At 61.1% G+C, this 53,604-nt stretch carries 63 protein-coding genes and 1 pseudogene (1 of these 64 only partly in view); 21 read left to right on the top strand and 43 right to left on the bottom strand.

All coding sequences use genetic code 11. From position 1 onward, the window contains the following. The 6 genes from atpA to ACFQND_RS16185 form a co-directional block, all read right to left on the bottom strand. Window positions 1-1,492, bottom strand: the 5' portion of a protein-coding gene (gene atpA / locus ACFQND_RS16210; RefSeq protein WP_371439267.1) for a F0F1 ATP synthase subunit alpha. 62 nt of this gene lie to the left of the window's left edge; 1,492 of the gene's 1,554 nt are visible here — the first part of the coding sequence; its start codon is at window positions 1,490-1,492; the stop codon falls past the left edge of the window. 73 nt (window positions 1,493-1,565) lie between these two features. Then, window positions 1,566-2,096, bottom strand: coding sequence for a F0F1 ATP synthase subunit delta (locus tag ACFQND_RS16205; protein WP_371439268.1), 531 nt, complete (start codon window positions 2,094-2,096; stop codon window positions 1,566-1,568). A 22-nt stretch (window positions 2,097-2,118) separates the two neighbouring features. Then, window positions 2,119-2,589, bottom strand: a complete 471-nt coding sequence (locus tag ACFQND_RS16200) for a F0F1 ATP synthase subunit B (protein WP_371439269.1) — start codon at window positions 2,587-2,589, stop codon at window positions 2,119-2,121. A 30-nt stretch (window positions 2,590-2,619) separates the two neighbouring features. Beyond that, window positions 2,620-2,868, bottom strand: coding sequence for a F0F1 ATP synthase subunit C (atpE, locus tag ACFQND_RS16195; RefSeq protein WP_011481294.1), 249 nt, complete (start codon window positions 2,866-2,868; stop codon window positions 2,620-2,622). A gap of 79 nt (window positions 2,869-2,947) precedes the next feature. Beyond that, window positions 2,948-3,811, bottom strand: coding sequence for a F0F1 ATP synthase subunit A (gene atpB, locus ACFQND_RS16190; RefSeq protein WP_371439270.1), 864 nt, complete (start codon window positions 3,809-3,811; stop codon window positions 2,948-2,950). A 15-nt stretch (window positions 3,812-3,826) separates the two neighbouring features. Next, a complete protein-coding gene (locus ACFQND_RS16185) occupies window positions 3,827-4,357 on the bottom strand; it encodes an ATP synthase subunit I (protein ID WP_371439271.1) in 531 nt (176 codons plus the stop codon). Window positions 4,358-4,606: 249 nt separating this feature from the next. Between ACFQND_RS16185 and ACFQND_RS16180 the strand changes: the two genes are divergently transcribed. From ACFQND_RS16180 to ACFQND_RS16140, 9 genes are all read left to right on the top strand, one after another. After that, the gene (locus ACFQND_RS16180; protein WP_371439272.1) at window positions 4,607-5,053 is read left to right on the top strand and encodes a CopD family protein; all 447 of its coding nucleotides are present in this window, start codon (window positions 4,607-4,609) and stop codon (window positions 5,051-5,053) included. Between the two features lie 18 nt (window positions 5,054-5,071). Beyond that, window positions 5,072-6,193 carry an MBL fold metallo-hydrolase gene (locus ACFQND_RS16175; RefSeq protein WP_371439273.1) on the top strand — a complete coding sequence of 374 codons (1,122 nt, stop codon included), beginning with the start codon at window positions 5,072-5,074 and terminating at the stop codon, window positions 6,191-6,193. Beyond that, window positions 6,190-6,744 carry a DUF2062 domain-containing protein gene (locus ACFQND_RS16170; protein WP_371439274.1) on the top strand — a complete coding sequence of 185 codons (555 nt, stop codon included), beginning with the start codon at window positions 6,190-6,192 and terminating at the stop codon, window positions 6,742-6,744. The genes ACFQND_RS16175 and ACFQND_RS16170 overlap by 4 nt, the downstream gene beginning before the upstream one ends. A 30-nt stretch (window positions 6,745-6,774) precedes the next feature. Next, window positions 6,775-7,689, top strand: coding sequence for an aminotransferase class IV (locus ACFQND_RS16165; protein WP_371439275.1), 915 nt, complete (start codon window positions 6,775-6,777; stop codon window positions 7,687-7,689). Then, entirely contained in the window at window positions 7,686-8,003 is a 318-nt protein-coding gene (locus tag ACFQND_RS16160) for a YbeD family protein (RefSeq protein WP_371439276.1), read from the top strand. The genes ACFQND_RS16165 and ACFQND_RS16160 overlap by 4 nt, the downstream gene beginning before the upstream one ends. A gap of 27 nt (window positions 8,004-8,030) precedes the next feature. After that, the gene (gene lipB, locus ACFQND_RS16155) at window positions 8,031-8,741 is read left to right on the top strand and encodes a lipoyl(octanoyl) transferase LipB (RefSeq protein ID WP_371439277.1); all 711 of its coding nucleotides are present in this window, start codon (window positions 8,031-8,033) and stop codon (window positions 8,739-8,741) included. 25 nt (window positions 8,742-8,766) lie between these two features. After that, window positions 8,767-9,804 carry a lipoyl synthase gene (lipA, locus tag ACFQND_RS16150; protein ID WP_371439278.1) on the top strand — a complete coding sequence of 346 codons (1,038 nt, stop codon included), beginning with the start codon at window positions 8,767-8,769 and terminating at the stop codon, window positions 9,802-9,804. Then, complete coding sequence (locus tag ACFQND_RS16145) at window positions 9,801-12,743, top strand: DEAD/DEAH box helicase (RefSeq protein WP_371439279.1); 2,943 nt, start codon at window positions 9,801-9,803, stop codon at window positions 12,741-12,743. The genes lipA and ACFQND_RS16145 overlap by 4 nt, the downstream gene beginning before the upstream one ends. Before the next feature lie 153 nt (window positions 12,744-12,896). After that, the gene (locus ACFQND_RS16140; RefSeq protein ID WP_371439280.1) at window positions 12,897-13,628 is read left to right on the top strand and encodes a helix-turn-helix transcriptional regulator; all 732 of its coding nucleotides are present in this window, start codon (window positions 12,897-12,899) and stop codon (window positions 13,626-13,628) included. Here the strand turns inward: ACFQND_RS16140 and ACFQND_RS16135 are convergent. After that, a complete protein-coding gene (locus ACFQND_RS16135; protein ID WP_371439281.1) occupies window positions 13,622-13,813 on the bottom strand; it encodes a hypothetical protein in 192 nt (63 codons plus the stop codon). The two genes, ACFQND_RS16140 and ACFQND_RS16135, sit on opposite strands and share 7 nt — an antisense overlap. A gap of 216 nt (window positions 13,814-14,029) precedes the next feature. On the opposite strand from ACFQND_RS16135, the gene ACFQND_RS16130 reads away from it, so the two are divergent. Beyond that, the gene (locus ACFQND_RS16130) at window positions 14,030-14,884 is read left to right on the top strand and encodes a DMT family transporter (protein WP_371439282.1); all 855 of its coding nucleotides are present in this window, start codon (window positions 14,030-14,032) and stop codon (window positions 14,882-14,884) included. Between the two features lie 144 nt (window positions 14,885-15,028). Here the strand turns inward: ACFQND_RS16130 and ACFQND_RS16125 are convergent, their stop codons facing one another. Continuing rightward, window positions 15,029-16,243, bottom strand: a complete 1,215-nt coding sequence (locus ACFQND_RS16125) for a hypothetical protein (protein ID WP_377414143.1) — start codon at window positions 16,241-16,243, stop codon at window positions 15,029-15,031. On the opposite strand from ACFQND_RS16125, the gene ACFQND_RS16120 reads away from it, so the two are divergent. Further along, window positions 16,205-16,711 carry a hypothetical protein gene (locus ACFQND_RS16120; protein ID WP_377414140.1) on the top strand — a complete coding sequence of 169 codons (507 nt, stop codon included), beginning with the start codon at window positions 16,205-16,207 and terminating at the stop codon, window positions 16,709-16,711. The two genes, ACFQND_RS16125 and ACFQND_RS16120, sit on opposite strands and share 39 nt — an antisense overlap. A gap of 222 nt (window positions 16,712-16,933) precedes the next feature. Here the strand turns inward: ACFQND_RS16120 and ACFQND_RS16115 are convergent, their stop codons facing one another. Both ACFQND_RS16115 and ACFQND_RS16110 read right to left on the bottom strand, forming a co-directional pair. Then, window positions 16,934-18,538, bottom strand: coding sequence for an MORN repeat-containing protein (locus ACFQND_RS16115; protein WP_371439285.1), 1,605 nt, complete (start codon window positions 18,536-18,538; stop codon window positions 16,934-16,936). A gap of 17 nt (window positions 18,539-18,555) precedes the next feature. Then, window positions 18,556-18,837 (bottom strand): hypothetical protein, encoded by a 282-nt coding sequence (locus tag ACFQND_RS16110; protein WP_371439286.1) that lies wholly within the window; start codon window positions 18,835-18,837, stop codon window positions 18,556-18,558. A gap of 102 nt (window positions 18,838-18,939) precedes the next feature. On the opposite strand from ACFQND_RS16110, the pseudogene ACFQND_RS16105 reads away from it, so the two are divergent. Further along, a pseudogene (locus tag ACFQND_RS16105) lies at window positions 18,940-19,101 on the top strand (EamA/RhaT family transporter); the annotation flags it as partial. On the opposite strand, the gene ACFQND_RS16100 reads toward ACFQND_RS16105, so the two are convergent. The 4 genes from ACFQND_RS16100 to ACFQND_RS16085 are packed head-to-tail and all read right to left on the bottom strand — an operon-like array spanning window position 19,102 to window position 22,066. Next, the gene (locus tag ACFQND_RS16100; RefSeq protein WP_371439287.1) at window positions 19,102-20,406 is read right to left on the bottom strand and encodes a HAMP domain-containing sensor histidine kinase; all 1,305 of its coding nucleotides are present in this window, start codon (window positions 20,404-20,406) and stop codon (window positions 19,102-19,104) included. Further along, entirely contained in the window at window positions 20,403-21,092 is a 690-nt protein-coding gene (locus tag ACFQND_RS16095; RefSeq protein WP_377414136.1) for a response regulator transcription factor, read from the bottom strand. The genes ACFQND_RS16100 and ACFQND_RS16095 overlap by 4 nt, the downstream gene beginning before the upstream one ends. A 49-nt stretch (window positions 21,093-21,141) precedes the next feature. Next, window positions 21,142-21,645 carry a DUF4260 domain-containing protein gene (locus ACFQND_RS16090; RefSeq protein WP_377414133.1) on the bottom strand — a complete coding sequence of 168 codons (504 nt, stop codon included), beginning with the start codon at window positions 21,643-21,645 and terminating at the stop codon, window positions 21,142-21,144. Further along, entirely contained in the window at window positions 21,602-22,066 is a 465-nt protein-coding gene (locus ACFQND_RS16085; RefSeq protein WP_371439290.1) for a Spy/CpxP family protein refolding chaperone, read from the bottom strand. The genes ACFQND_RS16090 and ACFQND_RS16085 overlap by 44 nt, the downstream gene beginning before the upstream one ends. A 316-nt stretch (window positions 22,067-22,382) precedes the next feature. Here ACFQND_RS16085 and ACFQND_RS16080 point away from each other — a divergent pair, with 316 nt between their 5' ends. Beyond that, window positions 22,383-23,426: an amidohydrolase family protein gene (locus ACFQND_RS16080; protein ID WP_371439291.1), complete on the top strand. Its 1,044-nt coding sequence runs from the start codon at window positions 22,383-22,385 to the stop codon at window positions 23,424-23,426. A gap of 49 nt (window positions 23,427-23,475) precedes the next feature. On the opposite strand, the gene ptsP is transcribed toward ACFQND_RS16080, so the two are convergent. The 5 genes from ptsP to ACFQND_RS16055 all read right to left on the bottom strand — a co-directional run bounded on the left by ptsP (window position 23,476) and on the right by ACFQND_RS16055 (window position 27,952). Continuing rightward, window positions 23,476-25,257, bottom strand: a complete 1,782-nt coding sequence (ptsP, locus tag ACFQND_RS16075) for a phosphoenolpyruvate--protein phosphotransferase (RefSeq protein WP_371439292.1) — start codon at window positions 25,255-25,257, stop codon at window positions 23,476-23,478. A gap of 109 nt (window positions 25,258-25,366) precedes the next feature. Then, window positions 25,367-25,636, bottom strand: coding sequence for an HPr family phosphocarrier protein (locus ACFQND_RS16070; RefSeq protein ID WP_371439293.1), 270 nt, complete (start codon window positions 25,634-25,636; stop codon window positions 25,367-25,369). Next, window positions 25,605-26,048 carry a PTS sugar transporter subunit IIA gene (locus ACFQND_RS16065; protein ID WP_371439294.1) on the bottom strand — a complete coding sequence of 148 codons (444 nt, stop codon included), beginning with the start codon at window positions 26,046-26,048 and terminating at the stop codon, window positions 25,605-25,607. Before ACFQND_RS16065 ends, ACFQND_RS16070 begins: the two co-directional genes overlap by 32 nt. Further along, window positions 26,045-27,325 carry an MFS transporter gene (locus ACFQND_RS16060; RefSeq protein WP_371439295.1) on the bottom strand — a complete coding sequence of 427 codons (1,281 nt, stop codon included), beginning with the start codon at window positions 27,323-27,325 and terminating at the stop codon, window positions 26,045-26,047. Before ACFQND_RS16060 ends, ACFQND_RS16065 begins: the two co-directional genes overlap by 4 nt. Window positions 27,326-27,379: 54 nt before the next feature. After that, window positions 27,380-27,952 (bottom strand): hypothetical protein, encoded by a 573-nt coding sequence (locus tag ACFQND_RS16055; protein WP_371439296.1) that lies wholly within the window; start codon window positions 27,950-27,952, stop codon window positions 27,380-27,382. Window positions 27,953-28,135: 183 nt separating this feature from the next. Between ACFQND_RS16055 and cynS the strand changes: the two genes are divergently transcribed. Then, entirely contained in the window at window positions 28,136-28,579 is a 444-nt protein-coding gene (cynS, locus tag ACFQND_RS16050) for a cyanase (RefSeq protein ID WP_371439297.1), read from the top strand. A gap of 2 nt (window positions 28,580-28,581) precedes the next feature. Here the strand turns inward: cynS and fahA are convergent, their stop codons facing one another. From fahA to ACFQND_RS16010, 8 genes are all read right to left on the bottom strand, one after another. Next, window positions 28,582-29,907 carry a fumarylacetoacetase gene (gene fahA, locus ACFQND_RS16045; protein ID WP_371439298.1) on the bottom strand — a complete coding sequence of 442 codons (1,326 nt, stop codon included), beginning with the start codon at window positions 29,905-29,907 and terminating at the stop codon, window positions 28,582-28,584. 28 nt (window positions 29,908-29,935) lie between these two features. Then, window positions 29,936-30,742: a cyclase family protein gene (locus tag ACFQND_RS16040; protein ID WP_371439299.1), complete on the bottom strand. Its 807-nt coding sequence runs from the start codon at window positions 30,740-30,742 to the stop codon at window positions 29,936-29,938. Window positions 30,743-30,824: 82 nt separating this feature from the next. After that, window positions 30,825-31,880, bottom strand: a complete 1,056-nt coding sequence (locus ACFQND_RS16035; protein WP_371439300.1) for an SMP-30/gluconolactonase/LRE family protein — start codon at window positions 31,878-31,880, stop codon at window positions 30,825-30,827. Next, on the bottom strand, window positions 31,877-32,623 hold the full coding sequence (locus ACFQND_RS16030) for an ABC transporter permease (protein ID WP_371439322.1): 747 nt from the start codon (window positions 32,621-32,623) through the stop codon (window positions 31,877-31,879). Before ACFQND_RS16030 ends, ACFQND_RS16035 begins: the two co-directional genes overlap by 4 nt. Before the next feature lie 65 nt (window positions 32,624-32,688). Continuing rightward, window positions 32,689-33,453 carry an ABC transporter permease gene (locus tag ACFQND_RS16025; RefSeq protein WP_371439301.1) on the bottom strand — a complete coding sequence of 255 codons (765 nt, stop codon included), beginning with the start codon at window positions 33,451-33,453 and terminating at the stop codon, window positions 32,689-32,691. Next, entirely contained in the window at window positions 33,446-34,225 is a 780-nt protein-coding gene (locus ACFQND_RS16020) for an ABC transporter ATP-binding protein (protein WP_371439302.1), read from the bottom strand. The genes ACFQND_RS16025 and ACFQND_RS16020 overlap by 8 nt, the downstream gene beginning before the upstream one ends. A gap of 84 nt (window positions 34,226-34,309) precedes the next feature. Beyond that, window positions 34,310-35,263 carry an ABC transporter substrate-binding protein gene (locus tag ACFQND_RS16015; protein ID WP_371439303.1) on the bottom strand — a complete coding sequence of 318 codons (954 nt, stop codon included), beginning with the start codon at window positions 35,261-35,263 and terminating at the stop codon, window positions 34,310-34,312. Window positions 35,264-35,298: 35 nt separating this feature from the next. Continuing rightward, on the bottom strand, window positions 35,299-36,030 hold the full coding sequence (locus ACFQND_RS16010; RefSeq protein WP_371439304.1) for a TetR/AcrR family transcriptional regulator: 732 nt from the start codon (window positions 36,028-36,030) through the stop codon (window positions 35,299-35,301). Between the two features lie 87 nt (window positions 36,031-36,117). Between ACFQND_RS16010 and ACFQND_RS16005 the strand changes: the two genes are divergently transcribed. The 3 genes from ACFQND_RS16005 (at window position 36,118) to ACFQND_RS15995 (ending at window position 39,017) form a co-directional block, all read left to right on the top strand. Beyond that, the gene (locus tag ACFQND_RS16005) at window positions 36,118-37,353 is read left to right on the top strand and encodes a CaiB/BaiF CoA transferase family protein (protein ID WP_371439305.1); all 1,236 of its coding nucleotides are present in this window, start codon (window positions 36,118-36,120) and stop codon (window positions 37,351-37,353) included. 67 nt (window positions 37,354-37,420) lie between these two features. Next, window positions 37,421-38,476 (top strand): amidohydrolase, encoded by a 1,056-nt coding sequence (locus tag ACFQND_RS16000; RefSeq protein ID WP_371439306.1) that lies wholly within the window; start codon window positions 37,421-37,423, stop codon window positions 38,474-38,476. 46 nt (window positions 38,477-38,522) lie between these two features. Further along, window positions 38,523-39,017 (top strand): hypothetical protein, encoded by a 495-nt coding sequence (locus ACFQND_RS15995; protein ID WP_371439307.1) that lies wholly within the window; start codon window positions 38,523-38,525, stop codon window positions 39,015-39,017. Between the two features lie 111 nt (window positions 39,018-39,128). Here ACFQND_RS15995 and ACFQND_RS15990 read toward each other — a convergent pair whose 3' ends face one another. Next, a complete protein-coding gene (locus tag ACFQND_RS15990) occupies window positions 39,129-40,412 on the bottom strand; it encodes an O-acetylhomoserine aminocarboxypropyltransferase/cysteine synthase family protein (RefSeq protein ID WP_371439308.1) in 1,284 nt (427 codons plus the stop codon). A 137-nt stretch (window positions 40,413-40,549) separates the two neighbouring features. Continuing rightward, window positions 40,550-41,266 carry a DUF4197 domain-containing protein gene (locus tag ACFQND_RS15985; RefSeq protein WP_371439309.1) on the bottom strand — a complete coding sequence of 239 codons (717 nt, stop codon included), beginning with the start codon at window positions 41,264-41,266 and terminating at the stop codon, window positions 40,550-40,552. 16 nt (window positions 41,267-41,282) lie between these two features. On the opposite strand from ACFQND_RS15985, the gene ACFQND_RS15980 reads away from it, so the two are divergent. After that, window positions 41,283-41,807 carry a TlpA disulfide reductase family protein gene (locus ACFQND_RS15980; RefSeq protein ID WP_371439310.1) on the top strand — a complete coding sequence of 175 codons (525 nt, stop codon included), beginning with the start codon at window positions 41,283-41,285 and terminating at the stop codon, window positions 41,805-41,807. Between the two features lie 283 nt (window positions 41,808-42,090). Here ACFQND_RS15980 and ACFQND_RS15975 read toward each other — a convergent pair whose 3' ends face one another. Further along, complete coding sequence (locus ACFQND_RS15975) at window positions 42,091-42,543, bottom strand: c-type cytochrome (RefSeq protein WP_371439311.1); 453 nt, start codon at window positions 42,541-42,543, stop codon at window positions 42,091-42,093. A 194-nt stretch (window positions 42,544-42,737) separates the two neighbouring features. Here ACFQND_RS15975 and ACFQND_RS15970 point away from each other — a divergent pair, with 194 nt between their 5' ends. The 3 genes from ACFQND_RS15970 to ACFQND_RS15960 all read left to right on the top strand — a co-directional run bounded on the left by ACFQND_RS15970 (window position 42,738) and on the right by ACFQND_RS15960 (window position 47,186). Then, window positions 42,738-43,415: a cytochrome b/b6 domain-containing protein gene (locus ACFQND_RS15970; RefSeq protein ID WP_371439312.1), complete on the top strand. Its 678-nt coding sequence runs from the start codon at window positions 42,738-42,740 to the stop codon at window positions 43,413-43,415. Window positions 43,416-43,537: 122 nt separating this feature from the next. Further along, window positions 43,538-46,639 carry a hypothetical protein gene (locus ACFQND_RS15965; RefSeq protein ID WP_377414124.1) on the top strand — a complete coding sequence of 1,034 codons (3,102 nt, stop codon included), beginning with the start codon at window positions 43,538-43,540 and terminating at the stop codon, window positions 46,637-46,639. Between the two features lie 49 nt (window positions 46,640-46,688). After that, window positions 46,689-47,186, top strand: a complete 498-nt coding sequence (locus tag ACFQND_RS15960; RefSeq protein WP_371439314.1) for a GNAT family N-acetyltransferase — start codon at window positions 46,689-46,691, stop codon at window positions 47,184-47,186. 160 nt (window positions 47,187-47,346) lie between these two features. Here the strand turns inward: ACFQND_RS15960 and ACFQND_RS15955 are convergent, their stop codons facing one another. The 13 genes from ACFQND_RS15955 to ACFQND_RS15895 form a co-directional block, all read right to left on the bottom strand. Further along, the gene (locus ACFQND_RS15955; protein WP_371439315.1) at window positions 47,347-47,853 is read right to left on the bottom strand and encodes a peroxiredoxin; all 507 of its coding nucleotides are present in this window, start codon (window positions 47,851-47,853) and stop codon (window positions 47,347-47,349) included. Between the two features lie 153 nt (window positions 47,854-48,006). Beyond that, the gene (rpsQ, locus tag ACFQND_RS15950) at window positions 48,007-48,276 is read right to left on the bottom strand and encodes a 30S ribosomal protein S17 (protein WP_007866526.1); all 270 of its coding nucleotides are present in this window, start codon (window positions 48,274-48,276) and stop codon (window positions 48,007-48,009) included. Next, the gene (gene rpmC / locus ACFQND_RS15945) at window positions 48,276-48,479 is read right to left on the bottom strand and encodes a 50S ribosomal protein L29 (RefSeq protein WP_371439316.1); all 204 of its coding nucleotides are present in this window, start codon (window positions 48,477-48,479) and stop codon (window positions 48,276-48,278) included. The genes rpsQ and rpmC overlap by 1 nt, the downstream gene beginning before the upstream one ends. 16 nt (window positions 48,480-48,495) lie before the next feature. Then, entirely contained in the window at window positions 48,496-48,912 is a 417-nt protein-coding gene (gene rplP / locus ACFQND_RS15940) for a 50S ribosomal protein L16 (RefSeq protein ID WP_077593716.1), read from the bottom strand. A 25-nt stretch (window positions 48,913-48,937) separates the two neighbouring features. Continuing rightward, complete coding sequence (gene rpsC, locus ACFQND_RS15935) at window positions 48,938-49,846, bottom strand: 30S ribosomal protein S3 (RefSeq protein WP_371439317.1); 909 nt, start codon at window positions 49,844-49,846, stop codon at window positions 48,938-48,940. A gap of 12 nt (window positions 49,847-49,858) precedes the next feature. Then, window positions 49,859-50,188: a 50S ribosomal protein L22 gene (gene rplV, locus ACFQND_RS15930; RefSeq protein WP_007866508.1), complete on the bottom strand. Its 330-nt coding sequence runs from the start codon at window positions 50,186-50,188 to the stop codon at window positions 49,859-49,861. 10 nt (window positions 50,189-50,198) lie between these two features. Beyond that, complete coding sequence (rpsS, locus tag ACFQND_RS15925; protein ID WP_007866503.1) at window positions 50,199-50,477, bottom strand: 30S ribosomal protein S19; 279 nt, start codon at window positions 50,475-50,477, stop codon at window positions 50,199-50,201. Between the two features lie 9 nt (window positions 50,478-50,486). After that, window positions 50,487-51,311 carry a 50S ribosomal protein L2 gene (rplB, locus tag ACFQND_RS15920; protein WP_371439318.1) on the bottom strand — a complete coding sequence of 275 codons (825 nt, stop codon included), beginning with the start codon at window positions 51,309-51,311 and terminating at the stop codon, window positions 50,487-50,489. After that, complete coding sequence (rplW, locus tag ACFQND_RS15915) at window positions 51,311-51,646, bottom strand: 50S ribosomal protein L23 (protein ID WP_371439319.1); 336 nt, start codon at window positions 51,644-51,646, stop codon at window positions 51,311-51,313. Before rplW ends, rplB begins: the two co-directional genes overlap by 1 nt. Next, window positions 51,643-52,263 carry a 50S ribosomal protein L4 gene (gene rplD / locus ACFQND_RS15910; protein WP_011481230.1) on the bottom strand — a complete coding sequence of 207 codons (621 nt, stop codon included), beginning with the start codon at window positions 52,261-52,263 and terminating at the stop codon, window positions 51,643-51,645. The genes rplW and rplD overlap by 4 nt, the downstream gene beginning before the upstream one ends. Further along, on the bottom strand, window positions 52,263-52,946 hold the full coding sequence (gene rplC / locus ACFQND_RS15905) for a 50S ribosomal protein L3 (RefSeq protein ID WP_371439320.1): 684 nt from the start codon (window positions 52,944-52,946) through the stop codon (window positions 52,263-52,265). Before rplC ends, rplD begins: the two co-directional genes overlap by 1 nt. A 235-nt stretch (window positions 52,947-53,181) precedes the next feature. Beyond that, complete coding sequence (rpsJ, locus tag ACFQND_RS15900; RefSeq protein ID WP_007838118.1) at window positions 53,182-53,496, bottom strand: 30S ribosomal protein S10; 315 nt, start codon at window positions 53,494-53,496, stop codon at window positions 53,182-53,184. A 25-nt stretch (window positions 53,497-53,521) separates the two neighbouring features. Continuing rightward, on the bottom strand, window positions 53,522-53,604 hold an 83-nt coding region (locus tag ACFQND_RS15895), incomplete at its 5' end, for an EF-Tu C-terminal domain-related protein (RefSeq protein WP_449301354.1).

Below are 53,604 nucleotides of genomic sequence, written 5' to 3'. Positions count from 1 at the left end.
CCATGGCCTTGTTGGCTTCGAGCTTGGCCATCAGCGCAGCGTGCTTGTCCTTGAGGTAGCTGTGCAGGCCCGACTCGAAAGCCAGAACCTTCTTGACATCCACGTCGTCCATGTAGCCCTTGTTCACGGCGAACAAAGTGGCACCCATGTTGGAGATGGACAAAGGCGAGTACTGGGCCTGCTTGAGCAGTTCAGTCACACGGGCGCCGCGATCGAGCTGCTTGCGGGTGGCTTCGTCCAGATCGGAAGCGAACTGCGCAAACGCAGCCAGTTCACGGTACTGGGCCAGGTCGGTACGGATACCGCCGGACAGGTTCTTGATCAGCTTGGTCTGGGCAGCACCACCGACGCGCGACACCGAGATACCGGCGTTGATCGCGGGACGGATACCGGCGTTGAACAGGCTGGTTTCCAGGAAAATCTGGCCATCGGTAATCGAAATCACGTTGGTAGGCACGAAGGCCGACACGTCACCGGCTTGCGTTTCAATGATGGGCAGGGCCGTCAATGAACCGGTCTTGCCCTTGACGGCGCCTTTGGTGAAGTCTTCAACGTATTTTTCGTTCACGCGGGCTGCACGTTCGAGCAAACGGCTGTGCAGGTAGAACACGTCGCCAGGGTAGGCCTCGCGTCCTGGCGGACGGCGCAGCAGCAAGGAAACCTGGCGATAGGCCACGGCCTGCTTGGACAGATCGTCATACACAATCAGAGCGTCTTCACCGCGATCGCGGAAGTATTCGCCCATGGTGCAACCGGAGTAGGCGCTCACGTACTGCATCGCTGCCGATTCGGAAGCGGAAGCTGCGACAACGATGGTGTATTCCATGGCGCCGGCTTGTTCCAGCGAGCGCACCACGTTCTTGATGGACGAGGCTTTCTGGCCAATCGCGACATAAATACACTTAACGCCCTGACCCTTTTGGGCAATGATGGCGTCGATGGCCACAGCGGTCTTGCCGGTCTGGCGGTCGCCAATGATCAGTTCGCGCTGGCCGCGGCCGACGGGAACCATCGAGTCAATCGACTTGATACCGGTTTGCAGGGGCTGGTCGACCGATTTACGGGCGATCACACCAGGTGCAACCTTTTCGATCACGTCGGTCATCTTGGCGTTGATAGGGCCTTTGCCGTCGATAGGCTGACCCAGTGCGTTGACCACGCGGCCAAGCAGTTCAGGACCGACCGGCACTTCAAGAATGCGGCCCGTGCATTTGACGGTGTCGCCTTCGGCCAGGTGTTCGTATTCACCCAGAATCACGGAGCCGACCGAGTCACGCTCCAGGTTCAGTGCGAGGCCATAGGTAGGCGTGCCGTCGGCAGTGGCGGGGAACTCGAGCATCTCGCCCTGCATCACATCGGACAGGCCGTGAATGCGCACGATACCGTCGGTAACCGACACAACGGTGCCCTGGTTACGGATGTCGCTGTTGGCGGTCAGGCCTTCAATACGGCTCTTGATCAGTTCAGAAATTTCTGCGGGATTGAGTTGCATGACTCTTTCCTTCTTTCTTGGGTTATTGGCTAAAAGCTGGACTAAAAATTGAGGTTGAGCGCGGAGCGCAACATCACGAAATCAGCGCTGCTTTCATTTGCTCTAAACGGGCTTTTACCGAGGTGTCCAGCACCTCGTCACCCACCACGACACGTACGCCGCCTATCAGTTCAGGCTCCAGCTCCACCTTGAGGTTGAGCTTCCTGCCGAAGCGTTTTTCCAGCGTTGCCGCCAGATCGGCCAGCGCCGCGCCGTCGAGCGCAAAGGCGCTGTAGACGGTGGCGTCGGACGAGCCGCTCTGTGCGTTTTTGAGGGCGCGGAACTGGCTGGCAATTTCCGGCAGAACGCTGATGCGCCCGTTATCGATCACGGCGCGCAGGAAGTTTTTGGCGGCTTCCGGCAACTGGGCTTTCGCCACGCCGGAAATCACGTCAAACGTCTGCGCGGCGGTCACGCTGGGATTGCCCGCGTACTGCTGCAACTGCTCGTTGGAAGCAATGGCGGCCAGCTCATCGAGCCAGACAGCCGTACCCGCGAGGTCAGCCCCGGCGGTCTTGAACAGCGCTTCAGCGTAGGGACGGGCAATGGTGGCTAGTTCGGCCATAGTGATGCTCGCTTGGGTTCAGTCAAAGTTCAGTCTTCAGGCGGCCCAACAAGTCAGCATGCACGCCGGCATTGACTTCCTTGCGCAGAATCTGCTCGGCACCCTTGACGGCCAGTGCGGCAACCTGCTCACGCAGGGTCTCGCGGGCCTTGACGGTCTGCTGCTCAGCTTCAACCTTGGCGGCGGCAATGATCTTGCTGCCTTCTTCGGTTGCCTTGGCTTTTGCTTCTTCAACCATGGCTTGCGCACGGCGCTCAGCCTCGGCCAGACGCACGGCAGACTCGTTGCGCGATTTGGCCAGTTCTTCTTCAACGCGCTTGTTGGCGACGGAGAGTTCAGACTTGGCCTTGTCGGCAGCGGCGAGGCCGTCGGCGATTTTTTGGGCACGTTCGTCCAGCGCTTTCGTAATGGGCGGCCACACAAATTTCATTGTGAACCACACCAGGATCGCGAAAACGATCGCCTGGACGAACAGGGTTGCATTAATACTCACGGCAACGCCTTTCTGTCGGGGTTGTGACGATTACTTCAGCACAAAAGGATTGGCAAACGCGAACATCATCGCAATACCAACACCGATCAGGAATGCGGCGTCGATCAGACCTGCAAGCAGGAACATCTTGGTTTGCAGTTCGTTCATCAGCTCAGGCTGGCGTGCAGCTGCTTCGAGGTATTTGCTACCCATGATGCCGATGCCGATACAGGCACCAACAGCGCCCAGACCGATGATCAGGCCAGCGGCCAAAGCGACAAAACCGAGTACGTGTTCCATTTAAAAGCTCCTATGGATTTAAGTTGACTAACAAACTAACAAAAGAAAAGGAAAAAAGAAAACCAGACCGACAACAAACCTAGTGGTGATCGTGGGCCTGGCCCACATACACCAGTGCCAGCATCATGAAGATGAAGGCCTGCAAGGTGATGATCAGAATATGGAAGATGGCCCAGACCGTTCCAGCCAGGATATGGCCGATAGGCAGCAGGACACCCGACATCGACATGGCGGCAGTACCGCCCATGAGTGCGATCAGCATGAACACCAGCTCGCCAGCGTACATATTGCCGAACAACCGCATGCCGTGCGAGACGGTCTTCGCGGCAAACTCAATCATTTGCATCAGGAAGTTGACGGGCCACAGAATCGGGTGATTGCCAAACGGCGCGGTGAACAGTTCATGCACCCAGCCGCCCGCGCCCTTGATCTTGATGTTGTAGGCGATGCAGACCACCAGCACGGACAGAGACAGGCCCAGCGTGGTTGAAAGATCGGCAGTAGGCACAGAGCGCATATAGGCGTGGCTCGCGTCATGGCCAGCCGCGCCATAGGCCCATGCCCAGACCTTGGGCAGGAAGTCGACCGGCAACAAGTCCATGGCATTCATCAGGAAAATCCAGACAAACACGCTCAGCGCAAGGGGGGCGACCAGTTTGCGGCTTTGGGCGTTTTTGATGATGCCCTTGGCCTGGGTGTCGACCATTTCGACCAGGATTTCTACCGCAGCCTGGAAGCGGCCAGGTATGCCGGACGTGGCCTTGCGCGCTGCCAGCCACAAAAAGAGGCTGCCGACAACACCCAAAAGCACGGCCCAGATGATCGAGTCAATGTTGTAGACCGAAAAATCGATGACGCCGCTCATTGGCTTGTTTTGCCAATGCGTCAGATGGTGACCAATGTATTCACCAGCGGTCAAAGCGTTTCCGGAAGATTCACTCATCTCTCAACTCTTTATTTAGATTACGCTTAACTTCTTCAGTTTGGGCTGGAGCAACAGCACCAGCCAAACCACCTTCATTGTCACTACCAGGCCAACCAGCATGGCCGGCCAGCTCAAATCCGAAACTATCCGGGGCGCGGCGAACAACATGGCCACCGCAAGGCCAATCTTGACCATTTCCCACATGAAAAATCCGGCCACCGCAGCACCCGGATTCATCGAAGACACCTTGCTCATCAAACCACGCGCAAACAGGGCGCCCGGAATGACCACAGCCAGCGCACCATACAGCGCAGACCAGCCCTTGCTTTGCTGCCCGGTCAGACCCCAGGCGGCACACGCCACCAGAACCCCAACCACCAACTGACCCAACAACACCACCCAGGGGGATATTGAAGGCTTCGCCTCGCGAAGCTTCTGGGCCTCTTCCCGGCTCAGGGGCTTGAAAACCTCTTCCCCGGCACCAACATCCTCTGCTGGATGATTTTGCCGAGGCGCTTTTGCCACTCCCGCCGGATTGGCTGCCGAATCTTCTATTTTGTGCATCACAAATTACAGGAAGGTTACAGGGCAGTTACAAGCGGTTTACGCAAGCCGTATTTAGCAAAGCCCCTGATTATACGTAGAAACCCCTGAGCATCCCGAAAAACCCTCTAAGCCGGTTTGAAAGCACGCCATGACCGCATGGCTTTCAGGCTGTTGTGGGTCACGGGCAGGGACTCGTACACAATAGGAGAACCGGGCAAGCAATCGCCCCGGGCCCGCATCCGATCAAAGCAAAAACAAGGACCCGCCATGTCTGCCCTGATGAAATTCCTGCACATCGCCGCCGCCATCACCTGGCTGGGCGGCGCCGGTTTTATGCTGTTTGCGCTGCGCGCGGCCGCAGCCGAGCAACTTGCACCGCCGCAGCGGCTGCCTCTGATAACGCAGGTGCTGCGGCGTTTTTTTGCGATGGTGTGGCCGGCCATTGCCATTTTGCTGGTGACCGGCCTGGCCATGCTGCTGCGCGTCGGGACGAAAAACGCACCCATGGGCTGGCACCTGATGTTCGGCATCGGCCTTCTGATGTTCGCACTGTTCGGCCACCTGTATTTCGGGCCATTTCGCCGCCTCAAGCTTGCTGTCACAGCCTCCGACTGGCCAGAAGGCGGCCGTCGTGTCGGGCAAATCGCCAGCCTGGCGATGATCAACCTGGTACTGGGCGCGCTGGCGATTGCCGCAGTCATTTTCCTGGTCTGACACAGGAGTTGCGGGGCCATGCATATCGTGCGTACAGCACTTGCCAGTCTTTGGCTGATGCTTTTGGCGGCTTGCACTGCCGTAAACCCCGACTACGACCCGGCAAAACCGCACCATACGGCCAGCGGATTCAAGAACAACTACGCAGGCTCGGTCAACAAGAAGTTCAGCGAGCTGGTTCAATGGCAAATTGAACGGCGCCAGCAGGGTTTGCCGAAACTGCCGGCGCAGCCTGTATCCACGCAGGCACCGGACCTGACAGCCATCAGGAACTACACAAAGCCGGCAAATGACCAGCTCCAAACACCGGCTATTACCTGGATAGGTCACGCCAGCATGCTGGTGCAGGCAGGCGGCCTGAACGTGCTCACCGACCCGGTTTTATCGGAGCGCGCCAGCCCCTTTTCATTTTTGGGTCCCAAACGCGCACAGCCGCCCGGCGTGGCGCTGGCCGACCTGCCCTTGATCGATGTGGTGCTGATCTCGCACAACCACTACGACCACCTGGACAAGGCCTCCGTCCTGGACATCGCCGCACGCTCGGCAGCCGCCGGCAGCCCGACGCTGTTCCTGGTGCCGCTGGGCATGAAGTCATGGTTCACCGACCTGGGCATCAAGCAGGTCGTCGAGATGGACTGGTGGGACAAACAGGTCGTGAAAGGCGTGGAGTTCAACTTCACGCCGGTGCAGCACTGGTCGGCCCGCGGCTTTGGCGACCGCAGCCAGACGTTATGGGGCGGTTATGCGGTATTTGCGCCCGAGCTCCAGTGGTATTTCAGCGGTGACACCGGTTACTCAAAGGATTTCACCGACACGCGCGCGCGGTTTGCAGACCGCCAGACGGCGGCCAACGGCGGTGGTTTTGACCTGGCATTGATTGCCGTTGGCGCTTATGAACCACGCTGGTTCATGGCCAGCCAGCACGTCAATCCGGCCGAGGCCGTGCAGATCCACAAGGACCTGGGTGCCAAACGCAGCGTGGGCGTGCACTGGGGCACCTTCGAGCTGACCGACGAACCGCTGGACCAGCCGCCCAAAGACCTTGCTACGGCGCGCATCGCACAAGGCCTGCAAGATGCCGATTTCAGCGTGATGGCGATTGGCGAGACCCGCCTGTTACAGCCCCGAACCAAACCATGACGGCAGACAAAACACCCAAACCCGCAAAGGCCCCAAAAACCCCGAAAAAGGACGCGCAGTGGACTGAGCACTGGAAGGCCGCCATTCCGACCCGCGAGACACTGGCAGGCAACCGCTGGCTCAAACCCGTTGCGCACCGCGTGCTGGAGCCCCGGCTGTGGCACCTACAGCACGAGGCGGTGGCGCGCGGGGCGGCCATAGGCATTTTCTGGGCGTTCGCCATTCCCTTCGCACAAACCGTGGCGGCGGTGGCGCACAGTGTCTGGTGGCGCGCCAATATTCCGGTCGCGGCTGGCGCGACATTGCTGACCAACCCATTTACAGTGAGTTTCTGGCTCTGGCTGGCTTACCAGACCGGCAGCCTGCTTATCGACGCCCCGCCGCCAGCGCCACTGGCCGAAAGCGAAAGCGTGGTGGCCTGGATGGCATCTTTTGGCGGCCCTGCCATACTTGGCATGGGTATTTTTGCCGTGGGCGGCGGCGCCCTGGCCTATGTATGCGTCAAGCTCGCCTGGCGCCTGCGCATCTGGTTCAAACGACGCAAGCGCTGATTCCTGCCACTGACTTTTGAGGCCCCTGCCATGACAACACCATCATTGCCAGATTCACTTTGCTACCTCAATGGCGAATACACCGCACTCAAGGACGCAAAAATCAGCGTACTGGACCGCGGCTTCATTTTTGGCGACGGCGTGTACGAGGTCGTGCCCTGCTACGCCGGCAAGCTGTTTCGTTTTGCGCAGCACATGGCACGGCTGGACCGCAGCCTCGCCGAGTTGCGCATCAGCAACCCCTTGACACATGCCCAATGGCGTGAAATTGCTACAAAATTAGTAGCTGACTACGCTCTAGGTACGGAGGCCAGGGGCCTGAATGATGCAAAAAACGACCAGATCATCTACATCCAGGTAAGCCGGGGCGTGGCCATGCGTGACCACCCCATGCTGCCCGGCCTCACGCCCACGGTGTTTGTCATGACCAACGCCATGAAGCTGCCGACCGCACAGCAGCGCAGCGAGGGTGTGGCCTGCGTGACGGCCGACGACTTCCGCTGGGAAAAGGCCCACATCAAGAGCACCAGCCTGCTGGGCGCGGTGTTTTCGCGCCAGATCAGCGTGGACGCCGGGGCGCTGGAAACCGTGATGTTCCGGGGCGACTATCTGAGCGAGGCGGCCGCCAGCAACGTATGGGCGGTCAAGGGCGGCAAAGTCATGGGACCACCCAAAGACAGGCTGGTGCTTGAAGGCATACGTTACGGCCTGATTGAAGAAATGTGCCGCGCAGCGGGCATCCCCTTTGAATTGCGCCGCATCACACGCGCCGAGGTGCTGGACGCCGACGAACTGCTGCTGTCGTCCGCCACCAAGGAAGTGCTGCCGATTACCCTGCTTGACGGCCAGCCGGTTGGCCATGGGCTGGGAAAAGGCCGGCCCGGCCCCATCTATACAAAGTTATACGCTGCATACCAGCAGGCCAAACAGGAAACCCAGCCATGAATTCTTCCGTTGAAAACACGCCCGATCCCGACCTCACGCCGGAAGCACCCGCGCGCAAGGACTCGCTGATCGATTACCCGTCGCTGTTCCCCATCAAGGTCATGGGCATCAAGACGGACGGCCTTGTCACGGCGATCACCCATGTCGCCCACCAGTTCGACCCGGCGTTCGACGCCTCCACCATAGAGCTGCGCGAAAGCAAGGGCGGCAAATACCTGGGCGTGACCATCACCGTCACAGCCACCAGCCGCGAGCAGCTCGACGAGCTGTACCGCACACTGAGCACGCACCCCATGGTCAAAGTGGTGCTCTAGGGCCAAGACGCACTCCGGAAATCCTGCATGCAGCCTGATGTACGCCGCCTGGGCCGGGTCGACTATTTGCCAGTTTTTGAGGCCATGAAAGCCTTTACAGGCAGCAGAAACGCCCAAAAAACAGATGAAATCGGCCTGAGGCCCAATGAGAATGCGCGCGACCAGCTATGGATTTGTGAGCACAACCCGGTCTACACCCAGGGCCTGGCGGGCAAAAGCGACCACATCCTGAACCCCGGCGACATCCCCGTGGTGCAAACCGACCGCGGTGGCCAGGTGACCTACCACGGGCCGGGACAGGTGGTGGCTTACCCGCTGATAGACCTCAAACGCGCGGGCTATTACGTCAAGGAATACGTCTACCGGATCGAAGAGTCCGTGATCAAGACGCTTGCGCATTTTGGCGTGACCGGGCACCGCGTCACGGGCTCGCCTGGCATTTATGTGCGTATGGATGATCCGGCCTCACACGCTGCCCTCAGCGGCCCGCTGGACCCGACAGACCCTTTTCGCGGCCTGGGCAAAATTGCGGCCCTGGGCATCAAGGTCAGCCGGCATTGCACCTACCACGGCGTGGCCTTCAATGTCGCGATGGACCTGGAGCCCTTCACGCGCATCAACCCTTGTGGTTATGCCGGGCTGAAAACTACAGACCTTTCTACAATCGGCGTATCGGCAAGCTGGCAAGAGGTTGCGGATGTGCTGGGCCAAAAGCTCAGCACGTATCTGGCGCCTTGAAGCCGCACACACAACGAAACAAACCATGAGCACCACAGAAGTCGTACGCGATATCCAGAGCACTGAAGACTACAACCCCCTGGCCAAACAAAAGGCTGCGGCCAAGCTGTCGCGTATTCCGGTCAAGGTCGTGCAGGGCGAAGTGCTGAAAAAACCCGACTGGATTCGCGTCAAGGCCGGCAGTCCCACCACCCGTTTTTACGAGATCAAGCAGATCCTGCGCGAGAACAAGCTCAACACCGTGTGCGAAGAAGCCAGCTGCCCCAACATCGGCGAATGCTTCGGCAAGGGCACGGCGACCTTCATGATCATGGGCGACAAGTGCACACGCCGCTGCCCATTTTGCGACGTGGGCCACGGCCGGCCCGATCCGCTGGACGTGAACGAGCCGCTGAACCTGGCCAAGACCATTGCCGCACTGAAACTCAAATACGTGGTCATCACCAGCGTGGATCGCGACGATTTGCGCGACGGCGGCAGCGGCCATTTTGTGGAATGTATCCAGAAGATTCGCGAGCTCTCGCCCGGCACCACGATTGAAATCCTGGTACCCGACTTCCGCGGCCGCGACGACCGCGCACTGGAAATCCTGAAGGCCGCGCCACCCGATGTGATGAACCACAACCTGGAAACCACGGCACGCCTCTACAAGGAAGCCCGCCCCGGCAGCGACTACCAATTTTCACTGAACCTGCTGAAAAAATTCAAGGCCTTGCACCCCGGCGTGCCGACCAAAAGCGGCATCATGGTCGGCCTGGGTGAAACCGACGAAGAAATCCTGCAGGTCATGCGCGACATGCGTGCACACGACATCGACATGCTGACCATCGGCCAGTACCTGGCACCCTCAACCAGCCACCTGCCTGTGCGTCGTTATGTGCACCCCGACACCTTCAAGATGTTTGAGGCCGAAGCCTACAAAATGGGCTTTACCCACGCCGCCGTCGGCGCCATGGTGCGCAGCAGCTACCACGCAGACGAACAGGCCCATGCCGCAGGCGTGTCGGACAGGCCGGCCGGCGTACTGGACCAGTTCACCGCCGTCGCCCAGCCCAACCTTTGAGCGGGGACGGGCTACGGCTGAACCTGGCCTCGCTGTCCGCGCAGTTTTCCAAAGCCAGCTTCGAAACCGGCCTGGCGCTTTACCGCAGCCAGCAGGTGGAAGACTGCAGCATCAGCCGCGTCAACACCCGCGAATGGAGCCTGGCCGGCACGGTGCGCGCCGGCGGCAAAACCGCGCTACGCCATGAGGTCACGGCCGAACTCGAAGCCTCGGCCGACGGCGAGATCACTTTTTTCAGCGGTCAATGCAACTGCGGTGTGAGCCGCAACTGCCGGCACAGCGCCGCGCTGGCCGTCAAGGCCGCTTACCAGTCGGCCAACACGGTTAACCCGGACGACGCCCTCGCCAAACCTTCGCCCCGGCCTATCACCGCAGGCGTCGGTGATCTTTTCAGCGTGTTGCGCAACGAACCCTCCGCGCCCCTTGATCCTGTCACCTCGCAGGAAACGCCTGTCGGCCCCACCTCCAGTCAACGTTTTCCAAGCGGTCCTTCCCTAGACCTCTTTGGCGACCCAGCCCCGGACACAGCCAAAGCACCGGCATTGCCGCTACCTGAACCGGCGGACATGCCGACCGGCCCCGCGCCCATCCCGCACCTGCATATCGAAGCCGTTCCACCGGAACTGGTGGAGCAACGCGGCCTGTTTTGCGCCACCTTGCGTTTCAATTACGCAGGCCTGTTTCACTACGCGCTCAACGACCACAACCCGGTACGCATCGAAACCGCCGTTGCCGGTGAGCAGACCTTGCTCTACCGCGACCTGCCCGCCGAACATGCCGCAGACCGCGCGCTGCACAAACTCGGCCTGGCCGGCGATGCACGTGGCCAGTTCCTGCGGACCTTTATCTCCATGGCCCAGCAGCAAGCCTGGTTGCAGTGGCTGGACGACGATTTCGCGATGTTGCGCGCCGCCGGCTTTGAGGTAAGCGTAGCGCCCGGACTGGCAAGCTGGATCGCGCGGGCCGACAGACTGGACGCACGTATGGAGAACGACGCGGGTGACCTCGCCGATATAGGTGCCACGGGCAACAGTGCGTCCCAGTGGTTTCGTCTCTCGCTGGGCATGAACATCAACGGCGAGCGCCGCAACGTCCTGCCGTTGCTGCCCGAGTTGCTGGCGCAACTGGGCCTGGCCGCCAGCGGCACGGCCGACAACACGGGCCGACCGCTGGTCACGTTGCAATTGCCGACCTACATCTACCTTCGCCAGCAGGACGGCAGCTACTGGCGCCTGCCCTGCGAGCCCTTGCGGCCCTGGCTGCAGGCACTGCTAGATATCCTGGCCGAACGTGCGCAGCACAAGGACGCCAGTAGCGCCTTTCACGAAGGCAGCTTGCGCCTGTCGCGACTGGAGGCCTTGCGGCTGGGCATCGCGCTGCACGAAACCGCTGGCGACAACCCGGTCTGGCAAGGCGCACAAAACCTGCTGGATGCACTCAGGCCGCTAACCGGCGGCGCGCCCCTGCCGTCCATGCCTGCGCCCGCCGGATTGAAGGCCGAACTTCGCCCCTACCAACTGCAGGGCCTGCGCTGGCTGCAGTTCCTGCGTGCCCACAGCCTGGGCGGCATCCTGGCCGACGACATGGGCCTGGGCAAAACGCTGCAGACCCTGGCCCACATCCAGTGTGAAAAAGAAGCCGGTCGCCTGGATCGGCCAACACTGATCCTGGCACCGCTCAGCCTGATGGGCAACTGGCGGCGCGAAGCCACACGTTTCACTCCAGGCCTGCGCGTGATTGTGGTGCATGGTCAGAAGCGTCATCGCGCCGCGGCGCGCATGGGCGGCTGCGATATCGTGATTGCACCCTACTCGCTGCTGCAGCGCGACCGTGCGCACTGGCTGCAGCAGGCCTGGCACCTCGTGGTGCTGGACGAAGCGCAACACATCAAAAACGCCAGCAGCCAGGCCGCACGCGTCGCGGCCGAACTCAACACGCGGCACCGGCTTTGCCTGTCGGGCACCCCCATGGAAAACCACCTGGGCGAGCTGTGGAGCTTGTTCAACTTTTTAATGCCGGGCTTCCTGGGTAGCGCTGCGCGTTTTCGGGCCTTGTACCGCGCGCCGATTGAACAACAGGCTGACAACGAACGCCTGGCCCAGCTGCGCCGCCGCATCACACCTTTCATGCTGAGGCGCACCAAACACGAGGTCGCCACCGACCTGCCGGACAAACAGGAAGTGGTAGCCAGTGTCGAGTTCGACGACGCTCAAGCCGACCTGTACGAAAGCATTCGCCTGTCGACCGAAAAAACCGTGCGTGATGCGCTGGCCAACAAGGGCCTGGGCTCCTCGCAGTTCGAAATCCTGGAAGCCCTGGTGCGGCTGCGGCAAGTGTGCTGCGACCCTCGCCTCCTGCCAAGCTCCTCGGCCTCATCAACCGGCGCTGTTGTACCCGCCTCAGCCAAGCTCGACTGGTTGATGGAGACCTTGCCCCGCATGCTGGACGAAGGCCGGCGTGTGTTGCTGTTCTCGCAGTTCACCGGCATGCTGGCCTTGATCGAGGAGGCGCTGGCCGAACGCGGCATGCGCTGGGTCAAGCTCACCGGGCAGTCGCAAAACCGCGACGCCATCATTGATAGATTCACCTCGGGCGAGGTGAAGCTGTTCCTGATCAGCCTCAAGGCCGGCGGCACCGGCCTGAACCTGCCGCAGGCCGACACCGTGATCCACTACGACCCGTGGTGGAATCCGGCCGTGCAGGAACAGGCCACGGCGCGTGCCCACCGCATGGGCCAGACCCAGCCGGTGCTGGTCTACCGGCTGGTGGCGCAGGGCACGATTGAAGAACGCATACTCGCGCTGCAGGAGCGCAAGGCCGCACTCGCCGAAGGCCTTTACAGCGATGCAACGGCGCGCGGCGAAACCATGCTGAGCGAGGATGACCTGACCGCGTTGCTGGAGCCGCTGGGTGCCTGTAGTGACCAGATGGGTGTTTGACTTCATAAGCAACAGGGGGGCGGCCGAATTCATCTCCCATGACCGGGCGTTTCAGAGGATGCACAAGAGGACACACACCGACCGGAAACAGACGCGGACAGGCGGTCCAGGCTGCAATACCATGAGGGTTCTGGAACTCATTTATCCCCGCACATGGATACAACCCGTCAGGCATTGCCAGCATCGTTGTCACTGCGCCGCTACGGCGCGTCGCATGGCAGCCATGCGCATGATCATTTCCAGGTGCTGCTCGGGCTGGAGGGCACGCTTGAAATCGAGGTACAGGGACACGGTCAGCTTATCGCCGCAGGCGACGGTTGCGTCATAGCGCCCGGCGAACACCACGACTTTGAATCCCGCCTGGGCAGCCGCTGCCTGGTGCTGGACACCACGCAAGCGGACTGGGCCCGCTGCGCCGGCATCCCGGCAAAAACCACACAAGTGCTGGCACTGGGCAATTACCTGGCCGAAGCCCTGCGGCAGCGCAGCAGCCTGGCGCTTCACCATGGACCGGCCTTGCTACTGGAGGCCTGGCAGCCGCTGCGGCCCACGCCGCCAGCCCTGCGCCACCAACGCCCCATCGCGTGGGCGCAGTTGACTGCCTGGACGCAGCAGCGCCTGCATGAGCGCCTGACAGTGGCGCAACTGGCCGCGCAGGTTTTTTTAAGCCCCACGCAGTTTGCCGTGCGCTGCCGTCAGGAAACCGGTCTCAGCGTGATGCAGTGGCTGCGCCGGCAGCGATTGTTGCTGGCCGTGCAACTGCGCAGCCACGGCATGAGTGTCGCCGAAACGGCGCAGCACTGCGGCTACCAGTCGCCCTCGGCGCTGACGGCCGCGCTCAGGCGACAGCCGGTCGGGCGCGCATTGCCTCAGTTAAATCAATAACGGTTGGGGTCGTTAGGCCTGCGGTCATCACGGTTGCGCACGCCGTCGCGATCGCGGTCACCACCACCATAACCTTGACCGCCGCGGTATTGCGGCCCATGCCCGTCATAAGCCGGGTAGGCCACGCAGCCTGACAAGGCCATAAAACCAATCAGGGACAACAAGAGGATGGAAAGCTTTTTCATGAAGGGTCTCCTTGAGGGCTTCGTTGAAAACATTTGCAACACCATTTCAACCGCAAGCCCTTCTCTTAGTGTGTCTGCCACGCGCCTGAAGCGTGAAGCTTGTTACCGGGACATCCTGTAGGACGAGCCCGCGCACCTCGCAGGACCGTCGTTGCACGACAACAAGGCGTTGTTGTGCGACGACGGGAACCGCTGCCGGCCTCTATGCTTGCTGCCATGCCAGCCAATTTATATGCACTGGGCGCCATCGCGCTGTGGGCCATGCTCTCCTCGCTGGGTGTCGCGCTCAAACATGTGCCGCCCTTTCTGCTGACAGGCCTGGCGCTCATCATCGGCAGCCTTCTGTCCCTGCCCTTCGTGGTCAAGGACAGGCGGCAATGGGCTGTTGCGCCCCAAACCCTGGCGCTGGGCGTCTTCACCCTGTTCGGGTTTCATTTCCTGCTCTTCATCGGCCTGCGCATCGCGCCCGCCGTCGAGGTGAACCTGGTCAACTACCTTTGGCCGCTGTTTATCGTGGTCCTGGCGCCGCTGTACCTGCCCGGCATCCGGCTGCGCAGCGCGCATGTCCTGGCCGCATTGCTGGGTTTTTCCGGTGCAGCCATTGCCATTCTGGGCGGGCGCGAAAGCACCGGGCAGGCCTGGAACGCCAGTTGGGGTTACCTGCTGGCGCTGGGCTCGGCGCTTATCTGGGCCAATTACTCCCTGCAGACCAAACGCGCGGCGCTGACGGGCAGGAATTTCCCCACCGCGGCCATAGGCCTGTTTGGACTGGTATCCGGCCTGCTCTCGCTGCTGTGCCATTGCGCGCTGGAGCCGGCTGCAAACCTGAACCTGCGCGACGCCCTGTTGCTGACGCTGATGGGCCTGGGCCCTTTGGGTGCGGCTTTTTTCCTGTGGGACAGGGCGCTCAAACTCGGTGACGCCCGGCAGATAGGCATCCTGAGCTACATCACACCGCTGGCATCAACCACGTTGCTGATGCTGGTTAGCGGCCGGCCCTGGAACTGGAGCATCGCTGTCGCAGCCCTCATGATCGTGGGCGCTGCGGTGCTGGGAACCCGCGCGAAGTAAATCAGCGCCGTGCGGTGCTTGCCCGCCGGCATCCGGGCGTTCTCAAGCGAAAGCCCCCTGTATGACTCTTGACGAATCTGGTGATGCCGCCTGTCATGTCAGAACACAAAACACCGTAAAGCAATTGAATTTCTGCCTGAGGCATCATCGCTCCAGGCATGTATACCCGCCTTGTGGCGTATCGACATATTCCCCATCGTTCCCAAAAGATATGCCTCCGAAGCAGGCTGCCCACCTGTAATGCCCGCCGCTTTTTTGATGGATAGTCTCCTTCGCACCCGAATCAAGATTATTTGAATGGGTAAAAAACTGTCCCTTGGAGCCGCTGCCACATGTCTTCTTTGAATACATGAGATCGCCACAATAAATAACGAAAATCTTCGCGCCACAGTTGTTGGTCAATACGCCGTTAGTGTCAGATACACAGCCTGCAGCGTCTTTCCCGGGATTCCTCCTGGTGGAGCCTGGTTGGGTGCCAGTCGTGCCACCACCCGCGGAACCAGCCTTACCGCCTGACCCGCCAGCAGCGTTCGTCGAAGCATTAGCATCATTACTCGCAACGGACGGCGCAACGCAACGATTGCCGCTAAGCACGCTGGGTGGCGGACATGTCAGTTGCGATGGAGACATGGTGACAACCGGCGTTTGATAACCTGCAAATACCTTTCCGGGCTGCCTGTTGACATCGGTCGATGCCTGCCCTGATTGCAAGGTCTGCGGCATCAAGCGGTTCCCGGCTGACTGCGTACCCTCATTTGAGGTGTCGCGCGGCGGCGTCCCGGTCGGACGATAGGCATTGTCGCCATACCCAACCTGGGGCCGACCGGACGTCGGTGGCGGCGTGTATAGCTGCGCCCGCGCCGCCAGTCCGCCACTGGCCTGGATGCCGACACGATTCGGGTCCGCTATGGAACCAACCACGCCGGGAGGCAAACCCGACCGGGCGAGTGGATTTTGCTGCTGCTGTTGCTGTTGCTGTTGTTGAGGCTGTTGTTGAGGCTGTTGTTGAGGCTGTTGTTGAGGCTGTTGTAGTTGTGATTTCCCCAGGCTCTGCTGCTGCAACTGTTGGCGCTGCACCACCGACTGACGTTCTCTTTCAGCATCACGTTCTTGTGCCACACGCAGCTTTTCAGCCTGACGCTCTTTCTCTGCTTCTCGCGCTTGTGTCACACGTTGCTGTTGGCGTTCTTTTTCGGCCTCACGCTCTTGCGTTACGCGCTGCTTCTGACGTTCCCTCTCGGCATCGCGCTCCTGCGCCACACGCAGTTGTTCAGCCTGGCGCTCTTTCTCTGCTTCTCGCGCTTGTGTCAACCGCTGTTGTTGCTGACGTTCTTTTTCGGCTTCACGTTCCTGTACCACACGCTGCTGCTGACGCTGCTTTTCTACCTCATGCTGCTGTTCAGCACGCTGTCTCTGGACTTCTGCCTGATTGTCTTTCTTCGATTCACGCTGCCTGTCGGCGCGCTCACGCAACTGCTCGGCCTGACGCGTTCTCTCAGCATCCCGCTGATGCTCGGCTCGCTGTTGCTGGCTCTGCTTTTCTGCTTCACGTTGCTGCTCGGCACGCTGGCGCTGTTGCTCGGCTTGACGCTCTTTCTCAGCCTCGCGCTGCCTTTCAGCACGCTCACGTTGCTGTTCGGCCTGACGTTCTCTTTCCGCCTCACGCTGCCTTTCAGCGCGCTCACGTTGCTGTTCGGCTTGACGTGCCCTCTCGGCCTCACGCTGCTGTTCGGCTCTCTGCTGTTGCTGCTGTTGTTGCCGCGTATTACCGGAACCTCCATACTGGGCAAAAACCAATGTGGAAAACAGGCAGCCGGCCATAACTGAAGCAAAGCGTGAAATGCTCATTTCTTATCCTGCAAGGTGTTGAATATGGTTTAACCGTGAATTGCAAGCCTGGATACCGGCATCGTCCTGGACCCCCTGTTTATTTCTGGAGTCTTTTCCCCCGGGGCTTGCATTCACTCGCCGCTGAAAAGCGCATCACTGATTTTCAGTGTGTTTTTTGTCACGGGCTTGTTCCAGCAAAAAGGTACCGTATGCGTGATCCTATTTCTTGCAATACGTTGTATCCAGGGCTTTCACGACATAGGCACTATCGGTTGCAGGCAAATCGCCTTTGGCCCTGATCAGCCTTAATTGATTGCAGTAAGCATTCATGCGCCCGTCTATCGCTCCAAATACCATTTTTAATGGATTCGACGTTGTCAAGTTGTGATACGCGATGCGAAGCTTCGCCGAGTCTTCGTCAGCCTTTTCAAGTTCACTGATTAAACCTACCTGTCGTTGCAGCCATAAAAATGCGATTGCCGATGGCAACTTCACCGTATCAAAAATATCGAATTCGGCATTCATTGCATCGACGCTGCCAACCGCAATGGCTTTATCGAGCAAGTCCAGTGCAAGCCGCTGCCTGGAGTCAGGATCCGTCACATCAGGTAGCGCCTCATTGGCAAGAATTTTTTTGGCGGCAGCTACGCAACTTTTCACTTCTTTCTTGTCGCATGAAGCGAGCAAAGCGGCAAACTCTGTCCGACTCAGGTCCTTGTCAGGAGCGGGAGCCGATTGCACCGCCGGCACCTGGCTGTCATTGCCACGATTTATGGGATTGGAAGCAGGATCGGCCGCTACGCCTGTTGCGGCAAGCGCAGCACCAGGACGCTTACTTTCGGTCGGGATGAGGACCGGCACCGCGATCGAAGCAGTCACCCTTTGCCCTTCGTTCATCGTGCAGTCCTCCATCCCCCCGGCGGGCAATGCACATTTGCCAGGCCCATGCATGGCCAAGCCTTGCATGGGCCCTGAATACTCCACCAGCCACGCGATGGATTTGCCGTCCGCAGCCAGCACAGGACGCTTGATCGCTGCAGAGACAAAGTTAAATGGTTCGCGCAGCGGGCCTTCGATAACGATCCCCTGACGGAAAAGAGTCAGCACGCCCTGTTTGTCGTTAATTTGAAGTCGATCAAAGGTTTCGCGGTGGCTCAGGGCGGGAATGTTTCCATTTTTATCCTTCGCCAAACCTTGCCTGGTACACGTTCCTGCCAGCAATATCCAGCCGTCAAACTGGCCGTTGCATCCATTGGGACGATTTGACAGTGACCGCAAGTCGCCGGACGCCAGCGCCTTGACGCCCTTGACGAAGTATTCAGCATTGACCTCGCCATCACGCGCAGTTCGAAAGTTAAAACCGCTTCTCTCATCTTCGAACCAGTCTCCTTCAGACATCACCCCGTTCGCCCAGCGATAGGTACCAAAACCCTGGCGCCTGCCATTGACCCATTCGCCTTCATAACTATCGCCATTCACGAACTTCTGTATGCCCTTGCCATTCGGCTGGTCATTTTTGAATTCACCTTCGTAAGTGAAGGCCGATGTTTTTAATACGCCAACTCCGTTTTTACGGTCATCACTCCAATTGCCGACGTAAGTTTCTTCCGACCCGTCTTCGCTCCTGGCCCGCAACGTGCCTTGGCCCTGTCGCTTGCCGCCCACCAGGTCGCCGGCATACACCCCTTTTGTGCCCGTCACGACCCCCTTGCTGGAAACCGGGTTCTCACCCCGCCCCTGTATTCTTTCGTTGGGTTGTGCTGCGGCAAAAGCACAGGCAAATACAACGCCACCCATAAAAATCCACTTTGACTGTTTGATCATTTTTTCATTTCACTTCTTCAACAGAAACCAGAACCGCCCAAATGCATCGGAATACAGCGGGTCTTTTTTAAGGTGCGCCGATACAACATACCTGGCGCAGCCGGCGCAAAACCGGTATTGCAGGCGATCATGATGGTGTGCGACTTTCGTTGACGCCGTTTTGCACTTGTTTGTCGATCTTGTCTTGCACACACAGGCTTAGTGCCGTTCATGCCAGTCGCCAGAGCCATAGATGACCCTTTTTGTGGCGCTATCGCAAGTGGGTTTGCGCTGTTTTCTGCCGCGATGAGTTCGTTCACAAGGCATCTGACGAGTTGTATCAATTTGTGATTCTTGCCCAAAAAGCATGCAAGGGCAAGCACCGAATGGAGCGTGTCAAATCAATATCTGTTGTGCCTGAAGGCGGTGCCAGGCAGACCGGCATCCTGAGCTACCTGGCGCCGGTAGGTTCGACGGCACTGCTGATGCTGGTGAGCGGCCGGGCCCTGAGCGGGAGCATTGCGCTGGCGGCCGTGATGATCATTGGCGCCGCGCTGCTGGGGTCGCGCGCGCGGCAGCGCTAGCTAAAGCGGCAGCCGCACCTGCACCCGCAAGCCGGGCTCGGCATTGCGCACCTCCAGCTGCGCGCCGTGCGCCTGTGCCACCAGCTGGCACAGATACATGCCAAGGCCCACGCCGCCGGTTGCGCGCTGGCGTGCACTGTCGGTGCGGTAAAAGGGTTCGGTCAGGCGCGCCAGCTGGGCTGCATCCACACCGGGGCCGAAATCACGCACATCAAGCACCGCGGCGCAGTCCTGCGCATACAGCGCAATGCGCGGCGGCTGCGATGCGTCTGCGCTGTAGTGCAGCGCGTTGTCGAGCAGGTTGCGCACCAGCAGGCGCATGCGGGTGCGGTCCAGGGCCATCGCAGCCATACCCTCGGCCAGGTCGAGCGTGACGGCCCCTGCGCCCGGCATGTCGGCCACCGTCTCACGCACCAGCGCGGCCAGGTCAACCGGCTCACGCTGCAGGGCGGCATGCGGACTGGCCAGCCGCTCGCTCTCCAGCAGGTCGCTGATGAGGTCGCGCATTTCATTGAGGTCACGCAGCAGCGCCGCACGCTCGCGCTCGCCGGCCCCGCTGCCGTCCGGCGTGGAAGGCAGCAGCTCGGCATTGAGGCGGGCGCGTGTCAGCGGCGAGCGCAGTTCGTGGCTCAGGGCCAGCAACAGCCCACGTTTGGCATCGAGCATGCCCTCGATGTCGTGGGCCATGGTGTTGATGCGTTGCGCCAGGTCGCCCAGTTCGTCACGCCGGCGCAACGGAATCGGTGCATCAAATACGCCCCGCCCAAAACGCTCGGCCCCCGCGCGTATGTCGTCGAGCGGCCTGAGCAGGCGGCGCACGTAGGCATAGGCGGCAAGCACCAGCGCCAGCAGCAAGGCCAGTGTGATCCAGCCAACCGCATGCGGACCTTTTTGCCACGGCGCGCTGCCAAGGCCGAAACTCACGCGGTGGCCATCGGCCGTGCGGCGGCTGAGCCAGTCACCGGTACGCGCCTCAAAACCCTGCCGGCCGGGCTGGGACCTCCAGTTCACCTGCGGCCCTTCAATACTGATCGCAATCGGCAGCCTGGCCGCAAGCGCCTGCGCACGGGCGATATCGGGCGGCGTTCCCAGGTCGGCCACCAGCCGGTCCATATAGTCGGACACCAGCGGCCTGGCCGCGTCGCGCCAGCCTATCGAAAAAGCGCGCTGCATGCCGCCCAAGAACACGGCGCCCATGGCCAGCGCCAGCAGCACAAAAACGGTGATCAATTGCAGGCGCAGCGAATGGCGCCAGCGATGCCGCCAGCGCCCTCGCCGGAGCCCCGGGTTGCGCCCTTCCCTCACGACGCTTCCGCCGTGCCGACCGCCAGCGTATAACCGGCGTTGCGCAGTGTCTTGATGCAGTCCAGCGGCTCCAGCTTCTTGCGCAGCCGGCTCACTACGATGTCGACCGCGCGGGTGTACAGCTCGGCCTCGTGGCCGCGCAGCCGGTTCAGGATGTCGTCGCGGCCAAACACCTTGCCGGGCTCTGCGGCCAGCAGGGCCAGCAGCTCGAACTCCGTGCCCGTCAGTTCGACCCGCTCGCCCTGGCGCAGGACTTCACGCGTTTCCAGGTCCACCACCAGGCCCTGGAACACCCGGCGCTGGCCCTGCGCCGGCACAGGCGCGGCACGCTGGCGCCGCAATATGGTTTGCAGGCGCGCCACCAGTTCGCGCGGCTCGAAAGGTTTGGGCAGGTAATCGTCGGCCCCAAGCTCCAGCCCGACCACACGGTCCATCACGTCGCCCCTGGCGGTCAGCATGATGACGGGAATGTCGCTTTCCCTGCGGATCTCGCGGCACAGGGCAAAGCCGTCCATCTCCGGCAGCATGACATCGAGGATGGCCGCGTCATAAGCCCCGGTGCGCAACAGGGCCAGCCCCTGGCCGGGACGCAGGGCGCTGTCGAGCACCAGCCCAAAACGCGCCAGGTACGTCGCCAGCGGTGCGGCCAGGTGTTCGTCGTCGTCGATCAGGAGGATGCGGGGCATGTGGCCATCATAAGAACATAAAAAACCGGTAACCGCACAATCCCGCTGTTCACCATGGGTCGGCGCGACCCAGACGGCCCAGGTGGGTCTGCGCAAAACCTGCGGCGTATTTCAGTCCATAGCCAAGCGCACGGTCAAAACCGATGTGCGCACACCAGACCAGCGCGACTGCGGTGAGCTCCGGAGCGGCCAGCATGCCCGTCGCCAGCAAACCCAACGGACCGGCCCAGGAGTGCATGGCGTTGTAGGCTGCTGCGCCCATGCGCGGTCCGGCCAGGTAGGCCAGGAATGAGAGGTCCGGCAGCAGGAAGAGCGCGGCGAAAAATCCCCAGCCTGCATCCAGTTGTGCGTATGCGGCCACGGCCATCGCAAAGAAGGCCAGACCTTCCAGGCGCAGCAACCAACGCACACCGCCGGTCGCGCTGCCCGGCGCAGCTGCATTCTCGACGTGAGCGCGGCTTGCAGGGCCTCGCGTTTGCGGCACGCGGCCCGTCAGCGCCAGCAACGACTCAGCCACGGTAGCCCCAACGGCGGCCGCGCTCCATGAAGTCACGCACTTTTTGTTGCTGCTCGGGGCGCAGGTTGTCGAAGAAGTCAGCAGCGGCGCTGATCACCTCGGGGCTGCCGGACTGGATGGCCGCAGTCTTTTCTTCAATCAGCTTTTTGGCGCCGGCCTGGTCGAGCTTGCTGCCTGCAAAAAGGCCTTTGACGCTGTCCCGTGGGTCGCTTGTACCGCGCAATGCCATGCGTTGTGCATGGAGCTTGTCGGCGAGCACCGCCAGCTTCTGCTTTTGTGCAGCATCGAGGTCCAGCCGCGAGCCTACCTTTTCAACCATGCGGGCACGAAACTCAGGTGAGCCATCGGCGCCCGAATGCCAGCCGCCGGGGCCGCGCTGTGAGCAGGCGCCCAGGCTGCCGATGATGAGCGCCCCGCCGAAAAGGCCGAGCAGCGTTTTTTTAATGAAGCGTTTCATGGACAAACCTTGCAAAGAGTGGATCAGGCTTTGTATGGTGCCCGTGCGCGGGCCGCAGGTGTTTTCAGGCAGGTTGCGGCGTGTTTCGCTTTGTTTCGCCGACACCGGGTGCGATTGGCCGGATTTTTAAACCCTTTATGGCCACGCTCCGCGATTGACAGTCGCAGTCAGCTATATTTTTCATAGCAAAAACCTTGCCGTCGGGGCTGGTTTTGGCGCCAGCCGGCCGTGCCATGGAACATGGCCACCACCTGCAGGCAAAAAATAATTACCATCAGGGCACATTGATCTACTAGCCAGCCCCGGAGGACATCACATGGATCGCCGCAAATTCTTGCACCACAGCGCGGGCGCCGCGTCTGCACTGGCAAGCCTGATTTCCCCAGCCACCACCCTGGCACAGCCGGCCGGTCTCCCGTCGCGCACCGCCGCCATGGAAGGCTGGCGGCGGCGTTTGCAGGCCATCCTCGACAAAGGCCGCCTGCCCATCATCGACATGGAGGCAACCTATGTGGCCGGCACCACCAACATCGGGCAGATGGTGGCCTGGATGGACGAACTGGACGTGGCGCAGATCGCATTTGCCCCCGCCTTCTCACCGAACTCGGAGCCTTCGCTGGAGCTGCACCGCCAATACCCCGGCTACTTCATCCCCACCACCAGCAGTGGTGAGTTTCCCCGGTGGTGGAACAACCCCGACGCATTCGTGAGCCGCGTCGCAGCGGACCTGAAGACAGGCAACTATTTCACCATGGGTGAGCACGAATTCCGCCATTACCCGTCTCCCGAGCAGGTTGAGGCCAGAAACAATGCACGCGACATCACGATCGCACTGGACGGCCCTGCCGGCCAGGCCCTGTTCCAGCTGAGTGAGGACACGGGCACGGCCTTCCAGATTCACTACGAAATTGAAGACCGCTTGCTGCCGGTGCTGGAGGCCATGCTGGCGCGCTACCCCAAGGCGCTCGTCATCTGGTGCCATCTGGGCATGATTCGCTACCCGGACCGCGGCAAGACCTACGGCCCCGACTACGTCGCCTCGCTCATCACACGCTTTCCCGGGCTTCATTTTGACCTGGCGGTGCCACGTCCGGGGAACATCTACCACCCCTCGGGCGCACAGGATTCCACGCTTTACCGCTACGGCTGGCTGGCCAAGGACTGGCAAGCCCTGCTGGAAAAATTTCCCGACCGCTTTGTGGCGGCCAGCGACTACCGCCCGCCGGTTGAGAAAAATTACCCTGTAGCCATGGCTCGCCAGCGAAAGCTGATCCTGGAATCCCTGGGCGAAACTGCCCGCCACAAGATTGCCTATGCCAATGCCTGGCGGCTGGTGACGGGAAAGGCCTGGGAGGCCTGAAAGCCTGTTCGCGGCCTATACGTGGTCGCGTACAGGCCGTGAGCAGGCCCTAAAGCAGCGCCGCCGGGTCGTCGCTGGCCAGCACCTGCGCGGCCCAGATCGCGAGCTTGCCGGCATCGGCCCGCAAAACCTGTTGCTTGACGGCCAGGATTTGCGAGGGATGCATGGAAAAGCTGCGCAGGCCCATGCCCAGCAGCAGGCGCGTCATGCTCACGTCGCCGGCCATCTCTCCGCAGACGCTGACCCCCTTGCCCTGGGCATTGCATTCGGCAATGGTCTCCGCAATCAGGCGCAGCACGGCCGGGTGGCAGGGGTCATACAGGTGCGAGACCGTTTCATCGGCCCGGTCAATCGCCAGCGTGTACTGGATCAGGTCATTGGTGCCTATGGACAGGAAATCGAAATACTTCAAAAAGAGCTTGAGCGTGAGCGCCGCCGCCGGAATTTCTATCATCGCGCCCAGCCGCACCTGGCCATAGGCGATACCCTTGTTGTCCAGTTGCGCACGCGCGTGGTCTATCAGCACCAGCGTCTGGCGGATCTCGCTGGCATGGGCCAGCATGGGCACCAGCAGGTTCACCTGCCCGTGTGCCGCCGCCCGCAGGATGGCGCGCAACTGCGTCAAAAACATGGGCGGGTCGGCCAGGCTCCAGCGGATGGCACGCAGGCCCAGGGCCGGGTTCAGGTGCGTGTCCTGCGCCTTGCCCCGGCCATCCAGCGGCTTGTCCGAACCGATGTCCACCGTGCGTATCGTCACCGGCAGGCCCTGCATGCCCTCGATCGCCTTGCGGTAAGCGAGGTACTGCTCTTCTTCGTCCGGCAACTTTCCGAGACCCTTGGACTCGCGCCCCATGAACAGGAATTCGCTCCTGAACAAACCCACGCCCACGGCGCCGGCGGCGACGGCACCCAGCGTGTCTTCGGGCATCTCGATATTGGCCAGCAGCTCGACGCGCTGGCCGTCAATCGTCAGCGCGGGCGTGTGCCGGAGGCGGTTCAGGCGCTCGCGCTCGAGTTCGCCCTGGCGCTGCTTGAAACCGTATTCGGCCAGGATGATGGGGGACGGGTCAACGATCAGCACGCCGGCATCGCCGTCAATGATGACCCAGTCATCCTGCTCGATCAGCTGGCTGGCACTGCGCGCACCGACCACCGCCGGGATGTCCATGCTGCGCGCAACAATCGCCGTGTGCGAGGTCTTGCCGCCCACATCGGTCGCAAAACCTGCAAAGAGGCTTTGCTTGAACTGCAGCATGTCGGCCGGTGAAATGTCATGCGCCACCAGCACCAAAGGCACATCCACGGTGTCGTCCAGCAGCAGGCCCTGTTGCGACTCCTTGCGGCTGGCGCCGGCCTGCCGGACCACCTGTTGCGGCTGCAGGGGCGAGGGCACGCCTTTCATGCGCCGCAGGATGCGCTCGACCACCTGCTCGAGGTCGGCCTTGCGCTCGCGCAGGTATTCGTCCTCCATGTCGTCGAACTGGCGCGCGATGATTTCGTATTGCGTGGTCAGCGCCCATTCGGCGTTGTAATGCCGCTCGGTGATCCAGTGCTTGACGCCACTGATCAGCAACTCGTCCTGCAGCAGCATCAGGTGTACATCCAGCAGGGCCGCGAGTTCATGCGGCGCGTCTTTCGGCAGCTCTTTTTGTACCCGCGTGATCTCCTCGATCACCGCGTTGCGGGCCACCCGGACCCGCGTGATCTCTTCGTCGGTTTTGGCCGCATCCACAAAATAGTGCGCCACATCGGCGCGGCTGGACGCGACCAGCACGGCACGGCCAATCGCGATACCGCGAGATACAGCCAGGCCATGAACGGAGAAAGTCATCCGACACCCTTCAAAGAGAAAGACCAGCGATTTTCCGCCGGGCCGCCCCAAGGAAAATTAGCCCCCTCGGGGGCAGCGTATTACACGCAGTGAAAAGCGTGGGGGCCATTCATTCACCTTCCCCAAATTTGTCTGCAATTAAAGCCAGCAAAGCATTCATGGCCTCCTGCTCCTGCGCTCCATTGGTTTCAACCTGGACCGTGCTGCCCATGCCGGCGGCCAGCATCATCACACCCATGATGCTCTTGGCATTCACGCGGCGCTCTCCTTTGGTCATCCACACCTCGCACGGAAAGCTGCCGGCCAGTTTGGTAAGTTTGGCCGACGCCCTGGCGTGCAGGCCGAGTTTATTGCTGATGGTCGTGCTGGTCTGGATCATGTTTTCTACGTGCCTGATTTTGCGGTGCGGTGATGGCTACCTGCATCACGCCCTGGGTTGCGCCGGTTAGCGCGCGCGCAACCAGCGCATCCAGCGGCTCGTTCCGGTAGGACACCACACGCAGCAGCATGGGTAAGTTGATGCCGGTTAAAAGTTTGGAATTCACGCCATCGACCAGCCGCTGCGCCACGTTGCAGGGCGTGGCGCCAAAAACGTCCGTCAGCACCAGCGCATGCGAGGTGCCGAGCTGGTCAAAGATGATGCGGGCCTGTGCCAGCGTTTCTTCCGGCGGCATGTTGGGCTGCACATCCAGCGCCACCACACCTGCGGGATTGTCCGGGAACACATGCAGCACGCACTGCCGAAAGGCCGAGGCCAGCGGGGCGTGAGCGATGATGAAAATACCGTTCATTGAGGTGAATTATCGGCTTTCACGCTCACAAAATAGGCATATGAGGCGATACAACAACACAAATACACCCCCATTGCCGCCTGGAAACTGGCCACCTGGGCAAAGCCGATATCGGTAAAGGCATCAATCAGCAGGCCTATGCCCCACTGCACGACAAACACGCCGGCAAAAATGGCAAGGTTGTAGGCAGACAGGGCGCGCCCGGCCAGCGACGACCTGAAGGCCATGCCCACGGCCGGTTGCATCAGCCCCATGACACTGGTTGCCATGCAGAACACCGCCCAGCCCTGCCACCCGGTGGACGATCCGCCCAGGATATTCGCTGCAAGCAGCACCATGCTGACGGGTGCACCCCAGGTCACCAGCCGGTCGGTGCTCCAGCCGCGCGCGGCCAGCCAGGGATTGGCCATGCCCCAGCTCCAGAATGTCACCAGCATGGCGGCGTTGATGCAGAAAAGCCCTGTGGCCGCCTCCAGGGGCGTGTAGCCCGAAACCTTGATGAGCCAGGGACCGGCCCAAAGGGTCTGCATCGCGACCAGACCTGCGTAGTTGAAAAAAGCCAGCGGCACCATCTTGCGGAAATAGCGGTTTTTCCAGATTTCGGAATAACTGCCGGATGCGGCTGCCGCCTCCACATCCGTCGCCCCGGCCCTGGGTTTTGTATTGGCCTGCCAGGCAGGCACCAGCCAGACGATCGCCACCATGGCCAGCAAAATCATGGCCGCCAGAATCCAGAACAGCGCGCGCCAGCCGGTCAGCGGCAACAGCCACTGCACCGGCAAGGTGGAAGCCAGCATGCCCAGCGAGCCGGTCATCAGCATCCAGGAGTTGGCGCGCAGCAGGGTGGACGCATCAAACCAGCGCCGGTAACCCGTCAGCGGCGCCATCAGGCAGGCGCCAACGCCCATGCCCACCAGCACACGCGCAGCCAGCAGCCAGGTAAAACTGCTGGCCATCGAGAATGCCAGGCAGCCCAGCACCGCCAGGCTCAGGAACCACAGGATGACATGTTTGGGCCCATGCTTGTCCAGCCATTTCCCCAGCGGCAACTGGATGGCCGCAAAACCAAAAAAGTAGCCCCCGGCCAGCAAACCGAGGTCGCGCGCATGCAGCGTGAACTCCTGCGTCAGCACCGGCGACAAGGTGGCGGTGATGGCTCGCACCAGTGCAGAACAAAAATAGGCTGCGGCAAACGCCAGGAAAACAATGGCGCCGGTTCTTCTGTCCAGATGCGCCGGATCGGCAAGCCGGGGCAATATAGTCTGCGCAACAGTCATCGGGAGAACTGCCTGTAATAGCTGCCTGGTATCTGGTGCATGTCTCGTTTGCCCTTATTCAAATTTAAGACTGGAGAAAAAGGTTTCACTCACCTCCGGCGTGACCTTGTCGGCATACAGCACCACCTGGAAGACCTGCGAACCCCGGGCAAAGTAGGCGGCGTGACCAGTCACGGCCGTACCGTCGGCGCGCTGCCCGCGTGCCTTGAGCAGCACGGGCGGCGGCTGGAGCGCCGCACCTGCGAGCTTTAGCGGAAGAATCTCGGTGGCCCCGGTCGCCGGTACCGGACTGGCCCCCACCAGCGGGGCCTTCATGTTGGCCAGCGTCAGGTTTTGCCACTGGGCCAGCACGCCGGCCACCTGTGACGCGTCACCCATGTCCGCCACAGCCACGGCAAAGGTCGCGCCTGCGGCATCGCAGCCCAGCATGCTCAGCTCGGTCGGTTTGCCGCCCAGCGGCACGGTTCTTTGTGCCTTGTCGGGTTTGCAGGGCAACAGCAGGCTGAGCCCTGTGTTCTCCGGGCGCACATCGCGCCAGTTGAGGGCCGGGCTGCAGGCGGTGAGTACCCACAGGACTGCGCTGCTGGCCAAAAATTCGAACAGGGGCTTGGAAATCGGTCGTGGCATCAGGCGCTCGGGAATCCTGTAGTGGTTCGTCAAATTACTAGGCAAGCATTGCACTTTACAGGCATTGTGCCGCCCGATGCACCGGTTTGGACACATGGTGCAGCAGCGTGGCGCACGGTCTTGCCCCAATCGGCGGCACGATGTTTGCTCATTCGCTCACATCCCACAACACAGGAGCACATCATGAACCGCAACGACATCACCGAAAAAATCATCACCGCCAAGGTAGCCAAAGGCATCACCTGGGAATCGGTCGCCAAAAAAGTGGGCCTGAGCAAGGAGTGGGTCACCGCCGGTTGCCTGGGCCAGATGACCTTCGACGGCAAGCAGGCCAAAATCATAGGCAGGATTTTTGGCCTGACTGCCGAAGAGCAGAAATGGCTGCAGGTGGTGCCCTACAAGGGCTCCCTGCCCACACCGGTACCTACCGACCCGCTGATCTACCGCTGGTACGAAATCGTCAGCGTGTACGGCACCACCATCAAGGAGCTGATCCATGAAGAATTCGGCGACGGCATCATGAGCGCCATTGACTTCTCCATGGACATCGTGCGCCAGCCCGACCCGAAAGGCGACCGTGTCAACGTGGTGCTGTCGGGCAAATTCCTGCCCTACAAGCAGTACTGAGCTTATTTGCCGATCGCGGGCAGGATGGTGCCCTTGCTTTCGCCAAAACCAATCCGTGCATAACCAGGTTTTTCGCACCAGCCGCGCAGTATGACGGCATCGCCGTCCTGCAAAAAGCCGCGCGTTTCGCCATTGCCCAGCGGCATCGGCTTGCTGCCGCCGTAGGTCAGCTCTATCATCGCGCCGGCTTCTCCTTCGCCCGGGCCGGAGATGGTGCCGCTGCCCAGCAGGTCGCCGCTGCGCAGGTTGCAGCCGCCCATGGTGTGGTGCGTGACCATTTGCGCAACAGACCAGTACTGGTGCTTGAAGCTGGTGCCGCTCAAACGTGCCGGCCCCTTGCCTTCAGCGCGCAACTTGTCCGTCTCCAGCAGGACCTCCAGCGAAATATCGAGCGCGCCCTGCGCGCGGTTGGCAGGCGAGTCCAGGTAGGCCAGCGGCTGCGGCTCATTGGCCGGACGGTTCCAGGCCTGGCGGTAAGGCTCCAGCGCTTCCATGGTCACTATCCACGGCGAAATGGTGGTGCAGAAATTCTTGCCAAGGAAGGGGCCCAGCGGCGCCATTTCCCAGAACTGGATGTCGCGCGCAGACCAGTCGTTGAGCAGGCAGATGCCAAAGATGTGCGGCTCGGCATCGGCCAGCGCAATCGGCTCGCCTTGTGCATTGCCCTGGCCGATGTAAACACCCAGCTCCAGCTCATAGTCAAGCCTCGCGCAAGGCCCGTACACCGGCGCGCTGGCACCTGGCGGCATGGCCTGGCCCATGGGGCGGCGAAAGCTCTGGCCGCTCACGCCAATGCTGGAAACACGGCCATGGTAGGCAATCGGCATCCACTGGAAATTGCTGGAGACAGGATCATCCGGGCGAATCATCTTGCCGATGTTGCGGGCGTGGTCAATCGAGGTATAAAAATCGGTGTAGTCGCCCATGGCTGTGGGCACGGTGAACTCGACCTCGCTCTGCGGGATAAGGCAGCCGCGCAGTGCATCGACCTTTGGCCCGTAAAAAGCTTTTTCGAGCAACTCGAACAGGCTGTGCCGCAGCGCCTTCCAGGCCTTGGGACCCATGGCAAAAAAGTCATTGAGCGCGGGGCGCGCGCAGTTTTCCGCTGCGGCCTGCGCCAGGCCATCAAGGCAGGCGGTGCGTGCCACCTGGGCCATGTCGATCACCTGGTCGCCAATCGCAACGCCGCCCCGAAAAGCTTCGTTGCTGCCCGCGCGGCGGAACACGGAAAACGGCAGGTTCTGGATAGGGAAGTCGCAGCCCGCGACATTGGCAGAAGTGACCCAGCTTTGCGCATGGGCGTTGTGGGTGGGATTGGGCGAATTCATGTCTTGTGTCATGTGCGTACTCAAACAATCAAACAGGAGCGATCAGGCGGTCATCAAAAATCGCAACGGCACGGGTCCAGCCCGCAGACGCGCCGCGAATCTTGTGCGGGAAACATGAAATATAGAAACCGGTAGGCGGCAGCACTTCCAGGTTGTGCAGTTTTTCCAGGTGGCAATAACCGATATCGCGGCCGGCCTTGTGGCCTTCCCAGATCAGCGAGGCGTCGTGCGACTCGCTGTATTTTTGGGCGGTGTGCACAAAGGGTGCATCCCAGCTCCAGGCATCGGTGCCGGTCAGGCGCACGCCGCGCTCCAGCAAATACATGGTGGCTTCGTAACCCATGCCGCAGCCTGAAGACACATAGTTCGGGCTGCCATAACGCTTGCCGGCTGCGGTATTGACAACCACAATCTCCAGGGGCGACAAGGTGTGGTTGATGCGTTTGAGTTCGGCCTCAACATCGGCGGCGGTGACAACATAACCATCGGGCAGTTTGCTGAAGTCAAGTTTCACGCCGGGCTGGAAACACCAGTCCAGCGGCACCTCGGAAATGGTGGTGGCAGGTTCCTGCTTGCCAAGCGCCTTGTTCATGGTGCTGTGAAAATGGTAGGGCGCGTCCAGGTGCGTGCCGTTGTGTGTCGAGAGGTTGACGAGCTCGACAGCCCAGCCCTCGCCGTCGGGCAGGTCTTCCTTTTTCAGGCCGGGGAAAAAGGGCTCGATCTGCGCAAACGTGTTTTCGTGCGTGAAGTATTCGATCTTGGGTGCAAAGGCCGGCGGGTCGCTGATGACATCGTTTTCAAGATAGATGGAAAGGTCAACAATTTTGCGTGTCATGGGAAGTCCTGTCTTGTGATTTATGTGTTGGGCAATTGCTGTCTTGCGGTTTTTCAGGGAACTCGGGAAAACATCTCTGGCGTCAAAAGGACTGGTTCCAGTGAACCATGGGAAGTCCCGCCACAGGTGAGCGGAAAAATGGAATGCGGGTGCCCAGCAGGCTGCCCAGGTAGGCCGTGCGCAGGTCCGGCCCGCCAAAGGTAATGCTGGCCATCCACGGTGCGATGCTGCCGTGCGCACGCTGCATGTCGGCGGCGGTCACCGTGCCTGCGTCCATCTTCTCAAGCAGCACGCGGCTGGCCTCGGGATCACCGTCGTCCAGCAGCACACGCTTGTCGCCTTGCGGTGTGATGGCGATCAGCTGGTCCACCATCACCAGCGTGCACCACAGGTTGCCGTAGGCATCAAAAGCGATGCCGTCCGGGTAGCCTCCCAGGTGCGCCGGGCCATACACTTCGCGATCACGCAAGGCCACGCCGCCGCTGGCGCTCTCGTCCAGCCGCATGCGGGAGATGCAGGGACCGGTGGTCTCCACGATGTACAGCCACTCTTCACGCGCATCCAGCCGGATTTCGTTGGTGAAATAAAACCCGTCGGCCACCACGCGCATGCCCTTGTCGTCCACCACGGCGATAAAACCGTCACGCACGCGGCTGGCGGCGGCCGTGGTCCAGGGATTCATGCGCGTCGAAACGGTCAGCCAGATGCGGTCCTTCGAATCGCGCAACACAAAGTTCACCTTGCCTATGGGCCGGCCGTCAATGCGGTCGTGCAGTGTGCGGGTGCGTCCGTCGCGCGACATCAGCTCCAGCAGGTCAGTCCCGAAGTTGGAGATGAGGATGTCCCCATTGGCTGCAAATGCCAGGCCATTCGGCAAGGTGCCCTGTGTGAGCCTGGCCTCGAAAGCCTGGGCGCCATCCGCCACCGTGCCGGCGCCGAAACGTTCGTCAGCCTGCTGCCCTATGAACCGCTGCGAACCATCGGCGGCAATATGTGTGACACCGCCGCGCGCATCCGCCGCCCACAGGCTGCCGTCACGCTCGGCAAGAATGCACTCGGGCCGCTGCAGCTCGCGCCCGATATAGGCAATGGCTTCGCGATCAACCGTAAAACCGTCGAGTGGATTGGCGTTCATCATGGTTTTTGCCATTTCAAAAAGCGCTTTTCAACCGCCGCCAGCAAGGCGCTGCTGGCAAAACCAATCAGGCCCAGCAACACGATGCCGGCAAACAGTTCGCTGGCCCGGAAGGAGCGTGCGGCCAGCAGAATGGATTGCCCGAGGCCGGGCTGCGAGGCGATCATTTCACCGACCACCGACACAATCAGCGACACCGTGAGCGACAGCCGCATGCCGGCCAGAATATCCGGCAGCGCATTCGGCAAGCCGACTTTCCAGACAAAAGCGGAGCGCGACAGTTGCAGGCAACGCGCGACTTCCTGCAGGCGCGGCTCGACCGCAGCAAAACCATGCACCGTCGCCAGCAGCACCGGCCACATGGAGCCAAAAGCCACCACCGACAGCACCATGTTCGGGCTCAGGCCAAAGATGGAGATCGCCAGCGGCAACAGGGCAGAAGCCGGCAGCGGGCGCATGAACTCCAGCGTCGGCTGCAGGTAGGCGCGTGCGGTCGAAGAAATGCCTATCAGCGCACCCAGCGCAATGCCAATCAGCGAAGCCAGCAGCCAGCCCTCGAACATGCGTGTCAGCGTGGCCCAGCTGTAAGCCAGCAACTCGCCCTCATCCAGGCCGTCGCGCAGGCTAAGCCAGGTTGCCTCCGGCGTGGGTAAAAAGACTTTGCTGATCCAGCCGGCGTGGCTGGCAATCCACCACAAGGCCATGATGCCCAGGAACACGGCCACTGAACCGGCCCAGGACAGCATGCCGCCGCCAGGGGCAGGCAAGGATTTGCCGACGGCAGCCGGCGCCAGGGTTTGCGATGGTGTGCTCATGCTGCCACCCCCATCCGGCGCCCGACCCAACGCTCCAGACTGAGCGCCGCGACGTTGATGATGTAACCCACCACGCCTATCCAGAACAGCCAGGCCAGCATCAGGCCGGGGTCCATGCTTTGCTGCGCAATCATCATGGCGTAGCCCATGCCATTGGGGTTGGCCGCGACTTCAACCGTGACCGCCACCACCAGCGCCACCGACACGCCCAGGCGCATGGCAACAAACAGGCGCGGAACGATGGCCGGCAGGATGATCTTGAAAGCGCGTTGCGCCGGGCTCAGGCCCAGCACATGGCTGACCTCGAGCAGGCGCGGCTCGACCTGTTGAACGGCTGCCTGCGTCAGGATCATCAGCGGCCAGAAGGAAGCAAACGCCACAATGGAAAACTCCATGCGCAGGCCAAAACCGAAGATGAGCATGGCCAGCGGAATCAGCGCAACGGATGGAACCGGACGGAACACTTCGATTGAAAAGAAGGCCATGCGTGCCGTTCGTTTTGACAGGCCCAGCACAATGCCCGAGGCAATGCCCAGTACCGCAGCCAGCAGCAGGCCCATCGCCGCAGCGCCCAGCGTGAACGCCGTGGCGCTGAACAGCGAGCCGTCCGTGATGGCGCTCAGGAATGCGTTGATGGCTGCAGTTGGCGGCGCCAGCGCATCGCTGCTTTTGCCCACGGTGCGGGCATACCACTCGAAGCCGCCCAGTGCGATGGCAGGGAACCACCAGGGTCGCAGCCAGCGAAAGATGCTTTCAATCATGGCTTTGCTCGATAAATGCAAACAGCTCGCGGCGCAGCTTCACAAACTCGGGATGTTCCTTGGTGCTGAGCTGGTCGCGCGGGCGCGGGATCTGCACATCAATCATGCGCGCCAGGCTGGGCCGGCCCGGGCCTGGATTGGCCTGCAGCGCTATCACGCGGTCGCCCAGGTAAATGGCTTCTTCAAGGTCGTGTGTGACAAACAGCACCGTCAGGCCGTCGTCGCGCACCAGGCGTGCGAGTTCGTCCTGCAGGCTCTGGCGCGTCAGCGCGTCCAGCGCACCGAAAGGCTCGTCCATCATCAGCACTTCTGGTTTTTGCGCCAGGCAGCGCGCAATCTGCACACGCTGCTGCATGCCGCCCGAGAGCTGCGCCGGAAACTTGTGGGAATGCTTTGAAAGGCCCACCTTGGCCAGCACATCGCTGATGCGCGCCGGCCGCTCGCCCGCAGGCACGGCGGCGGCTTCGAGCGCCAGGCTGATGTTGCCCTCCACCGTGCGCCAGGGCAGCAGTGCCCGGCCGTAATCCTGGAATACAAAAGCCACTTCGCGCGAGGGCCGCGTGACCAGCTCGCCCTCGCGGCGCACCTCGCCGGCACTGGCAGACAGCAGGCCGGTGGCGGCGCGCAGCAAGGTGGTCTTGCCGCAACCGCTGGGGCCGACGATGCAGACAAATTCGCCCCGGCCCACGTCAAAGGAAGTCGGCGACAGAATCTCGCGCCCGCCCAGGTGGATCGCCACCTGGTTAAAAGTCAAAATCGCTTTTTGTGTCATTATTTTCAGTAAAAACGGCTGGCGGCCGCCGTGGAATGCGCGCCGCCAGCTATTTATTTCATAGCAATCGTTTTCCGGTCCGGCCTACTTGGCGATCAGCGTCGCGACTTTCGGATCGGTCTGCAGCATGCCCTGGTCCTTCATCAGGCCGACCCAGTAGCTGAGCTGCTTTTCGCTCACGGTCGGGCCGGGAGGCGAGATCTGGGTCTTGGCCAGGATTTCCGGCGGCAGCTTGATGTACTTGCCGATGGCGGCGCGCACCGCGGCATCGTTTTTCGGCTGGTTGATGAAGGCGGCGGCTTCCTGCACGGCCTCGCGGAACAGCTTGACCTGCGCCGCATTTTTTTGCGCCCAGTCACGCTTGGCTGCATAGATGATGGTGTGGTTGCCCGACTCCAGGAAGGTCGAGTAGTAGGACACGACATAACCCACGCCGCTGTCGACAATGCGGCCCATGAAAGGGTCGGCCGTCACGACGGCATCGATGGATCCGCCGCGCAGCAGGTCACCGTGCTGGGGGAAAGACGCCTCGACGAAGTTGACCTTTTTGTAGTCCACGCCGTTTTGTTTCAGCCAGGCACGGAAGGTCACATGCAGGAAAGCGCCCAGGCCGGGTACACCGACTTTTTTGCCGATGCAGTCCTGCGGCGTGCGGATGCCGGCACCGGCCCGGCCAACAAAACCGAAGCCGGTGTTGGTCTTGGAGGTCAGGCCGCCGCCGGCCACCACCACGTGGTCAAGCCCGCCGTCCACCGATTGCAGGTAAACCGAAGGGGTAGGTCCGCCGATCTGCAGGGAATCGGCCTGGATGGCAGCAGGAATGGTGGAGTTCAGAGGGATGAACTTCAGCTCCACATCCAGCTTGCGCTTGCTGAAATAGCCTTGTTCAGCCGCCACAAACACCGAGGCGAAGTCGGTGACGGCGGTGTAGCCAAAGACGATCTTGCCGCTTTGGCTCCAGGCCGGAAAGGCCAGTGCGGCGGAAGCTGCGCCCAGGCTGGACAGGACGGTGCGGCGGTTCATGCTGAAGGATTTCATGCTTGTCTCTTTCTCTTTGTGCAATTGCATCAGGGTTACAGGGTGGGAGGGAAAACGTCGGGAACGGGAAGGGCGGCGCGCAGGCCGCCCACAATAAAATTTGTCAGCAGGCCGGATGCAGCCGGGTCGCCCTGCAGGCTCTCGCCTTCGGAGAGCCTGTCCACGCGGTGGTCGCTGATGTGGTGCAGCAAGGTGCCCAGCGCAAACTGGTAGCCCCAGGCAACCTGCCCGCGCGTTGCATGCGGCAAGGCCAGGTGCAGCGCGTCAATGAAGGCATGTGCCAGCGGATCGAAAAAGTCGCGCAGCACGCGGTCGGTCTCCGGCCGCGAGATATACAGCTCGCGCGCAATCAGCAGCGCGTAGTACTCGCCTTCTGGACTTGCCCGCATGCGCAGCACCGGCCCGACAAACGCATCGATGATGCGCCGCAGCGTGTGCACGTCCAGCGGATCGCCGGTCACCGTACGCAGTGCCTGCAGCCGCTCTTCAATGGTCGGGCTCCAGTGCTCAAAAATCGCGTAGAACAGCTCGTGTTTCAGGCCGTAGTAATAACCCACCAGCGCCAACGGCACGCCCGCTTCGTCGGCAATCTGGCGGATGCTGACGGCGTGGTAACCGTGCTGGGCAAAAAGCTTTTCCGCCGCCAGCAGGATGTCGGCCTTGCGGTCCGGCCTGGCCGATGCCGGCAGCAGCGGGCGCGACGCACCCGGGTCGTGCGCGCGGCTGGTGCGACCGGTGGCGGGGGGCGGTTTGACGCTGCTTTGCATGCCGGTACTGTACGGCTGTACAAAAAACTGTACACCCGTACAAACCCTGAGTCCAGGCCTCTGAGGCATGCGGTCAAAATAGGACTCATGAATTCACTCGACGGCATCCGCATACTCGACTTGTCCCGCGTGCTCGCGGGCCCCTGGTGTACCCAGACACTGGCCGACTTGGGGGCCGACGTCCTCAAGATCGAACGCCCGGGTACCGGTGACGACACCCGCACCTGGGGCCCACCGTTCCTGAAAGACGACGAGGGTACGGAAACCCGCGAAGCCGCCTACTACCTCGGCACCAACCGCAACAAGCGCTCCATCACCTGCGACATTTCCCAGCCGGCAGGCCAGGCGCTGATTCGCGAACTGGTCGCCTATTGCGATGTGTTTGTGGAGAACTTCAAGGTCGGCGACATGGCGCGTTACGGCCTGGATTTCGACTCGCTGAAAACCATCAACCCGCGCCTTGTGTACTGCTCCGTCACCGGTTTTGGCCAGACCGGTCCCTACGCCGATCGCGCGGGTTACGACTACGCCATCCAAGGCATGGGTGGGCTGATGAGCGTGACCGGTGAACGCGACGACCTGGGCGGCGGCCCGCAAAAGGTCGGCGTGGCGGTCGCCGACCTGATGACCGGCATGTACGCCACCGTGGGCATATTGGCCGCCCTGCGCCACGCCGAAAAAACCGGTATCGGCCAGCAGGTGGACATGGCGCTGCTGGACACCCAGGTGGCCATGCTGGCGAACCTGGGCGCCAATTACCTGGTCAGCGGCAAGGCGCCGGGCCGCGCCGGCAATGCACACCAGAACATCGTGCCCTACCAGGTGTTTGAGGTCGCGCCGGCCCCGGACGGCAGCAAGGACCACCTGATCCTGGCCGTGGGCAACGACTCGCAGTACGTCAAGTTCTGCAAGGTCGCCAACGTGCCCGAGCTGGCTGTCAATCCGCTGTTTGCCCAGAACCGCGACCGTGTGCTCAATCGCGGCCAGCTGGTGCCGATTCTCGAAGCCGTCATGAAAACCCGCAGCAAGGCCGACTGGCTGGCCGCGCTGGAAGCCGCCAAAGTACCCTGCGGCGCCATCAACAACCTGGCAGAAGTGTTTGCCGACCCGCAGGTCGAGGCACGCAACATGGTCACGCATTGGCAACACCCTGTGAAGGATGACCTGCGGCTGGTGTCCAGCCCCATCAAGCTCAGCGCCACCCCGGTGCGCACCGACCTGCCGCCGCCGTTGCTGGGCCAGCACACCGATGAGGTGTTGCGCAGCGTGCTGAACTATTCCGAGGACAAATTGTCCGAATTAAGGAACGGTAAAACCATTTGAAGCGGCTAGCCAGCCGCCGGTATGGACGGACATTCGCTCAATCCATCAACACAGGAAAGCCCTTCGCATGATGCTTCGACGCCGGCTCATCAAGACAATGCTGTCCCTGCCTTTTGGCGCAGGGCTTTCCGGCCTGGGTCATGCCCAGGCCATTGCCGACTTCGGCGTACTGAAAGCCGGCTACGCGCAGCGCCTGAAAAAAATACTGGCAACGGGCGAGCTTCCGTATGTCGACATGGAGAGTTCCTGCAACCCTACCCGGCTTGACATTGACTTCGTGGCGAAGAACATGGATCAGCTCAACATCGGCTTGATGGCGCTGTCTGCGGACATCGGCCAGGCTGAATTCAAGAAGGGCATGCGCTTCAACGCGCTGTCGGAAAAACTGGTCGCGGCCTACCCGGACCGCTTCATCCCCGTTGGCAACGGCGGCCAGCCGCCAGCCCTCACGGACGCTCCCACCGAGTTTATGGATGCGCAGGAAGCCGCCATAGACAAGCGGCAAATCATGTGCCTGGGCGAGTACGAGTTTCGCCACTATCCATCGCCCCGGCAAGTCAAACGGGGCACGGGAGATGACCGCGACGTCAATGTCCCGATCGACGGCCCGACCGGCCACCGTGTCTTCGCCCTGAGCGAAAAAACCGGCATCGCTTTCCAGATTCACTACGAAATTGAGGACGGCTTGCTGGAGCCCCTGGAAAAAATGCTGGCACAGTATCCCAAGGCCAAAGTGGTCTGGTGCCACCTGGCGCAGATCCGCTATATCGAGCGGGCTTCCCGCTATTCGCCCACGTATGTCGATGGCCTGATCAAACGCTTCCCGAACCTGCACTTCGACACGGCATTCGGCGACTCGGCTTCAATCTATCCCCTTAGCCACCAGCGGCATGCGCGCATCTGGGCCAGCGATGGCAGCCTGGCCAGCGAATGGCGCGACCTGATAGCCGCGCATCCCGGGCGCTTCCTGTCGGCTCTGGACCTTGGCGGAGACCGCATGGACCGCATGGCCTCGTACGACCAGAAACACCGGTATTTCCTGAAGCTCCTGCCGGCGGACGTCCAGCACCGGGTCGCCTACCGGAACGCATGGTCGCTATTGTTCGATGAAGAATTTGCCTGATGAGACGCTGCAGCCCCAAACACCCCCCAAGACAAAGAATGACATGATGACTTCAGTAACCAGACGCCGTTTTACAGCCGCGTTAGCGTGCGGACTGACAGCGCCCGCCTTCACCTGGCCAACGCAGGTGCAGGCCAAAGACAGCGCCCTGCCCGTCCCCACATCCCTGCCCCAGGCCGCATCGGCTGCGGCGGCCAGGGGCGAGCCGCTGGTGTTGCTTGTCAGCCTGCCCGGCTGCCCGTTTTGTGAGCTGGTGCGGCGCAGCTACCTGCTGCCCATGCGGGCCGAGGGCCTTGCGGCCTGGCAGCTTGATATCACCAACAGCAACACGCCGCTGGTCGCCTTTGACGGCAAAACCAGCAGCGCTGCGCTACAGATCAGCGCGTGGAAGGCGACCTTTACGCCTACCGTGCTGTTTTTTGGCCCGCAGGGGCAGGAGCTGGCAGAGCGCCTGGTGGGCATCGCCGTTCCGGATTTTTACGGTGTTTACCTGGATGAACGGCTGGCCACAGCGCGCAAGGCGCTGGCTGCGCGCCGGTAGGCGCTGCAGGCCCTGGTTTTTTGCTACGCTTTTTATAGCTGGCAGCGCGCATTCCACCTACGCCAGGGCCCCTTTTCATCATGAAATCCGGACCGCAGCGGTCCGGAAGTCCTAAACCCTGGCCAGCGCAGCCTGCAGGTCAGCCAGCAGGTCGTCGATGTGTTCAATACCCACCGACAGGCGCACCATGTTTTCGCTCACGCCGGCCTTGGCCAGCTCGTCGGCATTGAGCTGACGGTGCGTGGTCGAGGCCGGGTGTGTCGCGAGCGACTTGGCATCGCCGATATTGACCAGGCGGGTAAACAGTTGCAGCGCATCAAGAAAGCGCGCACCGGCGGCACGCGGGTCGGCGTCACTGGACTTCAGGCCGAACGACAGGATGCCCGAGGCCTTGCCTCCCATCAGACGCTGCGCCACAGCGTGGTCGGGATGCTCCGGCAGGCCGGCGTAGCGCACCCACTCCACCTTGGGGTGTTTTTGCAGGGCCTGGGCCAGCGCCAGCGTGTTGTCGCAGATGCGGTCCATGCGCAGCGGCAGGGTTTCGATGCCCTGCAGGGTCAGCCAGGCGTTGAACGGCGACAACGCCGCGCCCATGTTGCGCAATGGCACCACGCGCGCGCGGCCTATGTAGGCGGCAGCACCCAGAGCCTCTGTGTAGACCACGCCGTGATAACTCACGTCGGGTTCGTTCAGGCGCTTGAAGCGCGCCTTGTGCTCGGCCCACGGGAACTTGCCGCTGTCCACGATCACGCCGCCAATGCTGTTGCCATGGCCGTTCATGTATTTGGTGAGGGCGTGCACCACGATATCGGCGCCGTGTTCGATCGGGCGGCACAGGTAGGGGCTGGGCACGGTGTTGTCGACAATCAGCGGCACGCCATGGTCATGGGCAACCTTGGCCAGCGCGGCGATGTCGGTGATGTTGCCCAGCGGATTGCCAATCGATTCGCAAAACACGGCCTTGGTGCGCGCATCGATCAGCACGGCAAAGCTGGCCGGGTCGCGCGGGTCGGCAAAACGCACCTCAATGCCCTGCTGCGGGAAGGTGTGGGCAAACAGGTTGTAGGTACCACCATACAAGGTGCTGGCCGAAATGATGTTGTCACCGGCCTCGGCAATCGTCTGGATGGCGGCCGTGATGGCCGCCATGCCCGAGGCCAGGGCCAGCGCCGCAATACCGCCCTCCAGCGCCGCGACGCGCTTTTCAAGCACGTCGGTGGTCGGGTTCATGATGCGCGTGTAGATATTGCCCTGCACCTTCAGGTCAAACAGGTCGGCACCATGCTGGGCATTGTCAAACGCGTAGGCCACCGTCTGGTACAGCGGCACGGCGGCAGATTTGGTGGTGGGCTCGGGGGAATAGCCGGCATGTACGGCCAATGTCTCAATTTTCATGATGGTCATCCTCAAAAGGGACAGAGCCTAACAGAGGCCCGCCATCGCTGTTAAATACCCAATAGTTGGAAGCTCATGCGCACGCCCGGGCGCCGCTGCGGCCAGCCCGAGAGCTCGCGTTTACAGGCAGGCCCTGGCTATTTTTTAAGCGCGCCAAAGACCTTGCTGATGATCGCGCTACCAGCTCCCACCGGGTCCTGGCGTATCTTCTTTTCTTCCTCGCCAATGATCAGGTAGAGCCCATCGAGTGACTTGCCGGTAACGTACTGCTGGATATTCGCATCTTCCTTTTTGACCAAGCCAAAGCCGGCGGCCTTGCCTGCAAACTCGTTGTATTTGGCGGCCAGGCCCACCTTCGCGGTAGCCTGGGTGACTACCGGCAAAAACTTCACGCCCAGCGGGGCACGGGTTTTTTCTGCAAAAAAACTGGTCACGGAGGTGTCGCCACCGGTCAGGATGTTTTTGGCATCGTTGACGTTCATGCCCCGTACGGCACTGACCAGCAGGTCCTTGCCCATGGGTACGGCGGCTTCGGCTGCACGGTTGATGGATGTCACCAATTCGTCAATTCGTTTGCCCTGGCCCAGGTTTTTCAACAATTTCGACGCATCTTCCAGGTAACCGGGCAAAGGAATGCGAACTTTTGGGTTACCAAGGAATCCATCTGTCTTGCCAAGCAGGGCAACGGCCGCGACGGCGCCTTTTTCAAGGGCGGTTTTCAGGCCCGCGCTGGCGTCGGCATTGCTGATACCCGCCAGGTCGCCCAGCGACACGGCATAAGCATGTTGGTAAGTGGCCAATACCAGTGCGCCCAGCGCGCTGGCGCCGGCCTGGTTAAACTGTCTGCGTTGCATGATGAGTCCTTCACAAATGAATAAAACTTCAAGCGTTTCAGTATGCCGCATCGTGGCGGTACTGGCGCTTTCAATTCTGTCAATTGCCGGCGTCGCCGGTTTGTCCGGTTGCAGCAGCGACCAGGCCGCGCCAAACTCCACATTTGTGTTGCTCGATGGCAGCAAACAAACCACGGCCGACCTGAAGGGCAAGGTCACCCTGGTCAACTTCTGGGCCACCAGCTGCGTGACCTGCGTGGCGGAAATGCCCAAGGTCATTTCGACCTACAACAAATACAAATCCCAGGGCTACGACACCCTGGCCGTGGCCATGAGCTACGACCCGCCCAGCTATGTCGTCAACTACACCGAAACGCGCAAGCTGCCCTTCAAGGTGGCGATTGACAACACGGGTGCTGTCGCAAAAGCCTGGGGTGATGTGCAATTGACGCCAACCACCTACCTGGTGAACAAGCGCGGCGAGATCGTCAAACAATACGTGGGCGAGCCGGACTTTGTGGCACTGCACAAGCTGATTGAAAAGCTGTTGGCCGAGACCTGAAAATATGGCCCCCACGGTCGCTCACTGCGTGTAGCTCCCTGCCCCCCGAGGGGGCCGCTCGCCTGCAGTCCGGCAAAGCCGGTCCTGCGGCTCAAACTTGAAAAGACAATAGCGCAATAAAAAAGGCCGGTCCCTTACGGGAGTCGGCCTTTTTCAATGGTTCACAGTGATGGTGCTCTCCCCTGTATTTTCAAGCAGGGGGCGCGGACTGGCTTCGCCAGACCGCAGGCGCCGCCCCCTTGAGGGGGGAACAGGCTACACGCAGTGAGCCTGGACAGGGGTGTTACTGATTTCTGAAAGCGTCGTGACAGGCCTTGCAGGTACCTGCGGTGGAGGCAAAAGCAGTTTTCAGGCTGTCGAGGTTACCGGTTTTGGCGGCAGCGGCCAGCTTGGCAGTTTCGGCCACCAGCTTTTCATGGTTTTCCGTGAACTTGGCCTGGTTGGTCCAGACTTCAGGCTTGGCCTTGGTATTGCCCTTGTCGCTGCCCGCGACAAACCCGGCCCACGGGAGCTTGGACATTGCAGCCACCACGTCGGCATTGTCTGCGGCGGCCTTGGCGTCAAACGGCACCTTGCCGTTGGCCATGGCGCCGATGCGGCCGAAATGCTGGCCCATGACAAACAGTGCGCTCTGGCGGTATTTGATGGCGTCTTCAGGCTTGGCAAACTGCGCGGAGGCCGGGGCGGCCATGGCCACCAGGGTGGCCGCTGCGGCGATACAGGCGAAAGCTTTCATGTTTTTCCTCGAGGGTTTTTTTAAAATTAATTGAATGGCAACGCTTTTGGCCTGTTGCCACCGTGCTGGAGTTTAGCCAGACCCGATAAGTTCCGCTGGAACTTCTGCACCAAGGGAAAGCACCAAGGAACAGCATGGGAGCCGGCAGGCCGCTCTGCTATAAAACCAACCACAACAAACAACAAGGAATGTGCATGTATGACAACGCGAGCCTGAGCAAGGTAAGGGTCTGGGATTTGCCGACGCGGATTTTCCACTGGGCGCTTGTCATAGGCGTTATTGGCCTGGCCATCTCCGGTACGGTGGGCGGAAATGCCATGGTCTGGCATTTCCGTTTTGGTTATGCCGTGCTCACGCTGCTGCTGTTTCGCATCATCTGGGGCTTGGTGGGTGGGCGCTGGTCGCGTTTCGGCGCGTTTGTTTATGCCCCGCAAAGTGTCATCCAGTACCTCAGGGGCCGGGGCAAGCCCGAACACTCCGTCGGCCACAGCCCGATAGGTGCAGGCTCGGTGTTTGCCATGCTGGCGGTCCTGCTCGCGCAGGTGGGCACTGGTTTGCTGAGCGATGACGAAATTGCTTTTTCCGGCCCGCTGACGCGTTTTGTGTCCAATGCCACGGTGAGCCTTGCCACCAATTACCACAAGAACATCGGCAAATGGTTGCTGCTGGCACTGGTGCTGCTGCACATTGCGGCGATCGTTTTTTACCTGTGGCGCAAGCACAAGCTGGTGCATGCCATGCTGCATGGCGACAAGGAACTCGTGGTGGCCGTACCGGGCTCCCGCGACGACGCCGTCTCCCGCGCAGGTGCAGTGGTCGTGCTGACCATCTGCGCCGCCTTTGTGGCCTGGGTGGCCAGCCTTGCAGCCTGAACAAGCCCGAGGCCAGCAGCAATCACCACAAATGAGATAAAAATCACACTAAAGCGACTCAAGCGTTGTAACAATACGTTATTACATCAATTTGGGGCGGCATGCGGCTTCGCGGTTTTACTTTGCGACTGCTCCGGACGGGGCTGGCAGCTGCCTTTTTGCTGGCCAGCAGCTGGGTTATCGCACAGGTGTGCGCCACGCCACAAAAAGATGGCAGCAAAACCTCCTCGGCCGGTGAAGTGGTCAACGGCTACTACACACCGGCCAATGGCAGTTACCCGGCAGGCACACAGCCGACCATTGCACTGAGCAATGCACGTGGCACGACCACGGTATTCGCCCCGGGCGACATGGCGCTGCTCATCCAGATGCAGTGCGCCGACATGAACCTGACGGACACCGACAGCTATGGCGACGGCGTGGCGGGGTTTCCGGCTTTTGGTTATATCGAGCCTCCTGGCAGTTGTAAGGCGGGCCAACATGAATATGTGCCAGCCGGCCCCGGCACAACCCCGGCCAGCTTTGTCGCCGGTGCGGCCCTGCAGAACACCTATGTGCAGGCCGACCCCACCATCAGCAGCACACGCCGGAGTTTCCAGATCGTCCGCGTGCCGCAGTACGCCAGCCTGACGCTGGGCGGCCAGCTCAATGGCGTGGCCTGGAATGGCCTGAACGGCGGCGTGATCGCGCTGGACGTCGCCAAAAACACCAACTTCGCCGGGCAAACCATTTCCCTGGCGGCACAGGGGTTCAGGGGAGCAGGCGGCAGGCCAAGCGGCGCTGTCGACGGCAACAACCCCTATCGCTACAACGACGGGCCTGGCCAGGCCCATGCTGGCAAGGGCGAAGGCATTGCCGGAACACCACCCTTGCTGTTCACCGACGGAACGCCGTTTGACCGTTCAGACACCACCGGCACGGTGACCCTGAATGTCGGCAGCTTTTACGGCTACCCCGGCAACACCGGTGCGCTCGCGAACTTCAACTACGCCAAGGCGGCCCCGGGCAATGCGGGCGGCGGCGGTGTGTACCGGGATGGCACGTACCACAATGGCGGCGGTGGAGGCGGCGGCAACGGCGGGGCCGGCGGGCGCGGCGGTTTTGGCTGGCGCAGTGCGGGCTGGGCCGGGGTGGCCTCCGACTACGCCAACATCGTGGCGATCACGGGCGACCATCTGGCGGCTTTTGGCGGCAGCGCGTTTGGCGCTGCGGGTGTATCGCGCGTCACGCTGGGCGGCGGCGGCGGCGCAGGCGACCAGAACGGCAACTCGAACAACACACGCGAGATGTCGGGCGGCACAGGCGGCGGTATTGTGCTGATGCGCTCCGGCTCCCTGAGCGGCGGCGGCACCATCGACGTGCGCGGCGGCGTCGCCAATACCAACCCATTGAACGACGGCGCCGGCGGCGGTGCGGCCGGCGGCAGCAGCGTCATCATTTCGCCCAACTGGACCTCAGGCGCGCTGACCATCAACGCGGGTGGCGGCCAGGCCGGCGATGCCTGGCTGAGCGGCACCGGCGGCGCCCACAGCGGCGGCGGCGGCGGTGGCGGCGGTGTGTCGGTACGCAGCGGCGCCGCCCTGGTGGATGTCAGCGGCGGCGCCAATGGCATCACCAATACCAGCGACAGCCCCCCGGGCGGCCCCGCCCACGGCGCATTTCCCGGGAACAACGGCCTGGACCAGCTGATTTCAGAGTCGTCCGATCCAGTCTCCAATTCCGGCTACAAATGCCTTCCACAAACCGACCTGTACATCAGCAAGAGCGCCGGCCCGGCCAGCCTGTCCGTCGGGCAAACCACCACCTTCACGCTGACCATAGGCAACAGCGGACCGCAGCAGGCCACCGCCGCATCGGTGCTGGATGCCTTGCCCGCCGGGCTGGGCGCGCTGGCCTTTGTCAGCGCCACCGGCACCAGCGCCGCAACCACGTTGACCGCCAGCAGCATCGCCGGCCTGAACACATTCACCGCCACCATCACGGTCCCCGCCAACCAGACACTCACCATCCTGTTGCGCGCCACGGCCAGCAGCAACGGCGCCCCCGTCAACTCCGCCAGCGTCGCTGCGCCTGCAAATGCCAGCGACCCCAACCTGGCCAACAACACCGGCACCGCCACCGTTGTGATAGGCCCTGGTGCGGACCTGGCCGCCACCAAGGTGGCCAGCACGCCCTCGCTGGCGCTGGGGCAGACCACCACATTCACCCTGACCTACGTCAACAACGGGCCGGCCGCAGTCACCGGCGCAACGCTGCGCGACACCCTGCCGTCGGGCCTGGGCACGCTGACCTTTGTCTCGGCCAGCATCGCTGGCGGCAGCACGCTTACCAGCCGGCTCACCAGCAGCACGGCGTTCAGCGGCACCGCCACGCTGCCGGTCGCCAGCACGCTGACGGTCGTCCTGCAGGCAGTGGCCGGTACGGCAGGCTCCTTCATCAACACCACAACAGTGGCGCCTCCGGCCGGGACCACCGACACCGACCCCAGCAACAACACTGGCATGGTCACGGTCAATATCGGGCCCCAGGCGGATCTGGGCATTTCAAAATCAGCCACGCCGACCGTCATCCAGGACGGCCAGACCACGGTGTTCACCATCACGATCAGGAATGCGGGGCCCAATGCGGCAACCGGTGCCACCGTGCGCGACACGCTGCCCAGCGGGCTTTTCGGCCTGGTGCTGCTCGGCGCGAGCAGCAGCGGCGGCGGTACCTTGACGGCCTCTGCCCTGACATCCACACAATTCAACGGCACGCTCACACTGCCGGCCTCAAGCAGCGTGACGTTGCAGCTTCGGGCAACGGCAGGCGCGGTCGGTACCCAGGTCAACCAGGCTACCGTGACGGCGCCAGCAGGCGTGATCGACCCCACACCCGGCAACAATACCGCGCAGGCGAGCGTCACGGTGCCGGTCAGCACCAACCTGAGCGTAGGAAAGACCAATGGGGTCACCACCCTGCCCGCAGGATCGACCACCAGCTACACCGTCATGGTGAACAATGGCGGTCCTTATTCGGCTGACAACAGCGTGCTGACGGACCCGCCTATCGCCGGGCTGAGCTGCACCGCCGTCAGCTGTAACGCCAGCGGAGGCGCGGTTTGCCCCGGCCCACCGGTGTCCTTGACGGCGCTCCAGGGAAGCGGGCTCAACCTGCCGACCCTGCCGGCAGGCTCAAACCTGACCTTTACCCTGACATGCGGAGTGACGGCGACCGGCTTGTAACAGGCCAGCCCCCAGCATCTGTATAGTGGATGGACCTGTCCGCTTTTTCATGCAACCAGTGCCCCCGCCCAATATCCAGCTCATCACACCCGGCACGCCGGAACAACTGCAAGCCACGCGCCTCATCTTCGGGGAATACGCCGCGCAACTCGGCATAGACCTGCAGTTCCAGAACTTCGATGCCGAACTTGCGGATTTGCCGGGGGACTACGCCGCGCCGCAAGGTTCGCTGCTGCTGGCACTGGTAGACGGCGAGATCGCCGGCTGCTGTGCCATGCGGCCGCTTTCCAGCGTGGACTACCCGAACGCCTGCGAGATGAAACGCCTGTATGTGCGCAAGGCCTTTCGCCGGTTCGGCCTGGGCCGGCAGCTGGCAGAAGCCATACTCGACGCCGCACGGATAGCAGGTTACCGCCACCTGCTGCTGGACACGTTGAGCGACATGGAGTCGGCCCGCGCGCTGTACGAGGACCTGGGTTTTGAAGACATCCCGCCCTACTATCACAACCCCATAGCCGGCGCGCACTATCTCAAGGTGGATTTGTAGGGAAAAGTGCTCGTAGCCTCCGCAGAATGAGCGCAACCAGCTATCGTATTAATAGCAAACATCCTGCCGAACACAGCACGCCCCGGAAAAGACAGGTACAAAAAATGCCGCTGAACTTACGCTCAGCGGCATTTCAGCGGAGAACTCAGCCTGCGCTGTCTTATGCCTTCGCTTGCGCCAGCAAGGTGGCGGCATCGCTCACTTCAAACTTGCCTGGGCCTTCAACGTTCAGGCTGACGACCTTGCCGTCTTTCACCAGCATTGAATAACGGTTGCTGCGCAGGCCCATGCCGCGCGCGGTCAGGTCCAGGGTCAGGCCGGTGGCCTTGGCGAAGTCTGCGCTGCCATCGGCCAGCATGCGAACCTTGCCGTCGGTCTTCTGGTCACGCGCCCAGGCACCCATGACAAACGCGTCGTTAACGCTCACGCACCAGATTTCATCCACGCCGGCAGCCTTGAATTCGGCTGCTTTCTCGACATAACCGGGCACATGCTTGGCCGAGCAGGTCGGCGTGAAGGCGCCTGGCAGCGCAAACAGCGCTATGGTTTTGCCTGCAGTGGCCTCGGCCACATCAACCGCATTGGGGCCTATGCTGCAGCCATTGCCTTCGACTTCTGAAAATTCCATCAGCGTGGCTGCGGGAAGGGTATCGCCTACTTTGATCATGGGGTGCTCCTTAAGAATATAAAACGGGAATGTGATGCGGATCAGCCCGCCATTTTCAACGATTCTGCCCAGCCCTTCAAAAACCCGGGACAAAAACAAAAACGGCCCACACAGTGAGCCGTTTTTGATGACCTGACGTCGAAGTCTTGCGACTTAAACGATGGCAGCCTTTTCCACCAGACGGGTCACAACCCAGTTCTTGGTTTTGGAAATAGGGCGGCTTTCGGTGATCTCGATCACGTCGCCGGTGTGGTACTCACCCTTTTCATCATGGGCGTGGTACTTGCTCGACAGGGACACAATCTTGCCGTAGAGCTCGTGCTTGACACGACGCTCAACCAGCACCGTCACGGTCTTGGCGCGCTTGTCGCTCACCACCTTGCCAATCAAGGTGCGCTTGAGGGATTTTTTAGCTTCCGTCATTATTTGGCTCCTTGTTTGACGATGGTCTCGGCCAGGATGGTCTTGGCACGAGCGATGGAACGACGCGTCGAACGCAGCGTTGAAGTGTTGTTGAGTTGTTGCGTGGCTTTTTGCATGCGCAGGCCAAAGTGGGCTTTTTGCAGCTCTTTGACTTCAGCTTTCAGGCCGGCAACGTCTTTTTGGCGCAGTTCAGTAGTTTTCATGTCTTCATTCTCCTGATTACTGGCCGATCATGCGGCTGACGAACGTGGTGCGCAGCGGCAGCTTGGCAGATGCCAGGCGGAACGCTTCGCGTGCAAGTTCTTCAGGCACACCGACGATTTCAAAAACGATCTTGCCGGGCTGGATTTCAGCCACGTAGTATTCCGGGTTACCTTTACCGTTACCCATACGCACTTCAGCAGGCTTTTGGGAAATCGGCTTGTCCGGGAAGACACGGATCCAGATACGGCCGCCACGTTTGACGTGACGGGAAATCGCACGGCGTGCGGCTTCAATCTGGCGAGCAGTCAAACGACCACGATCGGTGCATTTGAGACCGAAGTCACCGAACGCCACCGAGTTTCCTCGTGTGGCTATGCCGGTGTTGCGGCCTTTTTGCTCTTTGCGGTATTTTCTGCGAGCGGGTTGCAGCATTTATATTCTCCGTTATTCTGACCGATTACTCGGTCTTGGCACCGTCAGCTGCTGCAGCTGGCGCGGCTTTACGGACGCGCTTAACGGTGGTTTTCGGGGCGTCGCTACCAGGGGTAGCTTCAGCCGGCTTGTCGCTTCCATCCGCCGGAGCGGTGTTGGTACCTGCACCACGGGGGGCACGGGCGCCGCGCGGCGCAGGACGGTCGGAACCAGGACGATCGCCAGGGCGTGCGTCACGACGCGGGCCGCGTGGCTTGCGCTCTTCATCAGCGACTTCGATCATCTTGGCACCGGTACCGTCGTTACGGCCCAGCGTGTCGCCTTTGTAGACCCAGACCTTGACGCCGATCACACCGTAGGTGGTCTTGGCTTCGGAGGTGCCGTAGTCGATGTCGGCGCGCAGGGTGTGGAGGGGCACGCGACCTTCGCGGTACCACTCGCAACGGGCGATTTCAATGCCATTGAGACGGCCGGACGACATGATCTTGATGCCCAGGGCACCCAGACGCATGGCGTTTTGCATGGCGCGCTTCATCGCACGGCGGAACATGATGCGTTTTTCAAGCTGTTGGGTGATGCTGTCTGCGATCAGCTTGGCATCAATTTCAGGCTTGCGAACTTCTTCGATGTTCACGGCGACTGGCACGCCCAGCTGGCGGCTCAGTTCTTTTTTCAGCGCTTCGATGTCTTCGCCTTTTTTGCCGATCACGACGCCCGGACGTGCCGAGAAAATCGTGATGCGGGCATTCTTGGCAGGACGCTCGATCAGAACGCGCGAAACCGCGGCGTTCTTCAGCTTGGCTTTCAGGTACTCGCGAACCTTGATGTCTTCAGCCAGCATGCCGGCGAAATCACGGTTGCTTGCGTACCAGCGGCTGGCCCAGTTGCGGCTAACTGCGAGGCGAAACCCGGTTGGGTTGATTTTTTGTCCCATATCCTGCTGCCTTTAGTTGCCAACCACCACGTACACATGGCACGTAGGCTTGCTGATGCTGTTGCCGCGGCCTTTTGCGCGCGCGGAAAAACGCTTGAGCGTGGCGCCTTGTTCGACGTAAATGGTTTTCACCTTCAACTCGTCGATATCGGCACCATCGTTGTGTTCAGCGTTGGCGATGGCGGACTCAACCACCTTCTTGATGATTCCAGCAGCTTTTTTCTGCGTGAAATTCAGGATGTTGAGCGCTTGATCCACTTTCTTGCCGCGGATCAGGTCAGCGACCAGACGGCCTTTGTCGACCGACAGACGAACGCCCCGGAGGGTTGCACGTGTTTCCATGGTCTTTTCCTTACTTTCTCACAACTTTTTTATCAGCCGGATGACCTTTGAAAGTCCGGGTGAGTGCGAACTCGCCCAGCTTGTGGCCAACCATTTGATCGGTGATATAGACAGGGACGTGCTGCTTGCCGTTATGCACGGCGATGGTCAGGCCGATGAACTCGGGCAGGATCATGGAGCGGCGCGACCAGGTCTTGATCGGCTTTTTGTCTTTATTGGTAACGGCCTTGTCGGCCTTGGCTACCAAATGATGGTCGACAAAGGGACCTTTTTTGAGTGAACGTGTCATGGGTTAGCCTTACTTCTTGCGACGCGAAACAATCATCACTTGCGTGCGCTTGTTGTTGCGGGTGCGGTAGCCCTTGGTCAGGTTACCCCATGGATCGACAGGATGACGGCCTTCGCCGGTCTTGCCTTCGCCACCACCGTGTGGGTGATCGACAGGATTCATGACCACGCCGCGAACGGTCGGGCGAATACCCATCCAGCGCTTCACACCGGCCTTGCCGAGACGGCGCAGGCTGTGTTCTTCGTTGGCGACTTCACCGATGGTGGCGCGGCATTCGATGTGGATCTTGCGAACCTCACCGGAGCGCATGCGCACCTGGGCGTAAGTGCCTTCACGTGCCAGCAGCGTCGCGGACGTACCGGCGGAACGGGCGATTTGCGCACCCTTGCCGATTTGCATCTCGATGCAGTGGATGGTGGAGCCAACCGGAATGTTGCGGATAGGCAGGGTGTTACCCACGCGAATCGGCGCTTCCGAACCGCTCACCAGCGTTGCGCCAACTTCAAGGCCACGAGGGGCGATGATGTAGGCACGCTCGCCGTCGGCGTAGCAGATCAGGGCAATGTGGGCCGTGCGGTTGGGGTCGTACTCGATACGTTCGACCTTGGCCGGGATGGCGTCCTTGTTGCGCTTGAAGTCAACCACGCGGTAGTGGTGCTTGTGACCACCGCCCTTGTGGCGAACCGTGATGTGACCGTTGTTGTTACGGCCGGACTTCTGGAATTGCGGCTCCAGCAGCGGTGCGTGAGGCTCACCCTTGTACAGGTGGTCACGCGAGATCTTCACCATGCCACGCATGCCTGGTGAAGTCGGTTTCATTTTAATGACAGCCATTACGCAGCCTCCCCGCCGAGGTTGAGCTCTTGACCTGGCTTGAGCGTCACATAGGCCTTGCGAATGTTGTCGCGACGGCCAACGGACTTGCCAAAGCGCTTGGTCTTGCCTTTGATATTGAGGACGGCGACAGACTGGACATCCACCTTGAACATCAACTGCACAGCGGCCTTGATTTCAAACTTGGTAGCGTCCTGCAGCACCTTGAAGGTCACGGCATTGGTCTTGTCCGCGATCATCGTTGCCTTTTCAGACACGATGGGTGCGACCAGAACCTGCATCAGGCGGCCTTCGTCGAATTTCAGTTTTGGAGAAGATGGGTTACGGGCGCTCATGCGAACATCTCCTTGAGTTGGTCCATGGCAGCCTTGGTGACCAGAACCTTCTTGTAGTGGACCAGCGACACCGGATCGGCGTAACGGGGTTCAACCACAAGGATGTTCACCAGGTTGCGGGATGCCAGGTACAGGTTTTCATCAACCACATCAGCGATGACCAGCACCGAGTTGAGGTTCATGGCCTTGAATTTGTCAGCCAGGACCTTGGTCTTGGGGGAATCCACAGCCAAAGAATCAACCACAGCCAGGCGGCCTTCACGGGCCAGCTGGGAGAAGATCGAAGCCATGCCGGCGCGATACATCTTCTTGTTGATTTTCTGCGTGAAGTTCTCGTCAGGCATGTTCGGGAAGATACGACCGCCGCCGCGCCACAGTGGCGAAGACGTCATACCAGCACGTGCACGACCCGTACCCTTTTGTTTGAAAGGCTTCTTGGTCGAGTGGCGGACCTGCTCGCGGTCTTTCTGGGCCCGGGTACCCTGGCGGGCATTGGCCTGGAAGGCCACGACCACCTGGTGAATCAGGCTTTCGTTGTATTCGCGACCAAACACGGTATCCGGCACGTCCACTTTGGACGAAGCCAGGCCTTGGTCATTCAGGAGTTCGACCTGCATCAGTTCGCTCCTTTGGCAGCTGCTACTGGTTTGGCTTTGATCGCGGCACGAACCGTGACAAAACCGCCTTTGGAACCGGGCACAGCGCCACGGATCATCAGCAGTTGACGGGCTTCGTCAATGCGAACGATGTCGAGGTTTTGCGTGGTTTTGGTGACGTCACCGAGGTGGCCCGTCATGCGTTTACCAGGAAACACACGACCAGGATCCTGCGCCATACCGATGGAGCCGGGAACGTTGTGCGAACGGCTGTTACCGTGCGACGCGCGCTGCGAGCTCATCTTGTGACGCTTGATGGTACCGGCGTAGCCCTTACCAATGGAAGTGCCCTGCACGTCCACCTTCTGGCCCACTGCAAACACGTCGGCGGCAGGTACAACCGTACCGGCAGCGTATTTGCCTGCGACGTCAGCCGTCACGCGGAATTCTTTCAGGATTTCACCAGCTTCAACGCCTGCTTTCGCAAGGTGGCCGGCGGCCGGCTTGGTCACGCGCGATGCTTTGCGCGCGCCGAATGCCATCTGGAGGGCATCGTAGCCGTCATTTGCTTCGGTTTTAACCTGGGTCACGCGGTTGTTGGATACATCCACCACCGTGACAGGAACTGTGTCCCCATCATCGGTGAACAGACGCATCATGCCAACCTTGCGGCCCAGCAACCCGAGGGAGTTGCTCAGACTCATGATGTGTTCTTTCGTAACTTCCACCGCTGTGACTTCAATTGGCCACAGACGTTTTGATGTGAAAGACTGTTAATAAAACCGTCTTTTTCATGCGGGCAAAAATGCACGCATGTCGAGGACAGCCGAAGAGTATAGCCCAGACTGCCTTTTCAGGCAAGTCCGGGCTACAACCCATGTTTTGATGGCCTGGGCACTGGATTTTTACATCCGGCACTCAAACCATACGACTTTTTGCTTATTGCAGCTTGATTTCGACGTCCACGCCGGCAGGCAGGTCGAGCTTCATCAATGCATCAACGGTTTTATCCGTTGGGTCAACGATGTCCATCAGACGCTGGTGCGTGCGGATTTCCAGCTGGTCGCGGCTCGTCTTGTTGACGTGGGGCGAACGCAGGATGTCGAAACGCTTCATGCGGGTTGGCAGGGGCACGGGGCCCTTGACAATCGCGCCGGTGCGCTTGGCGGTGTCAACGATTTCAGCTGCCGACTGGTCGATCAGCTTGTAGTCAAACGCCTTCAGGCGGATGCGGATTTTTTGCTTGGTGGCCATGGTAATTCCTTAATGTTTTACAGGATTACGCAATGATCTTGGCCACGACGCCGGCGCCAACGGTCTTGCCGCCTTCGCGGATGGCGAAGCGCAGGCCTTCTTCCATGG

Source organism: Polaromonas aquatica, assembly GCF_042659145.1.
Classification (GTDB): Bacteria; Pseudomonadota; Gammaproteobacteria; order Burkholderiales; family Burkholderiaceae_C; genus Polaromonas; species Polaromonas aquatica.
This window is presented reverse-complemented; position numbering and strand designations above follow the sequence as displayed.

What these genes read in the sequence shown, in the direction of transcription:
- ACFQND_RS16175 (WP_371439273.1), top strand. Translation starts at nt 5,072, where the DNA reads ATGCATATCGTGCGTACAGCACTTGCCAGTCTTTGGCTGATGCTTTTG.
- rplC (WP_371439320.1), bottom strand. Translation starts at nt 52,946, where the DNA reads ATGAGTCTGAGCAACTCCCTCGGGTTGCTGGGCCGCAAGGTTGGCATG.
- rpmC (WP_371439316.1), bottom strand. Translation starts at nt 48,479, where the DNA reads ATGAAAACTACTGAACTGCGCCAAAAAGACGTTGCCGGCCTGAAAGCT.
- ACFQND_RS15970 (WP_371439312.1), top strand. Translation starts at nt 42,738, where the DNA reads ATGTATGACAACGCGAGCCTGAGCAAGGTAAGGGTCTGGGATTTGCCG.
- rpsC (WP_371439317.1), bottom strand. Translation starts at nt 49,846, where the DNA reads ATGGGACAAAAAATCAACCCAACCGGGTTTCGCCTCGCAGTTAGCCGC.
- ACFQND_RS16135 (WP_371439281.1), bottom strand. Translation starts at nt 13,813, where the DNA reads ATGAAAAAGCTTTCCATCCTCTTGTTGTCCCTGATTGGTTTTATGGCC.
- rpsS (WP_007866503.1), bottom strand. Translation starts at nt 50,477, where the DNA reads ATGACACGTTCACTCAAAAAAGGTCCCTTTGTCGACCATCATTTGGTA.
- ACFQND_RS16025 (WP_371439301.1), bottom strand. Translation starts at nt 33,453, where the DNA reads ATGATTGAAAGCATCTTTCGCTGGCTGCGACCCTGGTGGTTCCCTGCC.
- ACFQND_RS15985 (WP_371439309.1), bottom strand. Translation starts at nt 41,266, where the DNA reads ATGCAACGCAGACAGTTTAACCAGGCCGGCGCCAGCGCGCTGGGCGCA.
- ACFQND_RS16085 (WP_371439290.1), bottom strand. Translation starts at nt 22,066, where the DNA reads ATGAAACGCTTCATTAAAAAAACGCTGCTCGGCCTTTTCGGCGGGGCG.
- rplV (WP_007866508.1), bottom strand. Translation starts at nt 50,188, where the DNA reads ATGGAAACACGTGCAACCCTCCGGGGCGTTCGTCTGTCGGTCGACAAA.
- ACFQND_RS16005 (WP_371439305.1), top strand. Translation starts at nt 36,118, where the DNA reads ATGAATTCACTCGACGGCATCCGCATACTCGACTTGTCCCGCGTGCTC.
- ACFQND_RS16185 (WP_371439271.1), bottom strand. Translation starts at nt 4,357, where the DNA reads ATGCACAAAATAGAAGATTCGGCAGCCAATCCGGCGGGAGTGGCAAAA.
- atpE (WP_011481294.1), bottom strand. Translation starts at nt 2,868, where the DNA reads ATGGAACACGTACTCGGTTTTGTCGCTTTGGCCGCTGGCCTGATCATC.
- rplW (WP_371439319.1), bottom strand. Translation starts at nt 51,646, where the DNA reads ATGAGCGCCCGTAACCCATCTTCTCCAAAACTGAAATTCGACGAAGGC.
- ACFQND_RS15995 (WP_371439307.1), top strand. Translation starts at nt 38,523, where the DNA reads ATGACTTCAGTAACCAGACGCCGTTTTACAGCCGCGTTAGCGTGCGGA.
- ACFQND_RS16065 (WP_371439294.1), bottom strand. Translation starts at nt 26,048, where the DNA reads ATGAACGGTATTTTCATCATCGCTCACGCCCCGCTGGCCTCGGCCTTT.
- ACFQND_RS16095 (WP_377414136.1), bottom strand. Translation starts at nt 21,092, where the DNA reads ATGCCCCGCATCCTCCTGATCGACGACGACGAACACCTGGCCGCACCG.
- rpsJ (WP_007838118.1), bottom strand. Translation starts at nt 53,496, where the DNA reads ATGGCCACCAAGCAAAAAATCCGCATCCGCCTGAAGGCGTTTGACTAC.
- ACFQND_RS16170 (WP_371439274.1), top strand. Translation starts at nt 6,190, where the DNA reads ATGACGGCAGACAAAACACCCAAACCCGCAAAGGCCCCAAAAACCCCG.
- ACFQND_RS16040 (WP_371439299.1), bottom strand. Translation starts at nt 30,742, where the DNA reads ATGACACGCAAAATTGTTGACCTTTCCATCTATCTTGAAAACGATGTC.
- lipA (WP_371439278.1), top strand. Translation starts at nt 8,767, where the DNA reads ATGAGCACCACAGAAGTCGTACGCGATATCCAGAGCACTGAAGACTAC.
- fahA (WP_371439298.1), bottom strand. Translation starts at nt 29,907, where the DNA reads ATGAATTCGCCCAATCCCACCCACAACGCCCATGCGCAAAGCTGGGTC.
- rpsQ (WP_007866526.1), bottom strand. Translation starts at nt 48,276, where the DNA reads ATGACGGAAGCTAAAAAATCCCTCAAGCGCACCTTGATTGGCAAGGTG.
- lipB (WP_371439277.1), top strand. Translation starts at nt 8,031, where the DNA reads ATGCAGCCTGATGTACGCCGCCTGGGCCGGGTCGACTATTTGCCAGTT.
- ACFQND_RS16130 (WP_371439282.1), top strand. Translation starts at nt 14,030, where the DNA reads ATGCCAGCCAATTTATATGCACTGGGCGCCATCGCGCTGTGGGCCATG.
- ACFQND_RS16205 (WP_371439268.1), bottom strand. Translation starts at nt 2,096, where the DNA reads ATGGCCGAACTAGCCACCATTGCCCGTCCCTACGCTGAAGCGCTGTTC.
- ACFQND_RS15990 (WP_371439308.1), bottom strand. Translation starts at nt 40,412, where the DNA reads ATGAAAATTGAGACATTGGCCGTACATGCCGGCTATTCCCCCGAGCCC.
- atpB (WP_371439270.1), bottom strand. Translation starts at nt 3,811, where the DNA reads ATGAGTGAATCTTCCGGAAACGCTTTGACCGCTGGTGAATACATTGGT.
- ACFQND_RS16115 (WP_371439285.1), bottom strand. Translation starts at nt 18,538, where the DNA reads ATGATCAAACAGTCAAAGTGGATTTTTATGGGTGGCGTTGTATTTGCC.
- ACFQND_RS15980 (WP_371439310.1), top strand. Translation starts at nt 41,283, where the DNA reads ATGAATAAAACTTCAAGCGTTTCAGTATGCCGCATCGTGGCGGTACTG.
- ptsP (WP_371439292.1), bottom strand. Translation starts at nt 25,257, where the DNA reads ATGACTTTCTCCGTTCATGGCCTGGCTGTATCTCGCGGTATCGCGATT.
- ACFQND_RS16030 (WP_371439322.1), bottom strand. Translation starts at nt 32,623, where the DNA reads ATGCTGTCCTGGGCCGGTTCAGTGGCCGTGTTCCTGGGCATCATGGCC.
- cynS (WP_371439297.1), top strand. Translation starts at nt 28,136, where the DNA reads ATGAACCGCAACGACATCACCGAAAAAATCATCACCGCCAAGGTAGCC.
- ACFQND_RS16020 (WP_371439302.1), bottom strand. Translation starts at nt 34,225, where the DNA reads ATGACACAAAAAGCGATTTTGACTTTTAACCAGGTGGCGATCCACCTG.
- ACFQND_RS15975 (WP_371439311.1), bottom strand. Translation starts at nt 42,543, where the DNA reads ATGAAAGCTTTCGCCTGTATCGCCGCAGCGGCCACCCTGGTGGCCATG.
- rplB (WP_371439318.1), bottom strand. Translation starts at nt 51,311, where the DNA reads ATGGCTGTCATTAAAATGAAACCGACTTCACCAGGCATGCGTGGCATG.
- ACFQND_RS16070 (WP_371439293.1), bottom strand. Translation starts at nt 25,636, where the DNA reads ATGATCCAGACCAGCACGACCATCAGCAATAAACTCGGCCTGCACGCC.
- ACFQND_RS15960 (WP_371439314.1), top strand. Translation starts at nt 46,689, where the DNA reads ATGCAACCAGTGCCCCCGCCCAATATCCAGCTCATCACACCCGGCACG.
- rplP (WP_077593716.1), bottom strand. Translation starts at nt 48,912, where the DNA reads ATGCTGCAACCCGCTCGCAGAAAATACCGCAAAGAGCAAAAAGGCCGC.
- ACFQND_RS16165 (WP_371439275.1), top strand. Translation starts at nt 6,775, where the DNA reads ATGACAACACCATCATTGCCAGATTCACTTTGCTACCTCAATGGCGAA.
- ACFQND_RS16035 (WP_371439300.1), bottom strand. Translation starts at nt 31,880, where the DNA reads ATGATGAACGCCAATCCACTCGACGGTTTTACGGTTGATCGCGAAGCC.
- rplD (WP_011481230.1), bottom strand. Translation starts at nt 52,263, where the DNA reads ATGCAGGTCGAACTCCTGAATGACCAAGGCCTGGCTTCGTCCAAAGTG.
- ACFQND_RS16140 (WP_371439280.1), top strand. Translation starts at nt 12,897, where the DNA reads ATGGATACAACCCGTCAGGCATTGCCAGCATCGTTGTCACTGCGCCGC.
- ACFQND_RS15955 (WP_371439315.1), bottom strand. Translation starts at nt 47,853, where the DNA reads ATGATCAAAGTAGGCGATACCCTTCCCGCAGCCACGCTGATGGAATTT.
- ACFQND_RS16060 (WP_371439295.1), bottom strand. Translation starts at nt 27,325, where the DNA reads ATGACTGTTGCGCAGACTATATTGCCCCGGCTTGCCGATCCGGCGCAT.
- ACFQND_RS16180 (WP_371439272.1), top strand. Translation starts at nt 4,607, where the DNA reads ATGTCTGCCCTGATGAAATTCCTGCACATCGCCGCCGCCATCACCTGG.
- ACFQND_RS16010 (WP_371439304.1), bottom strand. Translation starts at nt 36,030, where the DNA reads ATGCAAAGCAGCGTCAAACCGCCCCCCGCCACCGGTCGCACCAGCCGC.
- ACFQND_RS16055 (WP_371439296.1), bottom strand. Translation starts at nt 27,952, where the DNA reads ATGCCACGACCGATTTCCAAGCCCCTGTTCGAATTTTTGGCCAGCAGC.
- ACFQND_RS16000 (WP_371439306.1), top strand. Translation starts at nt 37,421, where the DNA reads ATGATGCTTCGACGCCGGCTCATCAAGACAATGCTGTCCCTGCCTTTT.
- ACFQND_RS16080 (WP_371439291.1), top strand. Translation starts at nt 22,383, where the DNA reads ATGGATCGCCGCAAATTCTTGCACCACAGCGCGGGCGCCGCGTCTGCA.
- ACFQND_RS16015 (WP_371439303.1), bottom strand. Translation starts at nt 35,263, where the DNA reads ATGAAATCCTTCAGCATGAACCGCCGCACCGTCCTGTCCAGCCTGGGC.
- ACFQND_RS16160 (WP_371439276.1), top strand. Translation starts at nt 7,686, where the DNA reads ATGAATTCTTCCGTTGAAAACACGCCCGATCCCGACCTCACGCCGGAA.